This is a genomic window from Pseudomonas sp. GD04015 (assembly GCF_029837675.1).
GTDB classification, from domain to species: Bacteria; Pseudomonadota; Gammaproteobacteria; order Pseudomonadales; family Pseudomonadaceae; genus Aquipseudomonas; species Aquipseudomonas paralcaligenes.
The window spans coordinates 1-44,823 of the sequence record NZ_JAOEEE010000037.1 but is presented as its reverse complement, the minus strand read 5'-3'; the positions used below and the strand labels follow the sequence as shown (position 1 = coordinate 44,823).

The 44,823-nt window shown below is 66.2% G+C and carries 40 protein-coding genes; 16 read left to right on the top strand and 24 right to left on the bottom strand.

From position 1 onward, the window contains the following. Positions 1 to 11: 11 nt before the first annotated feature. Genes leuC through N7640_RS22015 form a run of 3 tightly spaced genes read left to right on the top strand, consistent with a single transcriptional unit; the run spans position 12 to position 3,448 of the window. Positions 12 to 1,433 (top strand): 3-isopropylmalate dehydratase large subunit, encoded by a 1,422-nt coding sequence (leuC, locus tag N7640_RS22025; RefSeq protein WP_279902623.1) that lies wholly within the window; start codon positions 12 to 14, stop codon positions 1,431 to 1,433. Between the two features lies 1 nt (position 1,434). Further along, the gene (leuD, locus tag N7640_RS22020) at positions 1,435 to 2,043 is read left to right on the top strand and encodes a 3-isopropylmalate dehydratase small subunit (RefSeq protein ID WP_279902622.1); all 609 of its coding nucleotides are present in this window, start codon (positions 1,435 to 1,437) and stop codon (positions 2,041 to 2,043) included. 22 nt (positions 2,044 to 2,065) lie between these two features. Further along, positions 2,066 to 3,448: an MmgE/PrpD family protein gene (locus tag N7640_RS22015; protein ID WP_279902621.1), complete on the top strand. Its 1,383-nt coding sequence runs from the start codon at positions 2,066 to 2,068 to the stop codon at positions 3,446 to 3,448. Between the two features lie 55 nt (positions 3,449 to 3,503). Here N7640_RS22015 and N7640_RS22010 read toward each other — a convergent pair whose 3' ends face one another. The 4 genes from N7640_RS22010 to N7640_RS21995 form a co-directional block, all read right to left on the bottom strand. Further along, positions 3,504 to 6,005, bottom strand: a complete 2,502-nt coding sequence (locus N7640_RS22010; protein WP_279902620.1) for a TonB-dependent siderophore receptor — start codon at positions 6,003 to 6,005, stop codon at positions 3,504 to 3,506. Between the two features lie 100 nt (positions 6,006 to 6,105). Continuing rightward, positions 6,106 to 7,032, bottom strand: coding sequence for a FecR domain-containing protein (locus N7640_RS22005; protein WP_279902619.1), 927 nt, complete (start codon positions 7,030 to 7,032; stop codon positions 6,106 to 6,108). Further along, entirely contained in the window at positions 7,025 to 7,558 is a 534-nt protein-coding gene (locus N7640_RS22000; protein WP_279902618.1) for an RNA polymerase sigma factor, read from the bottom strand. The genes N7640_RS22005 and N7640_RS22000 overlap by 8 nt, the downstream gene beginning before the upstream one ends. 86 nt (positions 7,559 to 7,644) lie before the next feature. Continuing rightward, on the bottom strand, positions 7,645 to 8,097 hold the full coding sequence (locus N7640_RS21995; RefSeq protein ID WP_279902617.1) for a GNAT family N-acetyltransferase: 453 nt from the start codon (positions 8,095 to 8,097) through the stop codon (positions 7,645 to 7,647). Positions 8,098 to 8,541: 444 nt separating this feature from the next. Between N7640_RS21995 and N7640_RS21990 the strand changes: the two genes are divergently transcribed. The 3 genes from N7640_RS21990 to N7640_RS21980 all read left to right on the top strand — a co-directional run bounded on the left by N7640_RS21990 (position 8,542) and on the right by N7640_RS21980 (position 13,018). After that, the gene (locus tag N7640_RS21990; RefSeq protein ID WP_279902616.1) at positions 8,542 to 9,468 is read left to right on the top strand and encodes a sulfurtransferase; all 927 of its coding nucleotides are present in this window, start codon (positions 8,542 to 8,544) and stop codon (positions 9,466 to 9,468) included. A gap of 115 nt (positions 9,469 to 9,583) precedes the next feature. Next, positions 9,584 to 10,768 carry a YeeE/YedE family protein gene (locus tag N7640_RS21985; RefSeq protein WP_279902615.1) on the top strand — a complete coding sequence of 395 codons (1,185 nt, stop codon included), beginning with the start codon at positions 9,584 to 9,586 and terminating at the stop codon, positions 10,766 to 10,768. Between the two features lie 177 nt (positions 10,769 to 10,945). Continuing rightward, the gene (locus tag N7640_RS21980; RefSeq protein WP_279902614.1) at positions 10,946 to 13,018 is read left to right on the top strand and encodes a TonB-dependent receptor; all 2,073 of its coding nucleotides are present in this window, start codon (positions 10,946 to 10,948) and stop codon (positions 13,016 to 13,018) included. Between the two features lie 21 nt (positions 13,019 to 13,039). On the opposite strand, the gene N7640_RS21975 is transcribed toward N7640_RS21980, so the two are convergent. The 6 genes from N7640_RS21975 to N7640_RS21950 all read right to left on the bottom strand — a co-directional run bounded on the left by N7640_RS21975 (position 13,040) and on the right by N7640_RS21950 (position 20,871). After that, the gene (locus tag N7640_RS21975) at positions 13,040 to 14,719 is read right to left on the bottom strand and encodes a diguanylate cyclase (RefSeq protein ID WP_279902613.1); all 1,680 of its coding nucleotides are present in this window, start codon (positions 14,717 to 14,719) and stop codon (positions 13,040 to 13,042) included. After that, on the bottom strand, positions 14,676 to 15,539 hold the full coding sequence (locus N7640_RS21970; protein ID WP_279902612.1) for a hypothetical protein: 864 nt from the start codon (positions 15,537 to 15,539) through the stop codon (positions 14,676 to 14,678). The genes N7640_RS21975 and N7640_RS21970 overlap by 44 nt, the downstream gene beginning before the upstream one ends. Positions 15,540 to 15,633: 94 nt before the next feature. After that, entirely contained in the window at positions 15,634 to 16,740 is a 1,107-nt protein-coding gene (locus tag N7640_RS21965) for an alpha-hydroxy acid oxidase (protein ID WP_279902611.1), read from the bottom strand. 19 nt (positions 16,741 to 16,759) lie between these two features. Beyond that, positions 16,760 to 17,440, bottom strand: a complete 681-nt coding sequence (locus tag N7640_RS21960; protein WP_279902610.1) for a Fe2+-dependent dioxygenase — start codon at positions 17,438 to 17,440, stop codon at positions 16,760 to 16,762. 258 nt (positions 17,441 to 17,698) lie between these two features. After that, positions 17,699 to 19,984: a TonB-dependent siderophore receptor gene (locus N7640_RS21955; RefSeq protein ID WP_279902609.1), complete on the bottom strand. Its 2,286-nt coding sequence runs from the start codon at positions 19,982 to 19,984 to the stop codon at positions 17,699 to 17,701. Between the two features lie 365 nt (positions 19,985 to 20,349). Continuing rightward, a complete protein-coding gene (locus N7640_RS21950; RefSeq protein ID WP_279902608.1) occupies positions 20,350 to 20,871 on the bottom strand; it encodes a hypothetical protein in 522 nt (173 codons plus the stop codon). 195 nt (positions 20,872 to 21,066) lie between these two features. On the opposite strand from N7640_RS21950, the gene N7640_RS21945 reads away from it, so the two are divergent. From N7640_RS21945 to N7640_RS21935, 3 genes are all read left to right on the top strand, one after another. Further along, entirely contained in the window at positions 21,067 to 21,480 is a 414-nt protein-coding gene (locus tag N7640_RS21945) for an MAPEG family protein (protein WP_279902607.1), read from the top strand. A 56-nt stretch (positions 21,481 to 21,536) separates the two neighbouring features. Then, positions 21,537 to 22,013 (top strand): YcxB family protein, encoded by a 477-nt coding sequence (locus tag N7640_RS21940; RefSeq protein ID WP_279902606.1) that lies wholly within the window; start codon positions 21,537 to 21,539, stop codon positions 22,011 to 22,013. 206 nt (positions 22,014 to 22,219) lie between these two features. After that, complete coding sequence (locus N7640_RS21935) at positions 22,220 to 23,518, top strand: class I SAM-dependent methyltransferase (protein WP_279902605.1); 1,299 nt, start codon at positions 22,220 to 22,222, stop codon at positions 23,516 to 23,518. 55 nt (positions 23,519 to 23,573) lie between these two features. Here the strand turns inward: N7640_RS21935 and N7640_RS21930 are convergent, their stop codons facing one another. Genes N7640_RS21930 through N7640_RS21920 form a run of 3 tightly spaced genes read right to left on the bottom strand, consistent with a single transcriptional unit; the run spans position 23,574 to position 25,806 of the window. Further along, a complete protein-coding gene (locus N7640_RS21930) occupies positions 23,574 to 23,900 on the bottom strand; it encodes a DUF3325 domain-containing protein (protein ID WP_279902604.1) in 327 nt (108 codons plus the stop codon). Continuing rightward, entirely contained in the window at positions 23,897 to 25,504 is a 1,608-nt protein-coding gene (locus tag N7640_RS21925; protein ID WP_279902603.1) for a PepSY-associated TM helix domain-containing protein, read from the bottom strand. The genes N7640_RS21930 and N7640_RS21925 overlap by 4 nt, the downstream gene beginning before the upstream one ends. Next, positions 25,501 to 25,806, bottom strand: coding sequence for a hypothetical protein (locus N7640_RS21920; RefSeq protein ID WP_279902602.1), 306 nt, complete (start codon positions 25,804 to 25,806; stop codon positions 25,501 to 25,503). The genes N7640_RS21925 and N7640_RS21920 overlap by 4 nt, the downstream gene beginning before the upstream one ends. Positions 25,807 to 25,975: 169 nt before the next feature. On the opposite strand from N7640_RS21920, the gene N7640_RS21915 reads away from it, so the two are divergent. Then, complete coding sequence (locus N7640_RS21915) at positions 25,976 to 26,656, top strand: response regulator transcription factor (protein WP_220811134.1); 681 nt, start codon at positions 25,976 to 25,978, stop codon at positions 26,654 to 26,656. A 6-nt stretch (positions 26,657 to 26,662) separates the two neighbouring features. Here N7640_RS21915 and N7640_RS21910 read toward each other — a convergent pair whose 3' ends face one another. Continuing rightward, positions 26,663 to 28,651 (bottom strand): TonB-dependent receptor, encoded by a 1,989-nt coding sequence (locus N7640_RS21910; RefSeq protein WP_279902601.1) that lies wholly within the window; start codon positions 28,649 to 28,651, stop codon positions 26,663 to 26,665. Positions 28,652 to 28,717: 66 nt separating this feature from the next. On the opposite strand from N7640_RS21910, the gene N7640_RS21905 reads away from it, so the two are divergent. Further along, positions 28,718 to 30,070 (top strand): HAMP domain-containing sensor histidine kinase, encoded by a 1,353-nt coding sequence (locus N7640_RS21905; RefSeq protein WP_279902600.1) that lies wholly within the window; start codon positions 28,718 to 28,720, stop codon positions 30,068 to 30,070. Between the two features lie 48 nt (positions 30,071 to 30,118). On the opposite strand, the gene N7640_RS21900 is transcribed toward N7640_RS21905, so the two are convergent. From N7640_RS21900 to N7640_RS21890, 3 genes are all read right to left on the bottom strand, one after another. Beyond that, a complete protein-coding gene (locus N7640_RS21900) occupies positions 30,119 to 31,465 on the bottom strand; it encodes a hypothetical protein (protein WP_279902599.1) in 1,347 nt (448 codons plus the stop codon). A gap of 520 nt (positions 31,466 to 31,985) precedes the next feature. Beyond that, positions 31,986 to 32,711, bottom strand: a complete 726-nt coding sequence (locus N7640_RS21895; protein ID WP_279902598.1) for an RNA methyltransferase — start codon at positions 32,709 to 32,711, stop codon at positions 31,986 to 31,988. Then, on the bottom strand, positions 32,711 to 34,348 hold the full coding sequence (locus N7640_RS21890; protein ID WP_279902597.1) for an NAD(P)/FAD-dependent oxidoreductase: 1,638 nt from the start codon (positions 34,346 to 34,348) through the stop codon (positions 32,711 to 32,713). The genes N7640_RS21895 and N7640_RS21890 overlap by 1 nt, the downstream gene beginning before the upstream one ends. Positions 34,349 to 34,696: 348 nt before the next feature. Here N7640_RS21890 and rlmE point away from each other — a divergent pair, with 348 nt between their 5' ends. The 3 genes from rlmE (at position 34,697) to N7640_RS21875 (ending at position 36,397) form a co-directional block, all read left to right on the top strand. After that, complete coding sequence (gene rlmE / locus N7640_RS21885; RefSeq protein WP_279902596.1) at positions 34,697 to 35,317, top strand: 23S rRNA (uridine(2552)-2'-O)-methyltransferase RlmE; 621 nt, start codon at positions 34,697 to 34,699, stop codon at positions 35,315 to 35,317. Between the two features lie 216 nt (positions 35,318 to 35,533). Then, the gene (locus tag N7640_RS21880; RefSeq protein WP_279902595.1) at positions 35,534 to 35,680 is read left to right on the top strand and encodes a transposase; all 147 of its coding nucleotides are present in this window, start codon (positions 35,534 to 35,536) and stop codon (positions 35,678 to 35,680) included. A gap of 399 nt (positions 35,681 to 36,079) precedes the next feature. Beyond that, positions 36,080 to 36,397, top strand: coding sequence for a DDE-type integrase/transposase/recombinase (locus N7640_RS21875; protein WP_279902594.1), 318 nt, complete (start codon positions 36,080 to 36,082; stop codon positions 36,395 to 36,397). Between the two features lie 78 nt (positions 36,398 to 36,475). Here N7640_RS21875 and speB read toward each other — a convergent pair whose 3' ends face one another. The 3 genes from speB to N7640_RS21860 are packed head-to-tail and all read right to left on the bottom strand — an operon-like array spanning position 36,476 to position 39,448. Beyond that, entirely contained in the window at positions 36,476 to 37,435 is a 960-nt protein-coding gene (speB, locus tag N7640_RS21870) for an agmatinase (protein WP_279902593.1), read from the bottom strand. A 54-nt stretch (positions 37,436 to 37,489) separates the two neighbouring features. After that, positions 37,490 to 38,587: a polyamine ABC transporter substrate-binding protein gene (locus tag N7640_RS21865; protein WP_279902592.1), complete on the bottom strand. Its 1,098-nt coding sequence runs from the start codon at positions 38,585 to 38,587 to the stop codon at positions 37,490 to 37,492. 36 nt (positions 38,588 to 38,623) lie between these two features. After that, a complete protein-coding gene (locus N7640_RS21860) occupies positions 38,624 to 39,448 on the bottom strand; it encodes a carbon-nitrogen hydrolase family protein (protein WP_279902591.1) in 825 nt (274 codons plus the stop codon). A 133-nt stretch (positions 39,449 to 39,581) separates the two neighbouring features. Here N7640_RS21860 and N7640_RS21855 point away from each other — a divergent pair, with 133 nt between their 5' ends. Next, complete coding sequence (locus N7640_RS21855) at positions 39,582 to 40,400, top strand: helix-turn-helix transcriptional regulator (RefSeq protein WP_279902590.1); 819 nt, start codon at positions 39,582 to 39,584, stop codon at positions 40,398 to 40,400. Here N7640_RS21855 and N7640_RS21850 read toward each other — a convergent pair. The 4 genes from N7640_RS21850 to N7640_RS21835 are packed head-to-tail and all read right to left on the bottom strand — an operon-like array spanning position 40,383 to position 43,591. Then, positions 40,383 to 41,033: a flavodoxin gene (locus N7640_RS21850; RefSeq protein ID WP_279902589.1), complete on the bottom strand. Its 651-nt coding sequence runs from the start codon at positions 41,031 to 41,033 to the stop codon at positions 40,383 to 40,385. The two genes, N7640_RS21855 and N7640_RS21850, sit on opposite strands and share 18 nt — an antisense overlap. Before the next feature lie 13 nt (positions 41,034 to 41,046). After that, positions 41,047 to 41,685: an SDR family oxidoreductase gene (locus N7640_RS21845; protein WP_279902588.1), complete on the bottom strand. Its 639-nt coding sequence runs from the start codon at positions 41,683 to 41,685 to the stop codon at positions 41,047 to 41,049. Positions 41,686 to 41,702: 17 nt separating this feature from the next. Beyond that, complete coding sequence (locus tag N7640_RS21840) at positions 41,703 to 42,632, bottom strand: alpha/beta hydrolase (RefSeq protein ID WP_279902587.1); 930 nt, start codon at positions 42,630 to 42,632, stop codon at positions 41,703 to 41,705. 59 nt (positions 42,633 to 42,691) lie between these two features. Then, positions 42,692 to 43,591: an alpha/beta hydrolase gene (locus N7640_RS21835; RefSeq protein ID WP_279902586.1), complete on the bottom strand. Its 900-nt coding sequence runs from the start codon at positions 43,589 to 43,591 to the stop codon at positions 42,692 to 42,694. Between the two features lie 114 nt (positions 43,592 to 43,705). Here N7640_RS21835 and N7640_RS21830 point away from each other — a divergent pair, with 114 nt between their 5' ends. Continuing rightward, positions 43,706 to 44,626, top strand: a complete 921-nt coding sequence (locus N7640_RS21830; protein WP_279902585.1) for a LysR family transcriptional regulator — start codon at positions 43,706 to 43,708, stop codon at positions 44,624 to 44,626. The last annotated feature ends 197 nt before the right edge of the window (positions 44,627 to 44,823 follow it).

The following is a 44,823-nucleotide window of genomic DNA, read 5'->3' as shown; positions in this document are numbered from 1 at the left end:
CGAGAACCCTCATGACCCGCCCCAGAACCCTCTACGAGAAGCACATCGACACCCACACCGTCTGCACCCTGGACGACCACGGCCACGTGCTGCTCTACATCGACCGCCAGGTGGCCAACGAGTACACCAGCCCGCAGGCCTTCAGCGGCCTGCGCGAGGCCGGGCGCCAGGTGTGGCGGCCGGGCGCCACGCTGTGCGTGGTCGACCACGTCAACCCCACCGCGCCCGAGCGCATCGCCGCCATGCCCGACGCCGGCGGCGCGCGCCAGGTCGCCTACTTCGAGCAGAACTGCCACGACTTCGGCCTGGAGCTGTTCGGCGTGCTGGACCGGCGCCAGGGCATCGAGCACGTGGTGGCGCCCGAGCAGGGCTTCATCCTGCCGGGCATGGTGGTGGCCGCCGGCGACAGCCACACCACCACCTACGGCGCGCTGGGCGCCTTCGGCTTCGGCATCGGCACCTCGGAGATCGAGCACCTGCTGGCCACCCAGACCCTGGTCTACAAGAAACTGCGCGGCATGCGCGTGACGGTGCGCGGCGAGCTCGGCCCGGGGCTCGCCTCCAAGGACATCATCATGGCGCTGATCCGCCGCATCGGCGCCGCCGGCGCCACCGGCTACGCCATCGAGTTCTGCGGCCCGACCATCGACGCGCTCAGCGTCGAGGCGCGCATGACCATCTGCAACATGGCGGTCGAGGCCGGTGCCCGGGGCGCCTTCATGGCGCCGGACGACAAGGTCTTCGCCTACCTCAAGGACAAGCCCCGGGCGCCGCGCGGCGCATTGTGGGAGCGCGCCGTCGAGCGCTGGCGCGAACTGCGCAGCGACCCGGACGCCCGCTACGAGGTCGAGGTGGAGCTGGACGCCGCCGCGCTGGAGCCGATGGTGACCTGGGGCACCAGCCCCGACCAGGCCGCGCCCATCGGCGGCCGGGTGCCGGACCCGGCGGGGGAGGCCGACCCGATCCGCCGCCAGGACCTGCAGCGCGCCTTGCGCTACATGGGCCTGGAGCCTGGCGAGCGGCTGGCCGGCATCCGCATCAGCCACGCCTTCATCGGCTCCTGCACCAACGCGCGCATCGAGGACCTGCGCGACGCGGCGCAGGTGGTGCGCGGGCGCTGGGTGGCCGCGCATGTGCGCGCGATGATCGTGCCCGGCTCCACCCTGGTGCGCGAGCAGGCCGAGGCCGAAGGCCTGGCCCGGGTGTTCCGCGAGGCCGGCTTTGAGTGGCGGCAGTCCGGCTGCTCCATGTGCCTGGCGATGAACGATGACGTGCTGGCCCCCGGCGACCGCTGCGCCTCCAGCACCAACCGCAACTTCGAGGGTCGCCAGGGTGCCGGCGCGCGCACCCACCTGATGAGCCCTGCCATGGTCGCCGCCGCCGCCGTCAGCGGTCACCTGGCCGATGTTCGCCACCTGCTCCCGGAGGCCTGAGATGCAGCCGTTCACCACCGTCAGCGGCATCGCCGCGCCCCTGCTCGCGGCCAACGTCGACACCGACGTGATCATGCCCAAGCAGTTCCTCAAGGGCATCGACCGCAGCGGCCTGGACCGCGGCCTGTTCTTCGACCTGCGCTTCCTCGCGGACGGCGCGCCGAACCCCGCGTTCGTCCTCAACCAGGCGCCCTGGGACCGGGCCTGCTTCTTGGTGGTAGGGCCGAACTTCGGCTGCGGCTCCAGCCGCGAGCACGCGGTGTGGGGCCTCAAGCAGCTGGGTTTTCGCGCGCTGATCGGCACCAGCTTCGCCGGCATCTTCTTCGACAACTGCCAGCGCAACGGCGTGCTGCTGATCCAGCTGGCGGAGGCCGAGCTGCAGCGCGTCGGCCGCGCCGCGAGCGATCCGGCCGGCGCCGCGATCAGCGTCGACCTGCAGGCCCAGCGGATCGACCTGAGCGACGGCACGAGCGTGCCCTTCGACATCGACCCGCTGCGCAAGCAGGCCCTGCTGCTGGGCCTGGACGCCATCGGCAGCACCCTGCGGCGTACCGAGCAGATCCGCGCCTTCGAGGCCGCGCACCTGCACGCCAATCCCTGGCTCGTCTGAGCCGCAACGACGGAGATTCCCCATGTCCGAAGCGACACTCGCGCGGCGCATCGCCCGCTACGCCTGCGGCCTTTCCTTCGCCGACCTGCCCGAGCCGGTGGTCGCCTGCGTGCGCCGGCGCTTCGTCGACAGCCTGGCCTGCATCCTCGGCGCTTACGGCGCGCGCCCGGTGGAGGCTGCCATCGCCGTGGCCGCGCAGGCGCCGCAGCCGGCGTCCACGGTGTTCGGCACCGACCTGCGCACCACGCCGGAACTGGCCGCCTTCGCCAACGGCGCCATGGTCCGCTACCTGGACTACAACGACGGCTACATGGGCCGCGAGCCCGGCCACCCGAGCGACAGCATTCCCGCCTGCCTGGCGCTGGCGGAAGCGGAGGGCGCGAGCGGCGGCGAGCTGGTCACCGCCATCGTCGTCGCCTACGAGATCCAGATGCGCCTGCAAGACGCCGCCAGCCTGAACAAGCGCGGCTGGGACCACGTCAACTACATCAACGTGGCGATGGCCGCCGCCGCCTCGCGCCTGATGCAGCTGGACGAGGCGCGCACCGAGCAGGCGATCAACATCGCCCTCGGCGCGCACCTGGCGCTGCGCCAGGTGCGCTCGGGCACCCTGTCCGACTGGAAGGGCTGCTCGGCGGCCAACGCCGCGCGCAATGCCCTGTTCGCCGCCAGCCTGGCGCGCCACGGCATGACCGGGCCGGCGCCGGTGTTCGAAGGGGAGATGGGCTTCTTCAGGCAGGTGACGGGCACGTTCGAGCTGGACGTCGAGGCATTCGGCAACCGGCAGAACGGCGACTTCGCCATCCTCCGCTCGCTGACCAAGACCTTCCCCACCAACGGCGAGCTGCACACCGCGGTGTGGGCGGCCATCGACCTGCGCGGGCGGATCGCCGACCTCGACGCCATCGCCGCCATTCGCATCGAGACCTCGGAGTTCAACCGCCGGGTGCTGGCCGACGCCGAGAAGTGGCGGCCCACGACCCGCGAGACGGCCGACCACAGCCTGCCCTACAACGTGGCCCGCGCCCTGCTGGACGGCGACATCACCCTCGATTCCTACAGCGCCGAGCGCATCGCCGACCCGCGCGCCATCGCCCTGATGGATATCACCACGGTGGACGAGGACCCGGCGCTGACCCGGTTGTTCCCCGGGCATCTGGCGAACCGGGTCCGGGTGACGCTGGCCGATGGCGAAGAACTCGCCAGCGAGGTGATCGACGGCCCCGGCTCGCTGCTGAGGCCCATGGGCGACGAGGACTTCGAGCGCAAGTTCCGGCGCATGGCGGCGGCGCACATCGACCGCCCCGCCCAGGACGCCGCGCTGGCGTTCGTCGCCGCCCTGGAATCGCGCACGGACTACCGGCCGCTGTTCGCCGCCATGCGCCCGCGCGCCAACCCCGTGTGATCCGTAAGGTGCGCCGCGCGCACCGCACGATCGGTACACGAGGCCGCGACAGGGTTCAGAAGCTGCCGCGCAAGGTGAGCATGTAGTTGCGCGGTGCCCCGTACCAGTTGCCCCTGGCGCTGCTGTTGACCGTCTGGTAGTAGGTCTTGTCCAGCAGGTTGTTGCCGTTCAGCGCCGCCGTCCAGTGCTCGTCGATGCGGTACTCGACCAGGGCGTTCCACACCGCGTAGCCGGGCTGGGTGTAGTCGTAGCTGTTGGTGCTGGGGCTCAGCGAACCGTCGCCGAGGCGACGCTGGACATTGCCGCTGACGTAGTTGCGGCTCTGGATCGTGGCGCCCAGCCCCAGCTTCCAGTCGTCCAGCCCGCCCGGCAGCTGGTAGGTGGTGAAGAACTTGAACAGGTGCTTGGGCGTCTGCGTGCTGATCGGCTTGCCGACCGCCGTGTCGTCGCCGACCTTGCGCTGTTCGTTGATGTTGAAGGTGTAGCCGGCGGTGAGCTGCCAGCCCGGTGCCAGCTCGCCGGAAATCTCGGTGTCCAGGCCCTTGCTGACGATTTCCCCGCCCGCGACGTAGCAGCAGTTGTTCGACGAGGAACCCTCGTAGTACAGCTGGATCGCGTTGTTCTCCTGCTGGGTGTAGTAGAGCGCCGAAGACAGGTTCAGACGGCCGCCGAACAGTTCGCCCTTGGCGCCCACCTCGTAGGTGTCGCCGGTGATGGCCTCCAGGGGCGCGAAGGCGCGATCCAGGAATTCGGTCTGGGGTTTGTAGATCTGCGCGTAGCTCGTGTACAGCGACCAGGCCGGATTCAGCTCGTAGACGATGCCGCCATAGGGCGTGAGGATGCCGCTCTCGCGCCCGCCGTTCTTGCGGTCGGTGCCGAACGCCGGCACCAGTACGCTCACCGTGTTGGCGAAGTCCGAGTAGCGTGCGCCGACGATCAGCTTCAGCGGGTCGGCGAGGTGCAGGCGCAGGGTCGAGTACGCGCCGCTCTTGCGGATGTTCCAGTCGGGGTTCTCGTAGTACAGCGGCGGCCTGGCCGGCTTCGGCAGCGCGCCGATGTCGGTGGTGAAGATGTCGACGGGCACCGCCGACTCCCAGTCGCTGTGATCGGAATAGCTGCGCTTGATATCGGAGTAGTCCACGCCGAACAGCAGTTCGTGGCTCCGGCCGAATGCCGCGAAGGCGCCCTGCAGGTTGGCGTCGAACAGGTCCTGGTCGTTGGTGTAGCCGCGGATGAAGCGCTGGAAGTTGGTGCCGGCGAGGTCATCGGGACTGATCGGCTGCTCGATCTGCCCGAGGTCCTGTTCGGTGTCGTAGCGACCCCGGGTGAAGCTGGCGTTGATCTTCCAGTCGTCACCGAGGCGATGGTCGGCCTTCAGGAACGCCTCGGTCTTCCTGTAGTTGTTGCTGGACCAGTCCGCCGAGAGCTTGGTGCTGCGCGACAGGCCCAGCGGATCGCCGGTGGTGAAGCGCGGCAGACCGTTTTCCCAGTAGCCATCCATGTCGCGCCATTCATGGGTGCCGCCCACGCTGACCTGGGTGTCCGGTGTCAGGTCCGCCTCCAGCACGCCGTACAGCACGTGCTTCTCGCTGTCCGCGCCGTCGTAGAAATAGCGCTTGTCCTCGTGCGAGGCGGCCAGCCGGCCGCGCAATGCGCCGTCGAAACCCAGCGGGCCGGTGACGTCGACCTCGGTGCGGTAGTTGTCCCAGCTGCCGGCCGAGGTGGCGAACTTCAGCTGCGTCTCCGCCAGGGCGCGCTTGCGCACCAGGTTGATCGCGCCGGCGGGTTCGCCGGTACCGCCGAACAGGCCGTCGGAGCCGCGCAGCACCTGGATGTGGTCGTAGGCGGTGGTGTCGGCCAGGGTGTCGTAGGTCTGCTCGCGGTAGGCCGGTGCGCCGCCGTCGACTTGGATGTTGGTGAGGTTGAAGCCGCGGGAGAGGATCATGGTGTTGGCGTCGTTGCCGCCGACCAGGGTGATGCCGGTGGTCTGGTCGAGCACCTGGGCCAGGCTGGTCAGGCCCTGGTCTTCCATGCGCTGGCGGGTGATCACCGAGACCGACTGGGGTGTCTCGCGCAGGCTGCGCGGCGCCTTGCCGCCCACGGTCACGGCGCCGGTGGTGTAGGAGCCGGTGTGCTCGGTCAGGCCACCGAGCGAGGCGGTGCCGGTCACGCTGGTGGTGGACAGCTCCAGCGCGCCCGGATCGTCGGGCAGGCGCTTGAGGATGAGCGCGCGCGGCCCGCTGAAATCGAAGCCGAGGCCCGTGCCGGCGAGCAGCTGGGCCGCCGCCTGAGCCGGCTGGAACTCGCCCTGCACGCCTTGCGATTGCACACCCCGGGCCAGCTCGGCGGCGTAGCCGACTTCCCAGCCGGTCTGCGCGCTGAACTGGTTGAGGGCGCTGGCCAGCGCCTGCGGCGCGATGTCGAAGCGCTGCACGGCATCGTGCCGGGTGGCGGTTTCGGTGGCGGCTGGCGCGGCGACGGACTGGCCGCTACCGAGGCTGACGGCGAGCGCCAGCGCACTGCAGCCGAAGACGGTTCTGAGAGCGAATACCTGCATGGGAGCCTCTGGGCTGGGAATGATATGCAACTGCGAACGCCTTGACGGGTTGGCCGGAGCGAACCCGTAAAACTTTTTCGCGACCGCGTTGCAGCTCCGTTCAGCGGAGGATCAGTACCCCGCCCGGCAGGCGGGTCAGGTCGGCGCCGCAGATGCGCGCCAGGGCGGCGATCACCCCGTCGGGGTCGTCCAGCCGGTAGTTGCCGCTCACCTGGCGCCGGCCGACGTCGCCCAGCAGCAGGACGGGCGCCCGGCGCTGGCGGCGCAGTTCGTCCAGCACCTCGGCCAGCGGCCGGTCCTGGAAGATCAGCCGGCCCTCGACCCAGCCGTTGCGTTCGGCACCGCCCTCGGTGTGCTTGGCGTCGAGGCGGCCGTCATGCAGGCGCTGCCAGTTGCCGGCGGCCAGCAGGCTGGTGTCGTGGCCCGCGCCGCTGAGCAGCACCCGGCCCTCGTCCACGGCCACGGTGACATCGTCGTCGCGCAGGCTGACGCCGAAGCGCGTGCCGACCACTTCCACCCGCGCCCGCTCGGCCTGGATGCGCAGGGGCCGCCGGCTGTCGTGGAAGGCCTCGACGTAGAGATCGCCACGCAGCAGACGGATGCTGCGCTGGCCATCGTCGATACGGGTGCTGATGGCGCTGTTGGCACCCAGCAGCACGTGCGAGCCGTCGGCCAGGGTGATGCGCTGGCGCTCGCCCGCGCCGGTCAGGTGATCGGCCTGCCAGCGCAGCGGCAGGTCGCCCAGCCAGCCGCCGAGGGCGAGCAGCACCACGGCGGCGCTGGCCAGCGCCGGCCAGCGGCTGCGGGCGGGGGCGGTCGGCAGGTCGAGTTCCAGCGCCTGCAGCGCCCGTTCGAAGTCGCTGGAGCCCCATAGGCCGGCCACCCGCTCGTAGGCGCGGGCGTGCCCGGGGCTGGCCGCCAGCCAGGCCTCGAAGCGTTGTTGCTGAGGGGGCGGCAGGGGGCCGTCCAGGCTGCGGGTGAACCAGTCCAGGGCCTCTTCTTCGGCGCGGGCGTCGTGCTCAGTCATCGCTGCGCCCCCAGTCGGTTCCCTTGAGGCAGGCTGCCAGGGCAAGACGAAGATCCTTTTCCACGGTGCTCAGAGATACATCCAGTCGCTTGGCGATTTCGCCCTGGGTCAGCCCATGCAGGCGGTGGAGCAGGAGTATACGCTGCTGCCGCTGCGGCAGGCCGACCAGCACCTGCTGCAGGCGCTGCCACTGCTGCTGGCCGAGGGCGTGGGATTCCGGCCCCGGCAGGGGCGTGGGCACCGCGGCGACCTGCGCGGTGTCGTCCGGCGGACATTCGTAGCGGCGCCTGCTGCGCTGGCTGCGCAGGTGGTCGAAGGCCAGGTGCTGGGCGGTCTGGTAGAGGAAGGCGCGCAGGTGCCGGATTTCCCGGCCGGGCAGTGCCTGGGCGACCTTGAGGTAGGCTTCCTGGGCCAGGTCCTCGGCCAGGCTGGCGCAGCCGACCACCCGGGCGAGCATGCGCACGAGGACCGTGCGCTGGTCGATGAACAGCTCATCCAGCTCCTTCTTGTCCGCGTCCGCCACCATCCCGTGCCCCCGAATCAAAGCGCGCGCATGCTAGCAGTAAACAAGAATCTCTCGCATTCGAATTTTGCCGGACCGCCGCGCACGGATCATCGCGGGAGCGGGCGCGTCTTCTCGTAGCGCACGTCGCGCTCGTCCACCCGGCAGGCGAACGTCCAGCCCTGGCGCAGGTAGAAGCCGTTGGCGCGGATGTGCTCGTGGCCGTCGGTGACCAGCCAGATCCGGTCGTGGTGCCGGAACAGTGCCCGCTCCGCCTCGTCCATCAGCAGGCGGCCGAGGCCGCGGCCCTCGAACGGCGGGCGGACGAACAGGGCGAACACTTCCCCGGCCTCGGCATCGACCATGGCGAAGCCCGCGGCCACGCCGTCCAGCTCCGCGATCCAGGCGCAGGGGCCGCTGCGCACGGCCTCCGCCAGGGCGGCGGCGGTGATGCCCAGTTCGGCCAGCTGCTCCATCGACAGATGGTTCTGGGTGACGCTGGTGCGGATGTCGAACAGGGTGTCGATGTCGGCCTCGGTGGCCGGTCTCAGCGTTGCGCTCATTTGTTTCTCCATGTGTGCGGCGGGGCCCCTCTGGCTGGCGGCGTCGGATGAACGCTCAGGGGCCGGCCTCAGCGGCCGTGCGGCTCGGGCACGAATCCTCCCCGGCGTGGCGCCGGGCGTGAAATGAACCCTATCCGGCGTTCATAAGCTAGTTCCTAAAGATTATTGGAACTGGTTTTTTTATATCTCCTAGCTTTGCCTTCACCGGATCACCGGACTCTCCGTTCAACCCTGAAGCCGCCCGTGATCCGGCCCGCCATGATGGCCGACACGTGCTCACGAGGTCTGCCATGCCCACACGCTTCGAGTCCTCTATGGCCGCGCTCGCCTCGCGGCCTGGACCGGCCGCCCGCCAGATGACCTGGCACTCCTGAAGGGTTCGCACGACACCGACGACGCAAGGCGGAGCGCCTTGTTCGATCCATTTCTACGAGGGACTTTGCAATGAAGCTGAAAACCCTGATCGGCGCCGGCGTGCTGGCGCTGGGCGCGTTGTGGCAGGCCGCCGCGAGCGCCGCCGCGAGCGATGTGCTGGTCACCACCGACTGGCTGGAGAAGCACCTCGACGACCCGAAGGTGCGGGTGATCGAGGTCAGCGTGGTGCCCGGCGTCTACGAGCGCGGGCACATTCCCGGCGCGGTGAACTTCGCCTGGCACAGCGACCTGGTCGACCCGGTGCGCCGCGACATCGCCAGCCAGGAGAACTTCCAGGCGCTGCTGCGCAAGGCGGGCGTCTCCACGGACACCACCACGGTGCTGTACGGCGACAACAACAACTGGTTCGCCGCCTGGGGCGCCTGGGTGTTCGACGTGTACGGCGTGGAGAACGTCAAGCTGCTGGACGGCGGCCGGGTCAAGTGGGAGGCCGAGAAGCGCCCGCTGGACAACCGGGTCAAGACCCCAGCGGCCGGCGACGTGGTGGTGAAGGCGGCGAACAAGGACCTGCGCGCCTTCCTGCCGGATGTGCTGGCGGCGGCGGAGAAGCGCAGCGATGTGCAGCTGGTGGACATCCGCTCGGCCGACGAATACAGCGGCAAGGTCTTCGCGCCCCAGGGCGTGCAGGAGCTGGCCGTGCGCGCCGGCCACGTGCCGGGCGCGGTCAACGTGCCCTGGGGCCAGGCGGTGGCCGCCGACGGCACCTTCAAGTCCGCCGAGGAGCTGAAGAAGGTCTACGGCGCGGTGGGCATCGACGGCAGCAAGCCGATCATCACCTACTGCCGCATCGGCGAGCGCTCCAGCCACACCTGGTTCGCGCTGAAGAAGATCCTCGGCTACGACGTGCGCAACTACGACGGCTCCTGGACCGAGTACGGCAACGCCGTCGGCGTGCCGGTGGTCAACCTGGCCGGCACCGTCTGGGGCGGCAAGTAACCACGCCCGGGTGGGCGTCCCCGGACGCCCACCGTAGGGTGCGCCGCGCGCACCGAATGTTCCTGATCTGATCAGCCAGTCATCGCACCCTCTTATTTCCTGCCGGAATTCCCCCATGTCCACCACCTCCGCGCCTTCGCCCGCGCCCCTCGCCCTGGCGGTATCGTTGGCCGTGCTGGTACTCCTGATTACAGGCGTCTGGCGGCTGTCCGGCCCGGACAGCGAGAGCCAGGCGCTGGGCCTGTCGCTGCTGGGCGGCGCGCTGTTCGGCCTGCTGCTGCAGCGTTCGCGTTTCTGCTTCTTCTGCGTCACCCGCGACTTCCTCGAACAGCGCAGGCCGGACGGGCTTCTCGGCGTGCTCGCCGCGCTGGCCGTCGGCAGCCTGGGCTACCACGCCGTGTTCGGCGCCTTCCTGCCCGATCCGCTGGGCGGGCGCCTGCCGCCGGACGCCCACGTCGGGCCGCTGAGCTGGGTGCTGGCGCTGGCCGCCACCCTGTTCGGCATCGGCATGGCGATTTCCGGCTCCTGCATCAGCGCCCACCTCTACCGCCTGGGGGAGGGCGCGTTCGCCTCGCTGCTGGCGCTGGTCGGCGCGCTGATTGGTTTCGCCCTCGGCTTCATGGCCTGGAATCCGCTGTACCTGGCGAGCATCCAGTCCGCCCCCGTGGTCTGGCTGCCCGCCTGGCAGGGCTACGGGGTTTCCCTGCTGCTGCAGCTGGCGGCGCTCGGCGGCCTGGCCGTCTGGCTGCTGCGCCACCGCCAGCCGTCGGAGCCGGCGCGGCCGGTGGTACGCGGCCTGCGCCAGCTGCTGTTCGGCCAACGCTGGCCGACCTGGGTGGGCGGCGTGCTGATCGGCTTCCTGGGCACGCTGGCCTACCTGCGGGTGGCGCCCCTCGGCGTCACGGCGGAGCTGGGCAGCCTGGCGCGCACCGCCGCCGATGGCCTGGGCCTGCTGCCGGCGCGCATGGAGGGGCTGGACGGATTCGCCGGCTGCGCCACGGTGGTCAAGCAGGCCCTGCTGTCGAACAACGGCCTGTTCATCCTCGGCCTGGTGGCGGCGTCCTGGGCCAGCGCGCTGGTGGCCGGGGACTTCCAACCCCGTCGCCCGACCGCCAACGAGCTGCTGCGCAACCTGGCGGGCGGCGTGCTGCTCGGCCTGGGCAGCATGCTGGCGCTGGGCTGCACCGTCGGCACGCTGCTGTCCGGGGTGATGGCCGGGGCGCTGTCGGGCTGGCTGTTCGGCCTGTTCTGCCTGCTCGGCATCTGGCTCGGGCTGGTGCTCAGGCGCGCCTGGCCCTAGGCGCTGTACGAAAAGTGCCTGCGCTCGGTGATGCTTCGTTAAAAACGGGTTCGCCTGACCTTCGCTCGACGACTTCTCGTACAGACCCTAAGACTCGGTAAAACAGTACCTTCGACCAGTGGTCCCGGGCGCCCCGATGTGGTGGCATAGGCCCGCGCTCGTAGGGGTACCGCAACCATGACAAGAACGACTCCACTGCTCGGCCTGATGTTCGGCCTGGGCTGCCTGCCGGCCACGGCCGCCGACACGGTGCTGAGCCTGCCCAGCCAGGTGATTCTCGGCAGCTCCAGCGACAGCGAGGACCTGCGCCAGCCGCTGGCCCGCACCACCCTGGTCGGCGCCGAACTGCAGCCGCAGAGCCTCGGCGCCAACCTGTCGGAGCCGCTGCAGCGGGTGCCCGGCCTGCTCGCCCTGAATCGGCAGAACTACGCCCAGGACCTGCAGATTTCCTCCCGTGGCTTCGGCGCCCGGGCCGGCTTCGGCGTGCGCGGCGTGCGCCTGGTGCAGGACGGCATCCCGCTGACCATGCCCGACGGCCAGGGCCAGCCGGCGCTGTTCGACCTCGACGGGCTGGACCGCCTCGACGTGCTGCGCGGTCCGCTCAGCAGCCTCTACGGCAACGCCTCCGGCGGCATCATCCAGGGCTTCAGCGCCAGCCCGGCGGCCGAGCCGACCCTGAACAGCCGCAGCGCCGTGGGCAGCGACGGGCTGTGGCGCTCGCGCCTGCGCTACGGGCAGCGCTACGACGCGCTCGACATCAGCGCCAACATCGCCCGCCTGGAAACCGACGGCTACCGCGACCACAGCGAGACCCGCCGCGACAGCGGCAACCTGCGCCTGGGCTGGGAGATCGATGCGGACTCCAGCCTGACCCTGCTGTTCAACCACCTGGACCAGCCGCAGACCCAGGACCCGCTCGGCCTGACCGACGCCCAGTGGCGCGACGACCCGCGCCAGGCGGTGCCCGTTTCGAGCACCTTCGACACGCGCAAGAGCGTGCGCCACGACCAGCTCGGCATGAACTACCAGCGGCAGCTGAACGACAGCGACAAGCTCACGGTGATGGCCTACGGCGGCCAGCGCTACGTGCAGCAGTACCAGGCCTTCTCCGGCGCCGATGCCTTCGCCGCCGGCGGCGTGGTGGAGCTGGAGCGCGACTTCGGCGGCGGCGAGCTGGGCTGGACCCGGGAGACGCAGGCCTTCGGCCTGCCCGTGGAGCTGGCCGCCGGTCTGGTCTACGACTACCAGGGCGAGCGCCGCCGGGGCTTCGTCAACCAGCGCGGGCACAAGGGCCAGCTGAAGCGCGACGAGTTCAACGCGGTCGACAGCCAGGAGGCCTACCTGATCAGCACCTGGCAGCTGGCGGAGGACTGGAGCCTGACCGCCGGCCTGCGCCACAGCCGCATCCACTTCGATTCCGAGGACGACTTCCTCGCCGACGGCCGCGACGACAGTGGCTCGGTCCGCTACCGGCGCAGCAACCCCGCGCTGGGCCTGAGCTGGCGCTGGACCCCGGAGCTGAGCCTGTACGCCGCGCTCGGCCAGGGCTTCGAGACACCGACCTTCCAGGAGCTGGCCTACCGCCCGCAGAGCAGCGGGCTCAACCTGGGGCTGAAGCCGAGCCTGTCGCGCAACGCCGAGGTCGGCATGAAATGGCGCCACGCCTCGGGCCGGGCCGACCTGGCGCTGTTCGAGAGCCGGGTGCGTAACGAGATCGTCCCCGGCGAGAGCCAGGTGGGCACCGACCGCAACACCTACGCCAACGCCGGCCGCTCCCAGCGGCGCGGCCTGGAGCTGGCGCTGGAGCAGGAGCTGGGCATGGGCTTTCGCGCCTACCTGGCGTACACCTACCTGCAGGCGCGCTTCGACAGCTACCGGGGCGCCGACGGCAGCGACCTGGCGGGCAACGACTTGCCCGGCGTGCCGCGCCACAGCGGCTACGCCGAGCTGGCCTGGAACCCGCTGGACAGCGGCTTTTCCACCGCTCTGGAGGCGCAGGGCATGAGCCGCCGCTTCGCCGACGACAGGAACAACGCCGAGGCGCCCGGCTACGTGGCATTCAACTGGCGCGCCAGCTACCGCTACAACCTGCATGGCCTGGAGCTGGAGCCCTTCGTCCGGGTGGACAACCTGGGCGATCGCGCCTACGTCGGCTCGCTGATCGTCAATGCCTCGGGCGGCCGCTACTACGAGCCGGCGCCGGGGCGGCAGTGGCTGACGGGGCTCGCCCTGGAGTACCGCTGGCACTGACCGCGCAGCGCGTCGCGGCAATCAGCCCTCCACCGGCTGCAGTGCGCGCCAGGCCACCCGGTTGCGGCCGTGGTGCTTGGCCCGGTAGAGCTCCTCGTCGGCGAGGTTGAGCAGCTCGGACGGGTCGCAGCGGTCGCTGCCGCAGATGCTGATCGCGCCGATGCTCACGGTCAGCACCTTGCTGGTCTCCGACCGGCTGTGGGGGATGCTCAGACCGATCACCGCCTGGCGCAGCTTCTCCAGCAGCGGGCCGGGGTCCTCGCAGCCGGGCAACAGCAGCACGAACTCCTCGCCGCCGTAGCGCGCCGCCAGGTCGTAGGGGCGCCGGGTCGACTCCTGCAGCGCCCGGGCAACGGCCACCAGCGCCTCGTCGCCGGCGGCGTGGCCGTAGTGGTCGTTGAACGGCTTGAAGAAGTCCACGTCGAGCAGCGCCAGGCTGAGGGCGCTCTTGTCCCGGCTGGCCTTGCGGCAGGCGGTGAGCAGGGCTTCGTCCAGAGTCCGCCGGTTGGCGATGCCGGTCAGGCCGTCGAGCCGGGCCAGGCGTTCGAGGGTGCGCTCGGCGTCGCGGCGCACGGTGATGTCGTGCAGAGTCAGCACCGCGCCCTGGTTGGGGTCGTCCACGTCCATCGACTTGAGCTGGATGGTGAACCAGCGGGTGCTGCCGTCCTTCTTCACCAGTTCCGCGTCGCCGATATAGGTGCCGCCACACAGCAGCACCGGGATGAAGAAGGTCGCTTCCTGCTCGAAGGCGTGCTGGCTGGGGAACAGCAGGCGGGTGGAGCGCCCCGTCAGCTCGCGGTTGGCGTAGCCGAACATCTGCTCGAAGCTGGTGTTGCAGCGCAGGATGGTGCGGTCGCGGATGAAGGCGATGCCAGTCAGGGAGTTGTCGAAGATCGCCTGCTGTTCGAGCAGCGCCTGGTCGAGGAAGCGCGTGCGCCGCTGCACCTCGTCCTCCAGCTGCTCGCGCAGCTCGACTTCCTTGCGATGGTATTCCTCGAGACGGTCCTGGGCCTGTTCCAGGGTGGAGGCCAGGGTGCTCAGCTCGTCGCCGGCCTGGCGTTCGCCGGGTGTCATCAGTTGCAGGGGCGCGCCGGGGCCGGGGCGATAGGCGCGCAGCAGGGTGTTGAGGCGGGTCAGCCGGCGGCTCACCAGATGGTGGACGAGCAGCAGCAGCGCCACCGACAGCACCAGGGTCTTGAAGCCCTGGGTGAGGGCGACCACCAGCCCGCGGTCGAGGGTGCGCTGGTAGATCAGCGCCATGTCCGGCAGCACGCGCAGGTGGCCGAGCTGCACGGTGCGCGGGCCGACGTCGAATGCCAGTGGGTAGGTCATCACGTCCCGGTTGCCGTCGACGCGCTGCCCGAGCGCCACCCGCACTTCCTCGTTGCGGCCGTAGAGCACCTCGGCCCCGGCCACCCAGGGCGAACCCGTCAGCCCGCTCAACTGCGCCTCCACCAGCGGCCGGTCGAAGTTCCAGGCCGCCGCCGCCAGCCCCTGGCTCTGGCTCTGGCCGACGAAGCTCAGGTGCTCCTCGAGGTCGGCCATGTCGCGCTTGTAGTCGAGGTACAGCTGCACCGAGATCGCCAGCAGGGCATTGGCCGCGCTGATGATCAGCACCCAGGCGAGCAGCCGCCTGGCCAGGGACCGCCGGGGCGCCTCAGCGCCCGTCGAAGGGGTGCTGTTCGAGGAGGGCTCGTTCATAGTGTTCTCGGTCTTCGCGGGCGGTGAACTCGATCACCTTGTCTGTCCAGGGCGGACGCGGGCCGGCCAGCCGCAGCTGCTGGTCGATGTCGCGGATCACCCGTTCTCCCCAGGCGCCGCGCGCGCAGGCGACGTGGCCGAGCATGAAGGGCGGGTCCTCGGTGAGGGTGAGTCCCTGCACGGCCACGTCCTGGCCGTCCGGTTGCTGGCGGCGATACCAGCCGAGTTCGACCGGGTAGGCGAACAGGTAGTCGATCCAGCCGGCGGTGAGCTGCTGGAAGGGCGCGTTGAACTTGACCCCGGCCTTGAGCACGTGGGGCTGCGGCCCCAGCTCCTCCAGCGCCGCGCTGATGGCGGGGGAGTAGCCACGGCGCTCGCTGATCGCCGTCACCAGCTGGTCGTCGCGCAGCAGCCGGCGCACGTCGATCCGGCCCTGCGGGTCCAGGTAGGGGCGCAGGCGGGGCAGGCGATCCTGGCGCACCAGCACCTGCTGCGAGGTGAGGAACACCACCGGCCGGCTGAACAGCATGGAGCGCTCGCGGCCGGGCATCTTCAGGGTGGTGGGGTGGCAGACCGGCTCGCCGCGCTCCATCAGGGCGTAGGTGCGGGCGAAGCTGGCCACCTCGAACTGGTGCTGGTACTGCGGCAGGTGCGCCTGCAGGTAGCGCAGCATGTCGTCGTGGATGCCCTGCCCGGGCAGTTCCGGGCCGACCTCGGTGAACGGCGGGAAGTCGTTGATCAGCCAGCGCAGCCGCTCGCCCTCGGCGTTGGCGCCGCTGGCCAGCAACAACAGGCAGCATCCCAGAACTGGCAGCTTCACCGCGCCGACTCCCGAATAGAGGCACATAGCCACTAAAGTAAAGCAGGAGTTCGGCCGCCAGCCACAGTCGGCGCGGCTTATTGAGAGAAAGGCCTCAGTGCGAGGGCGAGCGGATCACCTGCGGCCCGATGGCGGCCAGGTCGCGGCAGCCGGTCAGGGCCATGGCCACTTCCAGCTCGGCGCGCAGGATCTGCAGCACGTGGGCCACCCCCGTGGCGCCGGCGGCGGCCAGGGCGAACACGTAGGGCCGGCCCACCAGCACGGCGTCGGCGCCTAGGGCCAGCGCCTTGAGCACGTCGCTGCCGCGGCGGATGCCGCCGTCCAGCAGCAGCGGTATCCGTCCCTGGATCGCGGCGGCCACTTCCGGCAGCGCGTCGATGGTCGCCGGCAGGCCGTCGAGGGTGCGCCCGCCGTGGTTGGACACGACCAGCCCGTCCACGCCCGCCGCCAGCGCCCGTTCGGCATCGGGGCCGCTGGTGATGCCCTTGAGCAGGATCGGCAGGCGGGTCAGGCCGCGCAGCCAGGCCAGGTCTTCCCAGGTCGGCGCCGCCGCCAGCAACGGCCCGCCGAGCAGCAGGCCGCCGCCGGCCGGCGCGCCGCCCTGCAGTGGCCGCATACCGCGCAGGTTGACCGCCTCGATGCCCTCGGGCAGGGCGAAGCCGGCGCGCTGCTCGCGGTTGCGCATACCGCTGACCGGCGCGTCCACGGTCAGTACCAGAGCCTGGTAGCCGGCCGCCTCGACACGCCGCACCAGCGCGGCGGTGAAGTCGCGGTCGGCCTGGATGTAGAGCTGGAACCACAGCGGCGTCTGCGCCTGTTCGGCGATCGCCTCCAGCTCGACGCTGGCCTGGGTGCTGACCACCATGCCGGCGCCGAAGGCCGAGGCGCCCACCACGCTGGCCAGCTCGCCATCGGGGTGGGCCAGCTTCTGGTAGGCCACCGGAGCGAGGAAGATCGGGTGGGCGAAGTCCTGGCCGAACAGGCGCAGGCGGGTGTTGCCGCCGGACAGGTCGGCCAGCACCTGGCCGCGCAGACGCAGGCGCTCGAAGGCGGCGCGGTTATCGGCCAGGGTCAGTTCGTCGGTCGCGCCGCCGGCGATGTAGGCCCAGGCCTGCTCGCTCATGCGCTCGCGGGCGAAGGGCTCGTAGTCGGCCACCGCGGCGATGCTCGGCGGGATCTGTTGCAGCTTGGGCAGGGGCATGTCGGCTCTCCGCGTGCGCTCAGGTGTGCGACCACTGGCGCAGCAGGTTGTGGTAGACGCCGGTCAGGCGGATCAGCTCGGGGCTGTCCGGCAGTTGCCGGCGCAGGGCCTGGATGCTGTCGTCCAGCTCCAGCAGCACGGCGCGCTGGCTGTCCTCGCGCACCAGACTCTGCACCCAGAAGAAGGCGGCCAGGCGCGCGCCGCGGGTGACCGGCTCGACCCGGTGCAGGCTGCCGCTGGGGTAGAGCGCCAGGTGCCCGGCCGGCAGCTTGGCGCGCTGGCTGCCGAAGCCGCTCTCGACCACCAGCTCGCCGCCGTCGTATTCGTCCGGATCGCTGAAGAACAGGGTGGCGGAGAGGTCGGCGCGAATCCGGTGCGGGGTGCCCGGCACGCTGAATATGGCGCTGTCGATGTGGTTGCCGTAGGTGCCGCCGTCCGCGTAGCGGTTGAAGCGCGGCGGCATCACCTTGAGCGGCAGCGCGGTGGCGATGAAGCGCGGGTTCTGCCCCAGCTGGGCGAGGATGAAGTCGCCCAGCTGCTGGGTCAGCGGGTCGTCCTGGCTCAGTTGCTGGTTGGCCTTGGCGCTGGCCGCCATCTGCCCGGCGGTCTGCCGGCCGTCCTGCCAGTCGGCCCGCTCCAGGGCGGCGCGGCACTGGCGCAGCTGCTCGGGCGTCAGTAGATCGGGAATGTCCAGCATCATGGGCGAAGGTCTCCGGGGCAGGCGGCTCGGGTGATTCTAGAGAGGCCGGCGGCACTATGACAGACGCCGTGGCGCTTCCGTGGTGAAGCAAGAGGCTATGTCCCCGTTACGAGGGAGCGGCTGGGCGGCATTCCGATTGGCCGCGAATTTCGCGGACGAATCCGCTCCCACAAGGCATGCAACAACCAACGGGGACATGGCCAAGCAAAACGCCCCGACCGCTTGCGCGGCCGGGGCGTGGTTACCTGGCTCGACCGATCAGAAGTGGAAGTCGGCGCTGAGCAGGTAGGTACGCGGGTTGCCCAGGAACACGCGGGAGCCGTTCCAGTTGGAAGAGCTGGCGTATTCCTCGTCGGTGATGTTCTCGACGTTCAGGCGTAGGTCGAGGTTCTCGTTGACCGCGTAGGAGGCCATGGCGTTGAAGATGGTGTAGCTGGGCAGCTTGCCGTAGCGACCGTTGGGGATGATGCGGTTGGCGTTGTCCGGGCGGCCCAGGTAGGAGGCGTCGCTGTGCTGCAGGCCGCCGCCCAGGGTCAGGCCGACCGGCAGGCGATAGGTGGTCCACAGGTTGGCGGTCATCTTCGGCGAGAAGGCCAGTTCGTCGCCGTTGGTACGCAGCGCGGTGTCGTAGTCGGCCGGGTTGGCGCGGCGACGCACGTCATCCAGGTAGGCGCTGTGCTTGCGCTCGCTGTCCATGAACACGATGCCGCCGTACACGTCCCAGGCGTCGGTGATCCTGCCGGTGGCGCCCAGCTCCAGGCCCTTGACGATCTGCTTGCCGTGGCCCTTCAGGCTGTCGGCGGTCTCGCCCTCGTCGCGGCCGGTGATCGGCACATCGCGCTTCTCGCTGTAGAACAGCGCGGCGGTGGTGCTCAGGCGGTTGTCGAAGAAGTCCCACTTGGTGCCCAGCTCGTAGCCGACGATCTTGACCGGGTCGGCGCCCTCGACGAAGCCGGGGAAGGCGTTGTCGCCGGTGCGCGAGATGTCCGAGTCGGACAGGTAGGAGCCCGGCGGTGTGGTGGAGACGCCTGCGGCGGCGTAGATGCTGCCGTTCTGCGCCGGCTTGTAGACCAGGCCGACCTTGCCGCCGACGGTGAATTCGGTGTCGTCGTGGCCGTCGATCGAGCCGGCCGAGGCGCCGTCGGCGGTCTCGCTGTCGATGCGTACCCGGTAGTTTTCCAGGCGCATGCCGGCGGTCATCTGCCACTGCTCGTTGAACTCGACCGTGTCGTAGACGTAGAGCGCCGCGGTGTCGATCCTGACGTCGTTGGTCTGGGTGGCCGCCGGGCTGAACGCCCCGCTGCGGTCGTAGACCGGATCGAACAGGTCGGTGGTGCTGTTGCGGGTGCCGTAGCGGTTGGCCTCGGACTCCTCGCGGGTCAGCTCCAGGCCGGTGGCCAGGGTGTGCTTGACCGAGCCGGCGTGGAAGGTGGCGGAGAGGTTGGTCAGGTTGGTCAGGCTGGTGTTGGTGCGGTCGTAGAACTGGGTCTGGGTGGCGACCGAGCGCGGAGCGGTGAAGCCGGTCGGCACGGTGAAGCGCGCCTGGCGGTCGACCCGCGCCCAGCGGGTCTGGTTGCTCAGGGTGACGCCGTCGGACAGGTCGTGCTCGAAGCGTGCCAGCAGGGAGTCGACGGTGGTGTCGTCGTAGTCCGACTTCAGCCCGTAGAAGTTGTCGCGGTCGGCACCGGAAGTCGCCGAGCTGTAGGGCTGGCTGCCCTTCATGCCATGCACCATGGCGGCCGGCACGCCGAAGTCCGGACGGTCGTTCTGCTCCACGTGCTCGTAGGCGAAGATCGCGCGGGTCTCGGTGCCCAGGCCGAAGGCCAGCGACGGCGCGATGCCCCAGCTGTTCTCCTCGGCATGCTCGCGACCGGCCACGCCGCTGTCTTCCAGCATCAGGTTGAGGCGCACGGCGGTGCTGTCGTTGAGCACCTGGTTGGTGTCCAGAGTGGTGCGCTTGCGCGCCTCGGAATCGTAGTCGTCGAAGCCGTAGCTGACGCTGCCGTTGATGAACTCGCTCAGCCCCGGGGTCTTGGTCGCCATGTTGATGTAGCCGCCGGCGCCGCCACGGCCGTTGTCGGCCGCCGGGCCCTTGACCACTTCCACCTGCTCGATGTTGAACACGTCACGGCTGTAGCTGCCGGAGTCGCGGGAACCGTCGACGAAGATGTTGCCGCTGGTATCGAAGCCGCGCAGGCTGAAGTTGTTGGAGTTGGTGGAGAAGCCGTTCTCGCCGGCCTCGAAGCTGATGCCGGGGGTGTTGCGCAGCACGTCGGTCAGGTTGCGCGCGCCCTGCTCGCGATAGAGGCGCTCGGGGATCACGTTGATCGTCTGCGGAGTGTTCAGCAGAGGCGCGGTCTGCTTCGGCGAGGACGCCTTGTCGACCTTGTAGCCCCGGTCCTGCTGCCCGTGGATGGTGATGTCGCCCAGTTCCACCGCCTGCTCCTGCGCCATGGCGAATTCCGACGCCAGGGCAAGGCCGATGGCCGAGGCCAGCAGGCGACGCTGTGGAAGGGCTGCACGCTTATTATCGTAGTTGCTCACGAGAATCACTCCTGATTGAGACAGGGCGCGATAGTAGTTGAGATTCACTCTCGATCAACATTTACGAATCATTTACAGGGAACTTGTTTGTAACAAAATGGTCCAAGCGCGCCTTTTCGGTCGGGTGGATCTGCCGGCCTAGAGCCCGTGGGGCCTGTTCAAGGCGGGGACACATCTAACCGAATGCTCAAGTTCTTGTTTCGAGCGGGGAGGGCGGGTTGTCGGTGATTGCGGCGGGGCTGATCGCAGAGCGGGGAAAGTGCGGCGTGGGTCGATCCGGCTCAGAGACGAAACAGGCGCTTGCGGCAATGCCGAGCGCCTGGAGTCGACCGAGTGCTAGTGAGGAGCGTCCTCACTCACCCGTCTTATTCATTCCCCGGGTAGTTCAAGCGCACATGCGCTAGAGCACCACGCGAGACAGGCTTCAATGCGTATTGAACGGATCTTCCGGAGACGTATTGGGCTGAGTAAGAGGCCAGCTTGCCATTGGCAAAGTGGAGTTTCTCTTCTGCGCCCTCTTCATTGTTCAGCCGGAATTCACCCTCCTCGATCTTGGCGGAGTGCGCGTGCCTGATAAGAACGGCCGAATATTGCAGTTCCGGATCGATTGTCGGATCACCACTCCAGAAAACATATGCCAGATCAGTGTCGCCGATGCCCATGAACCGACCCTTCACAAGCTCGAAGAAGAGAATGCCTTCGCATGGATCGGTTGATTGCTCCACGGCATGACACTTGGGTTCTGCTACTTCGTACAGGCCGATGTAGTCTTCTAAATCCGTTTTCTGCGTGGTTGCGCAGGCACTCAATACAGAAACGGCCAGGATCAGACCCATCGACTTCAGTAATGCGGGCAAGCATGAGTCTTTAGGATTTTTCACCATCATTCCCTTTCGATAAAACTGTCTTTGCCGGAGCGGGGCGATATCAGCGCGCAGCCTGTCCGCAGTCAATTATCGAGGGTGTTTCTGTGAGGGGATCGACATGTGCCGGTCTTTGGCAGGGGATTAGAATGCCGACTCCAACATCTGTGATCGTGGGCGCCAGGCTTCCGGATACAGAAACGTGAGGTGCGGGACTTCATGCCACATGCCCTGATCATTCCCATGGCCGCGCACGTCGCGCTCGCTGCATTTCTATATGCGCTGCTCACTGCCGCACGAGCGCCCGCCATATGGGGAATCGGTCGCCGTGCCGATGGCAGCAATCCGTGGGCGGCCGTCGAGCCGCGCATCGGCGCCAACCTGTCCAATCAGTTCGAGTGGCCGCTGTTCTTTCATGTCGCGTGCCTGCTGCTTATCCAGTTCCAGTCGTCGAGCCTCGCTGCTCTGGCCCTGGCCTGGATGTTTGTCGCGGGGCGGGTCATGCACAGTGCAGTGCAGATATTCACCCGCAATGTCCGGCTCCGGGGTGTCGTGTTCACGGTCAACTTTCTTGCGGTGCTCGGCCTCTGGGTATTCGCTGCATTGGCTTTTGGCAACGGTTCTACAAACTAACAGCCCATATCGGCGGCATATATCGATGGGTATCGATCATGTATTGCGAGGCGTCGATGAAGTTCAGCTACACGCTCGATGAAAAAGAGGTCGTCAAGGCCATGCAATTACATGGAAAGGGGACAAAAAAAGTCCTTGCAGTCCTGGTTACCCTGGGCCTCGCCATCATTGCGGCCGGTACCGTTGCGGGGCATGTTTATCTATCCCTTGCCGCTGTCGCCTGTGGCGCGCTGGGCTATTTCGCGGTGCTCCATCTGACGATACCGTTCAACGCCCGGAAGCAATTCAGGGAGAACCGTGCCATTCGCAACGAGATAGCGGTGGGCGCCACCCAGGATGGCGTGAGTTTCACGAGCGACTCTGGCGAAAGCCGGTTGCAGTGGAGCGACATCCATAGGTGGAAGTGCGGCAATGGCATCTACCTGCTGTATGTCACGAGCCACATGTTCCACATCGTTCCTGCCCGCGCCATACCGGCCGAACCCCAATGGGTCGAGCTGCTCAGCACCCATGTCGGACCGGGACGGGTATAGGCGGCACGCTGCGGCTACCCGAGCGGTCCCGAACCCGACACGGATTCGCCGATCATAGCGCTCGTCAGGCGATATCCGTTTCCGCGGCCCGCGCGCTAGGATCGGATATCCGTCGACAGACCGATCGCCAAGGCGCTCGGCGCGGTTCCGGAGGGCTTCGCGAGGCCGGCCCTGGGGCCGCGAGGCGTCCGTCCGGGGAAAACAGCATGAAGCCGCTCAAGCTGAACCATACCCAGGCTGCCAGCCCCAGCCCGTCGTTCGTCACCCTGCTGCAGCACTTGCTGCGGAGGAGCGGCGGCGATTTCGCCATCCGCCTGTGGGATGGCACCGAGCTGCGCAGCGCTCCTTCCCAGCCCCCTCGTTTCACCCTGGTCTGCCGCACGCCCGCGGCGCTGCGTGCGTTGATGCTCGGCGGCGATCCGCTGCGGCTGGCCGAGGCGTACCTGCGCGACGATCTGGATATCGAAGGCGATCTGTTTGCCGCGATCACGCTCAAGGACCGCCTGCAGGATTTCCGCCCGGCCTGGCACCAGCGCCTGCGGATCGCCCTGCATACGCTGATGCTGCCTCGCGCGGGCGGCTCGGACGTCGCGCCCGGCTATCGCCGGCGCGTGAGGCGCCACACCCCGCGGGAGAACCGCGAGGCCATCGCCTTCCACTACGACCTTTCCAACGACTTCTACGGTCTCTGGCTGGACCCGGCGATGGTGTATTCCTGCGCCTACTTCGAGCGGCCCGACGCGAGCCTGGAGCAGGCCCAGCAAGCCAAGCTCGAACACATCTGCCGCAAGCTGCTGCTGCGCCCCGGCGAGCGCCTGCTCGACGTCGGCTGCGGCTGGGGCGCGCTGGTCATCCATGCGGCGCAGCACCATGGCGTGCACGCCCACGGCATCAGCCTCAGCCGCAACCAGCTGGAGGTGGCCCGCGAGCGGATCGCCCGGGCCGGCCTGAAAGACCGGGTGACGGTGGAGCTGCGCGACTACCGCGAACTGGAGGGCGAGGGGCGCTACGACAAGATCGCCAGTGTCGGCATGTTCGAGCACGTCGGGCTGCGCCGCCTGCCGCTGTACTTCGCCACCGTCCGGCGCTTGCTCAAGCCCGGCGGCCTGTTCCTCAACCACGGGATCACCAACGCCACCGAGGGCTGGCGGACCAGCGCCGGGACCCGCTTCATCAACCGCTACATCTTTCCCGACGGGCAGCTCGACACCATCGGCAACATCCAGCGGGCCATGGAGGTCGCGGGCTTCGAGATCGTCGATGTCGAGGCGCTGCGCCGCCATTACGCGCTCACCCTGCGGCAGTGGATCGCGCGCCTGGAGAGCCACCACGACGAGGCGCTGCGTCATGTCGACGAGTCGACCTACCGGGCCTGGCGGCTGTACATGGCCGCCAGCGCCCTGGAGTTCGAGTCCGGCGGCATCGGTATCTACCAGATCCTGGCCAGCGGCCGGGCGGACGGCACCTGCGAGCAGCCGCTGACCCGCCGCCACCTGTACCGCTGATACGGCCTGTCACAGCGAGCCGAATGAGCGGCCCAGGCCCATAGACGGCCGGGCTCTATCCGAGCAGGAAAAGCGACAGCGCAAGCGGTGGCGCGGCGATGCTCAGGGGGACGATGAGGCGAGGCCGATAGCTGAGCAGCAGCATCTGGGCGGCGGCCGCCAGGGTGAGTGCCGATGCCCAGAGTGCCAGGCCGATCGTGGGGCCGAGGCGAGTGGCGGCGGGGGCGATGGCGCAGGCCAGCAACGACCAGCCGAGCAGGCGCAGCAGCGTGCGCCTGGCTGTCGTCGTCTTGTTGCCCAGAGCCTGTTCGTAGTGGCGATCGATGGCCAGGCAGAGTGCCCCGAAGCCGCTGAAGCAGAGGGCCAGACAGAGTTCGATCATGTCGCGATCTCCTGGCCCGACCGAGCCGGCCGAGGCTGGCGTTGCCTGCCCTGGATGGGCTGGTGCCGCGCGACACCCACGGCAGCGTAGGCCAGCAGTGCCGCCACGGCCAGCAGGGTCAGGTCCATCCCGGCCACCAGCCAGTGGCCGTCGGCCACGGTTGCCAGCAGGCCGCTGTGTGGCAAGGTCAGGCCGAACAAGGGCAGGCCGGCGAACAGGATGGCGGCGAACAGCAGTTGCTCGATCCAGGCGCGCTTGTGGGTACGCAACAGCGGGTGCAGTAGGCTCAGCGCCCAAGCCAGGAAGAACGTGCGTATTTCCCAGTCGGCGCGTTGCTCCAGCCCCGCCGGCAGCAGGCGATTGGCCCAGAAGTAGGCTGCGATGGCCAGGGGCAGACCCGCCACGGTGCCGATATTGAGCACCTCCACCAGGCGATGGCCCTTCGGGGTATGCCCGAGCTTGCGTCGTTCCGGCAGGCGCTTGACCACCCAGAGCACCAGGCCGGTAGCGATCATCGCTGTGCCGAGCAGGCCGCTGAGGAAGAAGAACCAGCGCAGCGGTGGGCCGGCAAAGCGGATCAGGTGCAGGCCGGTGAACACGTTGTACGTGGCGCTGGCGGCGTTGATCGTGGCTGGTGGAGGGCTCGGCAACGGCTCGCCGGTCACGCCATTGAAGCGCACCCGTTCGCCGTTGCCGCGTTCGAGCAGGCTGTCGCCACCGCGCTGGCGAATCTCGACCACTGCGCGGCTGGTGCCGGGGGCGGTCACCTGGATGCTGGCGGCCCCTCGGTGCCAGTCGCGTTCCGCCCGGGCAAGAAGGGCGGCGATGTCCGCCATCGGCGCGGCCTCGGCGGGAGCGCGGCTACGCTCGTTCGCCCCACCGCGTTCCCCGCCACGGCCACCGGCTTCGTTGAAGAACGCCTGGCGGTCACCACGGTAGGCACTTTCCACGCCCCACGGCATGAGCATGAACATCAACAGCAGCAGGCCGCTGTAGGTGATCATGAAGTGGAAGGGCAGCGCCAGGACCGCCGTGGCGTTGTGCGCATCCAGCCAGGAGCGTTGTCCCTTGCGCGGGCGGAAGGTGAAGAAGTCCTTGAAGATCTTCTTGTGCGTGATCACGCCGCTGACGATGGCGACCAGCATGAACATGGTGGCCACGCCGACGATCCAGCGGGCGAGTTCGCGGGGCAAGCCGTAAAGCTCGAAGTGGAAGCGGTAGAGGAAGCTCCCGCCGCGGGTCTCGCGCACCTCCAGCGGCTCTCCGGTCGCAGCGTCCAGGACCAGCCGCGTGCCGCCGCCCTTGCCGATGCGTTCGCCCTGTTCGAACCACTGTACCTGCATCGCGGCGTTGCGCTCGCCGGGCAGGGTCACGCTCCACTGCGCGGCATCGGGCGCTACCCGCGCGAGCGTATCCAGGGCATGGCGGGCGCTCGTGTCGTCCGGCCTGGACGCATGCTGCTCGGGCTTCATCCAGAAGCTGATTTCCTCCTGGAAGAAACTCAGGGTGCCGGTTAGGAAAACGGCGTAGAGCAGCCACGCCAGGAGCAGGCCGGTCCAGGTATGCAGCCAGGCATTGGCCTGGCGAAAGCCCATGGGCTTCATGGCGTCGCTCCTCGTAGCAGCAGGTGCAGCGCCGGTATCGCGCAAAGCGCGCCCGCCACCAGCCAGGCGCGTAATGCGCTGGGGGCGGAGAACGCCCAGATCACCAAGGCGCAGTACAGCGCGAACGACAGTTGCGTGGCGGCCAGCACCGCCTGCGGGCGAGGTAGCGGCAGCGCCAGGGCAAGGCTTGCCGCGCCGAGCGCCGCGAACAGATAGCCGCCGCCGATCGCGAGCAGGGCGCGCGCGGCGATGCCCAGCCGATGACGCGCAGGTGGGGAAAGGAGGGCGTCAGGCCGGTGCATGGGGCACACCTGCATGACGGAAAGCCTGTTGCCGCCGGGACGATGAGAGGGAGCGTGGTATCCACATGGTATCTATTCGAAATGCTAATCGTAGTAATTTGATATGGTGTTCAGGTTCAACTATCCCAGCCCTGGCTGACCCAAGGCTGACGTGCGCGCGGTAAATGTCATGAAGTTGCTTGTCGTCGAGGACCACCCTTCATTGCGGGATCTGCTGCTGAAGCACTTGCAGCGCAGCGGTTTCGTGGTCGATGTCGCGGAGCACGGCAAGCAGGCGCTGGCAATGCTCGCGCTCAGCCGCTACGACGCGATGCTGCTCGATCTCGGTCTGCCCGACATGGATGGCCTGGCGCTGCTTTCCGCACGTTCATCCACCCGCAACGCCGACCTGCCCTGCATCATCCTCACGGCCTGCGATGCGCTGGAGCAGCGTATCGCCGGACTGGATGCCGGCGCGGACGACTATCTGCTCAAGCCCTTCGAGATGGCGGAGCTAGAAGCCCGCCTGCGCGCGGTGCTGCGCCGGCCGGGGCAGCGTGCCGAGCGCCGCCTGCAACTGGGCAACCTGAGCTTCTGCCAGGAAAGCCGCGACGCCCACGTCGACCAGCGCCCGCTGCTGCTGTCGAAGCGCGAGATGGCCCTGCTCGAAGAACTCTTGCGCAGCGCGCCCCGCGTGGTGATCAAGGATCAGCTCGAGGAGCGGGTCTACGCACTCAGCGAAGCGGTCACGCCGAACGCGATCGAGGCGTTGGTGTCGAGGCTGCGGCGCAAGCTGGCGGAAGCCGGCGCCGACAGCGGCATCGAAACCCTGCGCGGGCTCGGCTACAGGTTGGCGCCGAGCCCGACCTGACCCTCCTCAGAAGCTGAGTGATACGCCCACGTTCAGGCGCCGACCGTCCAGCGTCTTGCCGTAGTCCTCGCTGGAAATGTCCTTGTCGAACACGTTGTACAGGCCGGCGTAGATATCCAGGTGCTTGTTCACCCGGTACAGCCCGCCGAGGTCGACCAGGGTGTAGGCCGGGCGCTGCTCGAGGTCTTCGTCGGAGACGGTCTCGCTCTTGTAGCGGGCCTTGGTCCACAGGTTCAGGCTGTCCGTCGCCCGCCAGTCCAGGCCGACGTTGAACATGTGCTTGGGCAGGTTGTTGAACGGTTTGCCGACGTCGTCCGGCGAGGCTTCCGACTCGGTGATCTCGCTGTCGGAGAAGGTGTAGTTGGTCTTCAGGTCCACCCTCTCGCCAAGCGGCATGTTGAAGAAGAGTTCCACGCCACTGAGTTCGGCGGCGTCCTGGTTGACGTACTGGTTGATGGTCTGCCGGGGAGCGATGCCGTTGACCGTGCAGGTCGGTGCCGAGGCCGGGCTGGTGCAGTACAGGCGCTTATCGATCTTGTCCTCGAACTCGGTGAAGAACACCGTCGCGCCGGAGCGGATGCCGTTCACGGCGTCCCACATCAGGCCCAGCTCGTAGTTGATGCTGCTCTCGGGCTTGAGATCGCTGTTGCCCATGTCATAGGAGCGGCCACGCCCCGCGTTCTCGACGATGCTGCTGTCGGCCTGCTTGAGCGAGGGCGCCTTGTAGCCGCCGCTGACCCCGCCCTTGAGCACCCACTCGTCGCTGAAGCGATAGACGCCGTACAGGCGCGGAATGATTTCCTCGCCGTAGTGTTCGTTCTCGTCGTAGCGCAGGCCGGCGGTCAGCGAGAAGGCGTCGGTGAGGTAGTACTCGTCCTCGATGAACAGGGCGCGCTGCCAGCGCTCCAGCTCCATGTCCGTGCCATAGAAGCGGCCCTGGTCGTGCTCGATGGTTTCCCACTTGTACTCGCCCCCCACGGTGATCGTGTGGCGCTCCAGGGGGATGACGGTCTTGCTGTTGATCAGATCGTTGGAGTAGGTCGATTCGGAGCTGCCGTTCTCGATCTCTTCCTTGGCCGTGGTGGCGAAGGTGGTGGTGCGGATATTGTCGCCCCAGTCCAGGTCATGGGTGATGCCGTAGTGGGTGCGGACATTGTCCATGTCGCCCGCCGCGCCGCTTTTCTCGGTGCGCTCGTTGTCGCTTTCGTTGCGGCCCGCTTCGAGCTGGAAGCTGTGCATGTCGTTGACGACGATGTCGAGCAGCGCCGTGTTGTCGATGGCGGTCTTTTCCGGATAGCCGCCGACGATCTCGTCCTCGTCCCGGTGATGACGCGAGCCGTACACGCTCAGCGCCAGGTGTTCCTGCACCAGCGGGCCGCTCAGGTAGTAGCGGGCCTGGTTGGCGCCGCCGGCGTCGCCGTCCTCGTGCAGCAGCCTGTCGTAGCTGACGGTGCCGGACCATTCGCGGGCGGTGGCCTTCTTGGTGATGATGTTGATGACCCCGGCCAGCGCGCTGGAGCCGTAGAGCGAGGACATCGGTCCGCGGATCACCTCGATGCGTTCGATGGCGGACATCGGCGGCAGCCAGCCGAACTGGGTCGCGCTGCCGAAGCCATTGTAGTAGGCCTCGCCGGAGGCCCCCAGCGGTTTGCCGTTGACCATGAACAGGGTGTACTGCTCGCCGAGACCGCGGATGTTGATCGATGTGCTTTCCAGCTTGCCGCCGGCGCCGCCTTCGATGGAGACCCCGGGAATGTCTTGCAGGGCGTCGGTCACGTCACGGTAGTATTTGCCCTCCAGTTGTTCCTTGCCGATCACGGTGATCGATGCCGGCGCCTCGATCAACTGCTGCTCGTAGCCCGATGCGGTGACCACGATATCGTTGAGGCTGAGCCCTTCGGCGGCGTCTTCGGCCAGGGTGAGCGTCGGCAGAGCGGCGGTCGCCAGAGCCAGGGCCAGCGGGCGGAAACGGTGTGAGCGATTGACGTGATGCATGAGTAGCAGACTCCCCCATGAAAATAATACAAATGATAAGTAATCTCATTTTTGTGGGCGGCGACTATGCCACCGCTTGCTGACGACAAGCTGACGGGAAGCGGTCGCTCGGTACGGCGCAGCCTGCGCGGGCGCATGCTGGTCGCGCTGCTGCTGGTGTTCGTCCTGGGCTTCGCCAACCTGGCCGTGCACCTCTACGGCACCCGCGACGAGTTGCGCCGGGCCGTATTGGCCATCCAGGCGAGGGCGGTCAGCGAGGACGTGCGGGGCGTGGACGATGTGCAGCGCCTGCCGCGCAACTACGCCGGCGGGGAGCTGGGCTACACGCTTTATTCGGCGGACGGCAAGGTGCTGTGGTTTTCCGAGAACCTGGACAGGCCCCGGCGCTTGCGCACCGTCATGCTCGAGCGTGAGAGCAGCTGGTGGCGCTGGAGTCCCTTCGGGGGAGAGGTGATCAATGTGCCGGTGCGCCTCGCCGACGGCACGATCCTGATGGTCACGCGCAATGACGCCCAGGAGCGCTCGACGATCGACGACCTGCTGCTCGATCGGCTGCGCCAGAGCCTGGTGATCATGCTGCCGCTGGGGCTGGTTTCGGTTTCGCTGATCCTCTGGCTGCTGCACTGGACGCTGCGTCCGGTGCGCCGTGCGGCACAGCTGGCAAAAGGCATCGGGCCGCGCCATCCCGCCCGCCGTATCCCGCTGGCCGACCTGCCTGGCGAGATCCACCCGCTGGCCGAGGCGGCCAATTCCGCGCTGGACCGACTGGCGGCCGCCTATGCCGCCGAACGACGTTTCGTCGCCGATGCAGCCCATGAACTGCGCACGCCGCTGACCGTGCTCGACCTGCGCCTGCAGGATGCCAGGGATAGCCAGAATCCCGACTGGCCGGCTCTCGAACAGGAAATGCGCCAGATGCGTCGCCTGGTCACCCAGTTGCTCGAACTGGCGCGCCAGGATGGCGCCTCGGCGGAGCAGGGCGGCGCCCCGCGCGTGGCCAAGGTTTCACGCATGGCCCGGGAGGCCGTCGCGGCACTGCTGCCCCTGTTCGAGGCGCAGCAACGCACCATCGAAGTCGAGATCGAGGATGGTCTGCTCTGTCGCGGCAACACCGATGAGTTGCGCGACGCACTGACGAATCTGCTGGAGAACGCACTGGTCCACGGCGCCGGCGATGTGCGCCTGACGCTATGGCAGGAGAAGGACTCGGTGATTCTGGAAGTGGGCGACCAGGGCCGGGGCGTGCCGAAGGAGGATCAGGAGGCGATGTTCCAGCGTTTCCGCAAAGGTCGGCAGAGCAGCGGCGGGACCGGACTGGGGCTGGCCATCGTCCGCCGTATCGTGGAAAACGCGAACGGGACCGTCGCGTTCGTCGATGAGCGGCCAAGCACCTTGCGTATCGAGCTGCCTCGCGGTTGATGGCATGAGCCAACCTCCGGGCAACGGGTGCCCGGAGGTTGTCACAGGTCACTCCAGCAGCTGTTCGAGGCTCGGGTCGCGGATCACGCGCTGTATTTCCTGCGGTTCCGCATTGCCGGGCAGCGCCATCTTCAGCTTCATGCCGGCGGCTTTCCGACAGGCGTTCACGCCGTCCGCGTAGATGCCGCTCATGTCGCATTTCCACTGATAGAAGTTCACCAGCCCGCCCGACATCTGGAGGCTGTAGTCCGTGCTCCGGGTACCCGGGGTGAACGCATGGCCTGCCGGGATGTTCTGGAACCACTTCATCCATTCAGGCGAGCCCACCGCCGGCGGGTCTGCCTGGAACAGCGGATTCATGATCGCGGTCTGCGGCGCTTCGGCGGTCATGTGGCAGCTCAGGCAGGAACTGTTGGGGTTGTCCACCGGGCCGTTGAGGCGACCGTTCCAGCCCAGGTGGGTCGGCGGCAATTCCTGGGTGTCGGCATTGATGGCGGTCTGTTGCAGTGCGGTGTTGATCTTGGTGACCGTCGGCTCCGGGTTGGTGAATTCGTTGCTGGTGACCTCCGGATCGTTACCCCACATGATTCCCACCGGCACCAGGTTGTCCCAGCCGGCCTTGCCGGTCTTGGCACCGTTGTACTGGAAGGTGCCGAAGATCCAGCCGGTCTCGCTGATGCGGGTGTCGCGCACGGCGATGTCCATCTGGATCAGGGCGACTTCCTTCACCTCGCGGTTGGCGGACGCGAAGGTCTCGGTGATGTAGCCCTGCCACAGCACCGGGTTGGCCAGGAACGGCACCGTGCTGCGGTCGATGTCGGCGAACAGCGCCTTGCACACCACGGTGCCGTTGGCGAAGCTGTTGGGCTTGGAGGTGTAGCTCGGGTCAGGGTTCTGCGGGTCCTTCCAGACCTGGCCGATGGTATAGGCGCCGATGTCGTTGTAGATGCCCACCGCATAGGTCTGGCCGGTTTCGGTCTGTTCGGGCGCCAGCTGCTTGACCTGGATCTGCGCTTCCTTGGTCAGCCCGTGGATGCCTTCGCGCCCCAGCGGGCCGTAGTGCTGCCAGGGCATGTGGTACCACGACCGCACCTTGTTGTTCTGCACGTACCAGTCGGCCTCGACGTTGCCTTCCAGGCAGTAGTCCTTCACGGCGTCCATATAGGTGCGCCAGGTCTCGAAGTTGTTGTCAGGCTTTTCCGGCAGCTGCTTGAAGAACTCGGGCAGCGTGTCCTTGGGTGGGGTGGTGGGGTAGTCCTGGCTGAGGACGAAGGAGGAGCCCTTGTAGTCGTCCGGCGGTGCGTAGCCATAGTCGGGGTAGGTTCCGGCCTGGGCCGCGACGCTGAACAAAGTAGCCGTCACGGCCAGTGCAGCAGGCTTTCCATGGTGCTTCATGTCGATCATCTCCTTGATAGGGCGAACGCCTGGCATCGTTCGGGCACGTGCCCGTGGACGCAGGGTCTCCTTTTTATTTTTCTGGGGGCTCGGTTCTGGCCGAGACCGGCTTCACGGGTGAACTGGATGGCGGGTGGTTTACCTCCTCGGCAGCGCCGGACGAACCAATGCGCTCAGGCCCCGGCGATCTGCCCGGGATGAGGGAAAGGGAGAGAGTGAGGATGGTGTGCGGGGGGACGCGAGGGATGCTGCATGTCGACTCCTGTCGATCGCTACCGTTCTTCCTTGCTATCAGGTGTAGGTCATTTCCAGGAAAGCGCCATCCTTTTCAGCACAATTCGTGAATACGGATCGGCGTCGGCCCCACTCACCTTGCGTCAGTCAGGGGCCAAGTTGGGCGGTGTGGCATCGCCGCATCGCCAGCGCGCCCTTGGCCCATCGATGGGCGCGCCGTGGTTCAGACCGTTTGTGCCAACCCGCTGGAGCAGAAGCCATCGGGGCGTATGTCCCGATCGATCCGCTATCTGTTCAATTCGTAGGCGCACATGTTGACCGTCGCGGCCAGGTTCAGCGATTCGATGGAGCCACACCCGGGGATGGTGAAGGGCCGGGCACCCAGGGCGGCCAGCTGCTCGCGGGGCACGCCGCGCGCTTCGTTGCCGAACAGATAGCAATCTGACGCCCTGAAGCTGGGGGACTGCAGGCTGTCGCCATTCATGTCCAGGCAGGCGATGCGCTCGAAGCGCGTGCGCAGGGTGTCCAGTTCCACATCCAACTCCATGGGCGCGTGGAAGATGGCACCCATGCTGGAGCGCACAACCTTGGGGTTGTACGGATCGACGCTGCCGGGGCTGAGCAGGCAGCGAAAGTTGCCGAACCAGGCCAGGGTACGCAGGATAGTGCCGAGATTGCCCGGGTCCTGGATTTCATGCAGGTAGATGGCACGCTCGTCGGCTGCGGGAGCCGGCGCGGCCGTCGCCGGCATCGGCACCAGGGCGATGATGCCCTGCGGGGTCTGGGTGTCGGCGATCTGCGCCATCTGCCGGTCGCTGATCACGTGGGTCTTGAACGGGCTCTGCCAGTGCTCGTAGACGGCGGTCACATACAGCTGGCTGCGCTGCAGCAGCGGATTCTTCAGGGCCGCTTTCTGCAACTCTAGTAACAGGTGCTCGCCCTCCACCAGAAAATGGCCGAACTCGGCCCGGTACTTCTTCTGGTGAAGCTTCTTGATGTCGTCGAGTTTCATCAGCGTGGCGCCCGGTCGCTCTGCGTTTCCGCGGACAGAAGCGACCTGGCCACCGCCTCGGCGACCTTGATGCCGTCCACGCCCGCCGACAGGATGCCGCCCGCATAGCCGGCACCCTCGCCGGCCGGGTACAGGCCGCGCAGGTTGAGGCTCTGCAAGGTCTCGTGATCGCGGGTGATGCGCACAGGGGAAGAGGTGCGGGTTTCGATGCCGGTGAGCACCGCATCGTCGCGGTCGAAACCGCGTATCTGCTTGCCGAATGCCGGCAGCGCCTCGCGGATGGCCTCGATCGCGTACTCCGGCAGCGAGGGTGCGAGATCGCCCAGGCGCACGCCGGGCTTGTAGGAGGGTTCCACCTCGCCGAACTCGCTCGACGGCACGCCACGGATGAAGTCGCCCACCAGTTGCGCGGGCGCGCAGTAGTCGCTGCCGCCCAGCTGGTAGGCGCGCGATTCGAGGCGCTCCTGGAACTCCACGCCGGCCAGCGGACCGCCCGGGAAATCCTGCTCGGGGTTGATGCCCACGACGATGCCGGCATTGGCGTTGCGTTCGTTGCGCGAGTACTGGCTCATGCCGTTGGTCACGACGCGCTCCGGCTCGGACGTGGCCGCCACCACCGTGCCGCCGGGGCACATGCAGAAGCTGTAGACGGCGCGACCATTCCTGGCGTGATGCACCAGCTTGTAGTCGGCGGCGCCGAGTTCCGGATGGCCGGCGTACTTGCCCAGCCGGGCCTCGTCGATCAGGCCTTGCGGGTGTTCGATACGGAAGCCCACGGCGAAGGGCTTGGCCTCCATGAACACGTCCTGGCGGTGCAGCATGCGGAAGGTATCGCGGGAGCTGTGGCCCAGTGCGAGCACGACATGGCGGCTGCGGAGTGTTTCGCCACTGGCCAGCACCACGCCTTCGAGCTGGCCTTCGTCGATCAGCAGGTCGGTCACCTTGCTCTCGAAGCGTACCTCGCCACCGAGGGCGATGATTTCCTCGCGCATGGCGGCGACCACGCCGGTGAGGCGGAAGGTGCCGATGTGCGGCTTGCTCACGTACATGATCTCTTCCGGCGCGCCGGCGCGAACGAACTCATGCACCACCTTGCGGGCGTAGAACTTGGGGTCCTTGATCTGGCTGTATAGCTTGCCATCCGAGAACAGGCCGGCACCGCCCTCGCCGAACTGCACGTTGGATTCCGGGGTCAGGACCTTCTTGCGCCACAGTGCCCAGGTGTCCTTGGTACGGCTGCGCACATCCTTGCCGCGCTCCAGCACGATGGGTTTGAAGCCCATCTGTGCGAGCAACAGTGCCGCGAACAGTCCGCAGGGACCAAAGCCCACGATCAGGGGCCGCTCGCTCAGATCGGCGGGCGCCTGCCCCACGGGGTAGTAGCGGGTGTCCGGGGCTGGGCGCACATTGTGGTCATCGGCGAAGCGCGCCAGGATGGCCGCCTCGTCGCGGGCCTCCAGATCGATGATGTAGATGAACAGGATGACGCTGTTCTTCTTGCGGGCATCGTAGCTGCGCTTGAAGACGGTGAAGTTCAGCAGATCGGCGTCGCCGATACCCAGGCGCTTGACGATGGCCTGGCGCAATTCGTCGGCGGAGTGATCGAGGGGCAGGGACAGTTCGTTGATGCGAATCATGACGGTAATCCTGGCCGGTGAATCCGGCAAAGGAAGCAACTGAGAGGGGGAAGGCGTGAATTGTACCCGCCGCCGCCGGGGCCTGTCAGGCTGGCCCGACGCGCGCCTGGGGCAATCGGGTGAAAGCCCTAGGAAATCCCGTCATTCCCGCGCAGCCTGGAGTCCATGCGCAGGTCAGGACATAGCGTCCCTGGGTCCCCGCCTTCGCGGGGACGACGGGGCGTTGCGCGCACGCCTGCCCGGCGGATACAGCCTGCGCGGTGTTATCGGCTTATAATCGCTGCCATTTCGCGTCCAGCGTTCGCCGCGCTGGTCCGCCTCCCACCTTGGATGTCTCCTGGCTCTCACATGAAACGCTCCAAAAGCAGCAGCCGCTGGCTGAACGAACACGTCAACGACCCCTACGTCAAACGGGCGCAGAAGGACGGCCTGCGCTCCCGCGCCAGCTACAAGCTGATGGAGCTGAACGAGAAGGACAAGCTGATGCGCCCCGGCATGCTGGTCATGGACCTGGGCTCTGCCCCCGGCGGCTGGTCGCAGGTGGCCGGCAGAATCGTGGGCGAGAAGGGACGGGTCATCGCCAGCGACATCCTGCCGATGGACCCGCTGGACAACGTCGACTTCATCCAGGGCGATTTCACCGACGACGGCGTGTTCCAGCAGATTCTCGACGCGATCGACGGCAACCAGCCCGACCTGATCATTTCCGACATCGCCCCCAATATCAGTGGTGTCGCTGCCGCCGACCAGGCCGCCTCGATGTACCTGGTCGAACTCGTCCTCGACATGGTCCGGCAGGTGCTCAAGCCCAATGGCAACTTCGTGGCCAAGGTGTTCCAGGGCGAAGGCTCCGACGAATACCTGAAGGACGTTCGCACCTCGTTCGAGAAGGTGGTGATACGCAAGCCAGAGGCGTCGCGGCCGCGGTCGAGGGAGGTCTATCTGGTGGCCAAGGGATTCAAGGGATAAGGCGCTCGGACTCCGTAGGGGCGTTTGAGCGAGAGCGATAGCCTAGGTCCGCCTGCCGGTTGTACCTCCATCCGCGACTGGTATTCGGCCACGCGGCTCGATAACCATACTCGGGCATGTCCGCTGTACCAGCGGTGCATCTACAGCAGGACCGAACAGACCAGGGCATGCCCTACGGCCACCTTAGGTGGATAATGCCCACCGCAAGGAGTGCTCATGACCCAGACCAGACGACGTTTTCCCGAATCCTTCAAACGCGAGGCGGTAGACCAGGTGCTTGCCGGCACGCCGCTTCGTCATGTCGCCGAGACGCTCGGCATCGCTGAAAGCCTGCTGGGCAAATGGAAGCGCCAGGACGAATAGCAAGGTGACGATGCCTTTCCGGGCATGGCAAGCAGTGTGGGTGAGAGCGCGGAGCTGTGTCGACTACGCCAGCAACTGGCTCAGGTCACCATGGAGCGCGACGTATTAAAAAAGCGCTCGCCATCTTCTCGCAGCCCACGAAGTGAGGTTTCGCGCCATCGAGGCGTTGGCTGGTCGTTACCCCGTAGCACCGATGTGCCGGTTGTTGCGGGTGCCGCGCAGCGGTTTCTATGCCTGGCAACAGCGATCACCTTCGGCGAGAGAGATGGAGAATCGGCGTCTGAGCAAGGAGATCCGCACCATCCACCACGAGGTGAATGGGATCTATGGCCACCGCCGAATCAAGGCTGAGTTGCGGCCATGGGGCATCCGTGTGGTCGGCACCGGGTTGCTCGACTGATGCGCGAATCCGGTCTGCGCGTTCGCTCGCGTAAGCGCTGGCGGCTGGTTTCCAGCAGTCGTCACGCTCTGCCGATTGCCCCAAATCACCTGGATCGCCAGTTCGCCTCAGATCGCGCCAATCGGCACTGGGTCTCGGACATGACCTACGTGCGGACGGCCCAAGGCTGGTTGTATCTGGCCGTGGTGCTCGATCTCTATTCACGCGCCGTCGTCGGTTGGGCGATGCACCATCGCATGCAGCTTCGAGTACATCCGCTTTTAAAATCACCGTCGCCGCCACTCGACGCTTGGCTATCTCGGCCCGATGGAGTTTGAGTGGCAAAATGCGAGCAGTAGCTCTTAGCTATCTGCCCACCAGTTCTGACAGGCCAGTAAGGCTTGAAATCGGCATCTTCAACGATGCTGGACACCCGGTAATACGCAGAGCATTTCATACAGCAGATTGGCACCTAGCAGGGAGGTATTGCCACTGGTGTCATAGGGTGGCGAGACTTCCACCAAATCGCAGCCAATGATGTCCAAAGCTTGGCAGCCTCGGATGATTTCTATCGCCTGGATCGTAGTCAGCCCACCGATCTCCGGAGTTCCAGTGCCAGGGGCCCAGGCGGGATCAATGCCGTCGATATCGAACGACAGGTATACCGGGCCACCACCTACCTTGTTGCGCACCTCGGCCATTAGTGGCTCCAGAGAGCGGTGCCAGCACTCCTCCGCCGTCACTACACGGAAGCCTTGTTTGCGGCTCCAGTTGAAGTCTTCAGCCGTGTAACCCTGCGCGCGCAGTCCGATTTGCACCACACGCTGGCAATCCAGAAGGCCTTCTTCGACCGCACGCCTGAAGGTGGTCCCATGGGCGATCTTCTCACCGAACATGACGTCGTTTACGTCCGCATGGGCGTCGATATGTACCAGGCCAACCTTGCCGTACTTTTTGTTGAGGGCACGCAGGATCGGAAGGGTAATTGTGTGGTCACCTCCCATAGTCAACGGTGTGATGCTGTGGCCGACAATCTCATCGTAGGCAGCCTCAATGATTCTCACGGCCTCAGCCAGGTTGAAGGTATTGATTGCCACGTCACCGATATCCCCCACATTCAGCGAGTCGAACGGAGCTGCACCCGTTGCCATGTTGTAAGGGCGAATCATGACCGACTCGGCACGGATTTCTCGCGGGCCAAATCGGGTTCCTGAACGCAGCGAAGTTCCGATATCCAGCGGTACGCCAATGAAGGCTGCGTCCAGTAATTGCTTCTCGTCGACAGTTTGGATGTGTGGCAGCCGCATCATGGTTGCGATGCCGCCGAAGCGTGGCATCTCATTACCGCTCAGCGGCTGATGGAATACTTTGTTCACGGATGCTCTCCCGTCCTGCTCTACCTTTAATGTCGATCTGATTTTTTTGCCCGATCAAGTGTCGTTCTTGATCTTGCTCCAGGTGCGGGTGCGCACGCGCTCCAGCTTCAGCGGCAAGGTCTCTAGGGGGAATAGGCTGTCCATGACCGACGCCGGTGGATACAGCATGGGGTCGTTGCGCAGGTGCTCGTCTACCAGTGCGGTGGCGTCCCGATTACCGTTGGGATAACCGACATAGTTGGAGTTCTTGGCGGTGATCTCGGGACGCAGTATGTAGTCGAGGAACTGGTAAGCCTGCGGTGAATTTGGAGCATCCTTGAGCACCACCAGGGTATTGACCCACAGCGGAGCGCCTTCACGTGGGATGCTGTAGGCGAGTTTCACACCGTTGCCGGCATTCTCGGCGTTGAGCTTGGCGCCGTAGACCGAGCCGCCCCAGCCGACCACCACGCAGATGTCGCCGTTGGCGAGGTCAGTGGTGAACTTGGCTGAGTTGAAGTAGCGAATGTAGGGGCGGATTTTACGCATCAGCGCCTCGGCCTTTTGGTAGTCGCCGGGTGTCTTGCTATTGGCGGGCAAGCCCAGATAGTGCAGAGCGATGGGTAGGATCTCGACCGGCGCGTCCAGCATGGCCACGCCACATTGGCTCAGCTTGGCGATGTTGTCCTTGTTGAAGATCAGTTCCCAGGAATCCACTGGCGCATCTTCGCCGAGCAGTTCACGCACCTTGTCGACGTTGTAGCCGATGCCGGTGGTACCCCACATGTAGGGAATGGCGTAGCGGTTGCCGGGATCATTCACTTCCAGCTTGCCCATGATGTCTGGAGCCAGGTGCGACCAGTTAGGCAGCTTGGAGCGATCCAACTCCTGCAGCAGCCCGGCCTTGGCGAAGTTGGGCAGCAGGTCGTTGGGCACGACTACCACGTCATAACCACTGCGCCCAGCCATGAGCTTGCTCTGCATCACCTCGGCGTCGTCGAACACATCCAGCACAGTGGCGATGCCGGTCTCTTGCTGAAATTCCTTGGGTGTTTCCGGGGCAAGGAAATCAGACCAGTTGTACAAATGTACCGTCGGCGTATCGGCTTGCGCGCTACCCTGGCCGACAAGTAGTGCGGCGAGGCTAAGGGCGAGTAAAGACTTGCGCTGCATGGTGGCTCCTTGGGGCATTATTGTTTGTGGTAGGAATCAGGCGCGTTGAGGGATAAGAAGGTCGCGGCGGCCGTCGGCATGGTCGATACGCTCGCCAGGCAGGCTGAAGCGACGGTCGGCGTGGTAATCGTAGAGGCCACGCGCGCTGGCGATACGTGTCATGTCCAGGCGCAGGCTGTGCCGGCACTCCTCCTGGCCTGCCTCGAACAGCGATTGCCCAAAGGGATCCACCACAATGCTGCCGCCAGCAAAAGTCAGGTTGTCGATCCCCGTACCAACCCGGTTGACCATGGCGACGAAGCACTGATTTTCCTGGGCGCGGGCGGTCACAGCGGTGTGGTGTACCCTGCCGTAGGGCTGCATGTTGCCGTCAGTGATCAACACCAGTTCTGCGTCTAGCTCGGCCAAGGCACGGGCGCTCTCCGGGAACTCGCAGTCGTAACAGATCAGCAGTCCGATGCGCACGCCACGCCACTCGACCGTGCTGTAGCGTTCTCCGGCCTGCACCAGCTCACCTTCGCCGACCCACAGATGGGTCTTGCGGTAGCTTAGGGCGATGCCGTCGGGCGTCACCAGCACGCTGGTGTTGTAGTAGCGACCCCGGTCGTGCTCAGTCAGGCCGACCACCACGCCGACATTGCGCTCGCGCGCCGCCTGCTGGATGGCGCACAGGCTAGGGCCGTCCAGTGGTTCGGCAAGGCTGGCGAGGTTGTCCGGGCTGGGGAAACCGGTGATCAGCGATTCGGGGAACACCAGGATATCGGTGTCGGCCTGGCATGTGGCGATGGCCGCCAGGGTGCGCTGCAGGTTGTGGGCGGTGTCGCCATCGCGTCCGGCCATCTGTACGAGTTCGAGCCTCATGAACCAACCCTGTTGTTGTAGGTGATCTCCGGAAACACCATGACTTTCCGAAGGGGCGATGCAAGTATGTGTTTTCATTCCGGATTTCATATCACCCCGATTAGCTAACCCAGGGAGTAGTGGAGATGGGCCTGTGACCCTGCAGGATCTGGCGTGGCACCGCGCCGTCGGCCAGTTGATCGAGCGTCTCGATCAGCCGGGCTTCTGGCTGGCGCTGAGCCGCCTGTTGCAGGACTACGTGCCGGCCGACAGCTGGGTCGTCCTACTATTCGATCAGGGTCGTCCGCGGGTGTTTGCCGAGAGTGTCTACGAGGGTGGTGGCAGCGACCCGCTGTATGGCGACTATCTCCAGGGCCTGTATTTACTCGATCCCTTTTACATCGCCAGCCGCGAGCATCCCGGCAGCGGCCTGGTGCGCCTGGCCGACGTGGCTCCCGAGTGCTTCGAGCAGACCGACTATTACCGCCTGTACTTCACCCACAACGTGGTCGCTGACGAGGTGCAGTTCAACGCCCAGCTGGATGGGGAGCGAACCCTGTGCCTGTCGCTGGGCAGCAAGTGCCGCTTCACGCCAGAGCAAATCGCAGTGCTGGAGCTGATTCGACCCTGGGTGATCGCGCTGATGCGCCAGCGCATGGCCTTCGAGCCGCCCGCCGAGACGCAGACAGCGGAAGGCGGGCTGGAAGCGGCCATGCAGCACCTGGGCGCGGGGCTGACCTCGCGAGAGGTGGACGTGGTGCGCCTGATGCTCGCCGGCTGCTCGAACAAGGAGGTGGCGCGCAAGCTGGACATCTCGGCTGAGACGGTGAAGGTGCATCGACGGCATCTATACGCCAAGCTCGCCATCAAGTCGCAGTCGGAGTTGTTTGCGCTGTTTATACGGACGCAAGCCCCACGCTTGGCTGGCGCAAGTGCCAGCTTGAAGGATGACGACTCAAGGAGCGGCTCGTGAGCCAAACCATTCTTCGTCGATAGCCTTGAGCATCTTCTCCGGCGTCAGCTGCTGGGTCATGCGCCCGCGCAGGACATGGCGATGCTCGAAGGAGCGCGCACCACGGGCCATCACCTTGGCCTGCAGCCGGGCGATGTGATCGTCGCCGAAGTGGCTGTTGAAGGTGTTGAACAGCACGACGTGCTGGCCGTCGAAGCGGTTGTGCTCAACGAAGGCCCAGATCGGCGGCGCCGGGCTGTAGAGCCATACGGGTGAGCCAAGCCAGACGCTGTCGAACGCAGTGAGGTCGATAGTGCTTGGCGCGATCTCGGGCAGCGCTTCGGGCTTTTCCTTGAGCGCGTTGGCGTCTTTGAGCGCATGCGCCAGGCCGCCCATGCCAAGCTGATAGGCCGGTGCCTGCAGCGCAATCAGCTGTGCATCGAGTCGTTTGGCCACATGGCGTGCCGCCAGGGCGGTGTTGCCCGAGCGCGAGAAGTACACCACCGCCGTGCGTGAAGCGCCCACCTGACCGCTATAAGGCTGCTCACCTTCCAGCTTGCGCGCCTGACGGCTCTCGATCCAGGTAACGGCCAGCAACACCAGCACCGCCAGCGCAACAGGCAGGCCCAGCAGCAAGGCAATCCACTTGAGCATCGTCGGCCTCGCGTTACATGAAGTAGGGCTTGTCGCCCTCAGTGTTAGGTTTGTTCACGCCCAGATTGGCATTCACGTGCAACTGAGGGGCTGTGATGATCTGCACGATCAGTTCGGCCACGCTCCGGCGTGAGACCACGGTGCCCCTGAACGGCTCGTTTCTGGCGGTGATCTCGTAGTCCACCTCGTCCTCATCGGTCAGCCAGGCCGGGCGCAGGATGGTGAAGTCCAGGCCCGAGGCTTCTACGGCATCCGCGGCGCGGCGGTAGGGTTTGAGGTCCTCACCGATGGTGGCGCGGTTCCACTCGCCGAACGTGCCGGGAACCTCGTCATAAATGCCCAAGGACAGGACGAACACCAGGCGCTTCACCCCGGTGGCCTGCATGGCTGCGATGACGGCCTGGGCCTGCTTGTCCAGGTCTTCACCGGCCAGATTGGCGTAGACGATGTCCTGCCCGGCCATCACCTGGCGCAGCAGCGTCCTGTCGAGGACATCGCCGATCACCACTTGTGCGTTGTTCGGCTCCTCGCCGCTTAATTTCTTGGGGTTGCGCAGCAGCAAGGTCTGCTGCACGTCATTTTTCTGCCCCAGACCCCGGGCCACCCGGTGGGCGATCTGCCCGCTGGCGCCGAGGATGAGTACCTTTTTCATATCAGCTTCTGCTCTGATTACAGGTGTTGTTTGAAGAAGGGGATGACTTGCGCCATGGCCAGGGCGACCGGCTCCGGCTGATCGTAAAGGTCATAGTGCGACCAGCCTTCGGCCACAAAGATCTGCTTGGCCTTCGACGCCGCCCGTCCGTAGATCTCCCAGCCATCGCGATAGGCACCGAAGGCGCCGGGCTTATCACCGATGACCACCAGCAAGGGTTGGGTCAGCAGAGTTTCGGCGTGGGCAAAGGCATCCCAGGCAATTGCCGCGCTGTTGAAGGAGAACAGACCGCTGGTGGCACCATTGGGCTGCTGACCACGCGCTGACTTGTAGTAGTCGGTGGCTTCCAGCACATCGATATCGGTCAGGCCTGCCTGCTTGCCCGCTTCGACCGATTCAGGCAGATAGTTGATGACGTGGCGCGCCGCGCCCTTGGCTTCCGCCGTGCGCTGTTGGGCCATGGCCGTCAATGCACCTACCGGATCGAACTGGGTAAACCCCTCACGCATCAGGCGCCCGAAGTTCACTCCGGTAATCGATGTGAGCGCCTTGATCCGATGGTCGGTGATGGCAGCACTGACGGTATAAGCACCACCCCCACACACACCAATGGCGCCAATGCGGTTCTCATCCACATAGGGCAGCGTCACCAGGTAATCGATGGCGAAGCGAATGTCGGAGACGCGAATGGCCGGGTCTTCGATAAAACGTGGCTCACCGCCGCTGGCACCCTGGAAGCTGGCGTCGAATGCCAGTACCACGAAGCCAGCCTGTGCTAGCTGACGGGCATAAACGCTCCCCGAGGTCTGCTCCTTGCAGCTGCCAATCGGGTGGGTGCTGACGATAGCGGGATAGGTTTTGCTCTGGTCAAAATCCGTTGGCAGGTACAAGTCGGCTGCGCTGTCCCAGCCGAGGTTGCGGTAGGTGACGTGCTGGATATTGTTCATGGGGTGGTCTCCTGGGCAACCGGCGGGAAGGGCTCGGCTGCTCTCAATCGGTGGGTGGATTACAGGCGGGTCTGGAAGAACTGGGTCAGTACCGCGACGGTTTCGTCCACATAGGGCTGCTTGTCGTACAGCGACATGTGGTTGGCCCCCTCGATCAGGTGCATGCTCTTGTCGCTGCTGGCGGCACGCGCCAGGAGGTCATCGCTCATCCATTTGCTACCCGCCTGGGTGCCCGCCACGATCTGCAACGGCTGGGTCAGGAAAGCCTCGGCCTTGTGGTAGGCGTCGTAGGTGATGATCTGCGGCAGGCTGCGCGCAGTCATGAAGCCCGGTGCATTGGGGTGCTGCGCGCGCGGGGTGTGGTAATACTCCCAGGCCTCGCGCAGTTCTTCGTTCGGCGCATCTTCTTCGCGCATCGGTGCCAGCGGCAGGGTCGCCAGCTCAGCGCTCTTGGCGTCGCTGCTACGTGCCTGAGAACCGTGCTCGATGTACGACAGGGCATCGGCATCCTTGACGGTGTTTTCCCAGCCATTGCGGAACATCTGACCAATGTTGACGGCGCTGACCGTGCCGACAGCCTTGATGCGACGGTCGTTGATCGCCGCATTGGCGGTGTAGCCGGCGCCGGCACAGATGCCCATCGCACCGATACGAGCCGCATCGACGTAAGGCAGCGTGGTCAGGTAGTCGACCACTGCACTGATATAGGGGTTCTCCAGCTGGCGCGGCACACCGGTGCTCTCGCCTTGGTAGGAGGCATCGAAGGCGATGGCCAGCAATCCCTGTTCAGCCAGCTTCTGCGCATACAGACCGGAAGCCTGCTCCTTCACACCCCCGCCCGGATGAGCGACGACGATGATCGGATACTGTTTGCTGGCATCAAAACCAGCCGGTTGATGGATGACGGCGGCAAGAGTGATGCCTTGGCCGTTGAGGGTGGGGATGCTGACTTTCTGCATGATCTGGGCTCCAGTATTGAGCGTCCGGGTGTCGCTCGATGGAGTTATCCTAGGCCCAGGTTTGTTTTAGAAAAATATGCAAAACTCGACATGAGACGTTAGGAATCCTTAACAATGTCGATCAATCCCTCGTTGCTCCCAGCGTTGGCCTGGTTCGTCCATATCGCTCGTCACCGCAGCTTTACCAAGGCGGCGACCGAGATGGATATGTCCCGTGCAGCGTTGTCACAGCACCTCAAAAGCCTGGAGCAACAGCTCAACGTGCGGCTGCTGCATCGCACCACACGAGACATGTCGCTGACTGAAGAAGGCCAGCGTCTGTTCGATGCCTTGGCCCCGGCCCTGAAGATGATCGATACGGCAGTCACCGAGTTGGGGGAGGTGCAGGCCGCACCCACCGGTCTGATCCGAGTGAATGCCTCGCGCATCGCCGCACGCACCTTGCTGGAGCCGTACCTGGGCGAGTTTCTCGCCCGCTATCCGGGACTGCGTCTGGAGATGGTGCTCAATGACGGCATCTCCAACATCATCGCTGACGGTGCCGATGTCGGAATTCGCCTGGGCGAGAGTCTGGACGAACACATGGTGGCCGTGCCGATTACCCCGCGTATCGAGATGGCAGTTGTAGGCTCGCCGGCCTACTTCAAGCGCTACGGTATTCCACAGACGCCAGCGGAACTCGGCCAGCACAACTGTCTGGCGTATCGCTTCACCAGTAGCGGCACGCTGGATCGCTGGTCGTTCACCGAGCCGGATGGCGATGGGCATACCCAGGTGTTCGAGCCGAGCGGCAGTGTGGTGTTCAACGATGACGAGAGCATGCTCAAGGCTGCCATCCAGGGCGTCGGTCTGATCAAGTACCTCGATATCTGCGTGCTTGAGCAACTGGAGTCGGGGGAACTGGTGAGGGTACTAAAACCCTGGTGCCCGTCTTTCCCTGGCTTCTACCTCTACGCCCCTACACGTGCGCAGATGCCGGCCAAGGTGAGAGCGTTGATCGACTTCCTTGTAGAGAAGCGATCACTGCTGGGCTGACTTTGTGGCTTCAGAAGCGAAGATCATGACTGACTGCTTATAGCCGCTAGTAGTCTTTCGCGAGCATCTCTCTTATCGCCGAAGTAGGTGTTGTGAGAGGGCTGCTTTGGCCGCAGATTAATCACAACGGTACACCTAGTCCCTACGGAATTTTATTCTCAAGGTGCGAGCTCTATTGTGGCCTGTTTGGAGCCCGA

Excerpts from the sequence above, each read along its gene's own strand:
- leuC (WP_279902623.1), top strand. The coding sequence starts at position 12 with ATGACCCGCCCCAGAACCCTCTACGAGAAGCACATCGACACCCACACC.
- leuD (WP_279902622.1), top strand. The coding sequence starts at position 1,435 with ATGCAGCCGTTCACCACCGTCAGCGGCATCGCCGCGCCCCTGCTCGCG.
- N7640_RS22015 (WP_279902621.1), top strand. The coding sequence starts at position 2,066 with ATGTCCGAAGCGACACTCGCGCGGCGCATCGCCCGCTACGCCTGCGGC.
- N7640_RS22010 (WP_279902620.1), bottom strand. The coding sequence starts at position 6,005 with ATGCAGGTATTCGCTCTCAGAACCGTCTTCGGCTGCAGTGCGCTGGCG.
- N7640_RS22005 (WP_279902619.1), bottom strand. The coding sequence starts at position 7,032 with ATGACTGAGCACGACGCCCGCGCCGAAGAAGAGGCCCTGGACTGGTTC.
- N7640_RS22000 (WP_279902618.1), bottom strand. The coding sequence starts at position 7,558 with ATGGTGGCGGACGCGGACAAGAAGGAGCTGGATGAGCTGTTCATCGAC.
- N7640_RS21995 (WP_279902617.1), bottom strand. The coding sequence starts at position 8,097 with ATGAGCGCAACGCTGAGACCGGCCACCGAGGCCGACATCGACACCCTG.
- N7640_RS21990 (WP_279902616.1), top strand. The coding sequence starts at position 8,542 with ATGAAGCTGAAAACCCTGATCGGCGCCGGCGTGCTGGCGCTGGGCGCG.
- N7640_RS21985 (WP_279902615.1), top strand. The coding sequence starts at position 9,584 with ATGTCCACCACCTCCGCGCCTTCGCCCGCGCCCCTCGCCCTGGCGGTA.
- N7640_RS21980 (WP_279902614.1), top strand. The coding sequence starts at position 10,946 with ATGACAAGAACGACTCCACTGCTCGGCCTGATGTTCGGCCTGGGCTGC.
- N7640_RS21975 (WP_279902613.1), bottom strand. The coding sequence starts at position 14,719 with ATGAACGAGCCCTCCTCGAACAGCACCCCTTCGACGGGCGCTGAGGCG.
- N7640_RS21965 (WP_279902611.1), bottom strand. The coding sequence starts at position 16,740 with ATGCCCCTGCCCAAGCTGCAACAGATCCCGCCGAGCATCGCCGCGGTG.
- N7640_RS21960 (WP_279902610.1), bottom strand. The coding sequence starts at position 17,440 with ATGATGCTGGACATTCCCGATCTACTGACGCCCGAGCAGCTGCGCCAG.
- N7640_RS21950 (WP_279902608.1), bottom strand. The coding sequence starts at position 20,871 with ATGATGGTGAAAAATCCTAAAGACTCATGCTTGCCCGCATTACTGAAG.
- N7640_RS21945 (WP_279902607.1), top strand. The coding sequence starts at position 21,067 with ATGCCACATGCCCTGATCATTCCCATGGCCGCGCACGTCGCGCTCGCT.
- N7640_RS21940 (WP_279902606.1), top strand. The coding sequence starts at position 21,537 with ATGAAGTTCAGCTACACGCTCGATGAAAAAGAGGTCGTCAAGGCCATG.
- N7640_RS21935 (WP_279902605.1), top strand. The coding sequence starts at position 22,220 with ATGAAGCCGCTCAAGCTGAACCATACCCAGGCTGCCAGCCCCAGCCCG.
- N7640_RS21930 (WP_279902604.1), bottom strand. The coding sequence starts at position 23,900 with ATGATCGAACTCTGTCTGGCCCTCTGCTTCAGCGGCTTCGGGGCACTC.
- N7640_RS21925 (WP_279902603.1), bottom strand. The coding sequence starts at position 25,504 with ATGAAGCCCATGGGCTTTCGCCAGGCCAATGCCTGGCTGCATACCTGG.
- N7640_RS21920 (WP_279902602.1), bottom strand. The coding sequence starts at position 25,806 with ATGCACCGGCCTGACGCCCTCCTTTCCCCACCTGCGCGTCATCGGCTG.
- N7640_RS21915 (WP_220811134.1), top strand. The coding sequence starts at position 25,976 with ATGAAGTTGCTTGTCGTCGAGGACCACCCTTCATTGCGGGATCTGCTG.
- N7640_RS21910 (WP_279902601.1), bottom strand. The coding sequence starts at position 28,651 with ATGCATCACGTCAATCGCTCACACCGTTTCCGCCCGCTGGCCCTGGCT.
- N7640_RS21905 (WP_279902600.1), top strand. The coding sequence starts at position 28,718 with ATGCCACCGCTTGCTGACGACAAGCTGACGGGAAGCGGTCGCTCGGTA.
- N7640_RS21900 (WP_279902599.1), bottom strand. The coding sequence starts at position 31,465 with ATGAAGCACCATGGAAAGCCTGCTGCACTGGCCGTGACGGCTACTTTG.
- N7640_RS21895 (WP_279902598.1), bottom strand. The coding sequence starts at position 32,711 with ATGAAACTCGACGACATCAAGAAGCTTCACCAGAAGAAGTACCGGGCC.
- N7640_RS21890 (WP_279902597.1), bottom strand. The coding sequence starts at position 34,348 with ATGATTCGCATCAACGAACTGTCCCTGCCCCTCGATCACTCCGCCGAC.
- rlmE (WP_279902596.1), top strand. The coding sequence starts at position 34,697 with ATGAAACGCTCCAAAAGCAGCAGCCGCTGGCTGAACGAACACGTCAAC.
- N7640_RS21880 (WP_279902595.1), top strand. The coding sequence starts at position 35,534 with ATGACCCAGACCAGACGACGTTTTCCCGAATCCTTCAAACGCGAGGCG.
- N7640_RS21875 (WP_279902594.1), top strand. The coding sequence starts at position 36,080 with ATGCGCGAATCCGGTCTGCGCGTTCGCTCGCGTAAGCGCTGGCGGCTG.
- N7640_RS21865 (WP_279902592.1), bottom strand. The coding sequence starts at position 38,587 with ATGCAGCGCAAGTCTTTACTCGCCCTTAGCCTCGCCGCACTACTTGTC.
- N7640_RS21860 (WP_279902591.1), bottom strand. The coding sequence starts at position 39,448 with ATGAGGCTCGAACTCGTACAGATGGCCGGACGCGATGGCGACACCGCC.
- N7640_RS21850 (WP_279902589.1), bottom strand. The coding sequence starts at position 41,033 with ATGCTCAAGTGGATTGCCTTGCTGCTGGGCCTGCCTGTTGCGCTGGCG.
- N7640_RS21845 (WP_279902588.1), bottom strand. The coding sequence starts at position 41,685 with ATGAAAAAGGTACTCATCCTCGGCGCCAGCGGGCAGATCGCCCACCGG.
- N7640_RS21840 (WP_279902587.1), bottom strand. The coding sequence starts at position 42,632 with ATGAACAATATCCAGCACGTCACCTACCGCAACCTCGGCTGGGACAGC.
- N7640_RS21835 (WP_279902586.1), bottom strand. The coding sequence starts at position 43,591 with ATGCAGAAAGTCAGCATCCCCACCCTCAACGGCCAAGGCATCACTCTT.
- N7640_RS21830 (WP_279902585.1), top strand. The coding sequence starts at position 43,706 with ATGTCGATCAATCCCTCGTTGCTCCCAGCGTTGGCCTGGTTCGTCCAT.